The sequence below is a fragment of the Corallococcus sp. AB038B genome, from assembly GCF_003668955.1.
In the GTDB taxonomy this organism is placed as follows: domain Bacteria; phylum Myxococcota; class Myxococcia; order Myxococcales; family Myxococcaceae; genus Corallococcus; species Corallococcus exiguus.
In genome coordinates this window covers 2,308,379-2,363,830 of record NZ_RAWO01000001.1, presented here as the reverse complement: position 1 = coordinate 2,363,830, position 55,452 = coordinate 2,308,379, and the positions used below count along the sequence as shown (strand labels likewise).

Annotated in this window: 47 protein-coding genes, 5 tRNA genes and 1 other RNA gene (2 of these 53 only partly in view); 30 read left to right on the top strand and 23 right to left on the bottom strand. The window is 70.5% G+C overall.

What is annotated here, in order from left to right; genetic code table 11:
* Window positions 1-446, bottom strand: the beginning of a protein-coding gene (locus D7Y04_RS09850) for an ATP-dependent helicase (RefSeq protein WP_120595439.1). It extends 1,621 nt beyond the left edge of the window; only the first 446 of its 2,067 coding nucleotides appear in the window; its start codon is at window positions 444-446; the stop codon falls past the left edge of the window.
* Window positions 447-480: 34 nt separating this feature from the next.
* Here D7Y04_RS09850 and D7Y04_RS09845 point away from each other — a divergent pair, with 34 nt between their 5' ends.
* Both D7Y04_RS09845 and D7Y04_RS09840 read left to right on the top strand, forming a co-directional pair.
* The gene (locus tag D7Y04_RS09845; protein ID WP_233601339.1) at window positions 481-1,041 is read left to right on the top strand and encodes a hypothetical protein; all 561 of its coding nucleotides are present in this window, start codon (window positions 481-483) and stop codon (window positions 1,039-1,041) included.
* A 28-nt stretch (window positions 1,042-1,069) separates the two neighbouring features.
* On the top strand, window positions 1,070-1,567 hold the full coding sequence (locus D7Y04_RS09840; protein WP_120577036.1) for a caib/baif family protein: 498 nt from the start codon (window positions 1,070-1,072) through the stop codon (window positions 1,565-1,567).
* 31 nt (window positions 1,568-1,598) lie between these two features.
* Here the strand turns inward: D7Y04_RS09840 and D7Y04_RS09835 are convergent, their stop codons facing one another.
* Together D7Y04_RS09835 and D7Y04_RS09830 are read right to left on the bottom strand one after the other, a co-directional pair.
* Window positions 1,599-2,777, bottom strand: coding sequence for a class I SAM-dependent rRNA methyltransferase (locus D7Y04_RS09835; protein WP_121759052.1), 1,179 nt, complete (start codon window positions 2,775-2,777; stop codon window positions 1,599-1,601).
* Between the two features lie 8 nt (window positions 2,778-2,785).
* Window positions 2,786-4,039 (bottom strand): metallopeptidase family protein, encoded by a 1,254-nt coding sequence (locus D7Y04_RS09830; RefSeq protein ID WP_121759051.1) that lies wholly within the window; start codon window positions 4,037-4,039, stop codon window positions 2,786-2,788.
* Window positions 4,040-4,144: 105 nt separating this feature from the next.
* On the opposite strand from D7Y04_RS09830, the gene D7Y04_RS09825 reads away from it, so the two are divergent.
* Entirely contained in the window at window positions 4,145-4,726 is a 582-nt protein-coding gene (locus D7Y04_RS09825; protein ID WP_121759050.1) for a nucleoside triphosphate pyrophosphatase, read from the top strand.
* Window positions 4,727-4,746: 20 nt separating this feature from the next.
* Here the strand turns inward: D7Y04_RS09825 and D7Y04_RS09820 are convergent, their stop codons facing one another.
* Complete coding sequence (locus tag D7Y04_RS09820; protein WP_120595442.1) at window positions 4,747-5,709, bottom strand: hypothetical protein; 963 nt, start codon at window positions 5,707-5,709, stop codon at window positions 4,747-4,749.
* 366 nt (window positions 5,710-6,075) lie between these two features.
* Here D7Y04_RS09820 and D7Y04_RS09815 point away from each other — a divergent pair, with 366 nt between their 5' ends.
* Window positions 6,076-6,324 (top strand): hypothetical protein, encoded by a 249-nt coding sequence (locus D7Y04_RS09815; RefSeq protein WP_120577024.1) that lies wholly within the window; start codon window positions 6,076-6,078, stop codon window positions 6,322-6,324.
* 348 nt (window positions 6,325-6,672) lie between these two features.
* On the opposite strand, the gene D7Y04_RS09810 is transcribed toward D7Y04_RS09815, so the two are convergent.
* Window positions 6,673-8,148, bottom strand: a complete 1,476-nt coding sequence (locus D7Y04_RS09810; RefSeq protein ID WP_121759049.1) for a PD40 domain-containing protein — start codon at window positions 8,146-8,148, stop codon at window positions 6,673-6,675.
* Between the two features lie 138 nt (window positions 8,149-8,286).
* On the opposite strand from D7Y04_RS09810, the gene D7Y04_RS09805 reads away from it, so the two are divergent.
* Complete coding sequence (locus D7Y04_RS09805) at window positions 8,287-9,084, top strand: TatD family hydrolase (protein WP_121759048.1); 798 nt, start codon at window positions 8,287-8,289, stop codon at window positions 9,082-9,084.
* A 29-nt stretch (window positions 9,085-9,113) separates the two neighbouring features.
* Window positions 9,114-10,013 (top strand): ThiF family adenylyltransferase, encoded by a 900-nt coding sequence (locus D7Y04_RS09800; protein ID WP_121759047.1) that lies wholly within the window; start codon window positions 9,114-9,116, stop codon window positions 10,011-10,013.
* 6 nt (window positions 10,014-10,019) lie between these two features.
* Here the strand turns inward: D7Y04_RS09800 and D7Y04_RS09795 are convergent, their stop codons facing one another.
* Window positions 10,020-10,985, bottom strand: coding sequence for a PD-(D/E)XK nuclease family protein (locus D7Y04_RS09795; RefSeq protein WP_370457091.1), 966 nt, complete (start codon window positions 10,983-10,985; stop codon window positions 10,020-10,022).
* A 142-nt stretch (window positions 10,986-11,127) separates the two neighbouring features.
* Here D7Y04_RS09795 and mutY point away from each other — a divergent pair, with 142 nt between their 5' ends.
* Together mutY and D7Y04_RS09785 are read left to right on the top strand one after the other, a co-directional pair.
* A complete protein-coding gene (gene mutY / locus D7Y04_RS09790; RefSeq protein WP_121759046.1) occupies window positions 11,128-12,327 on the top strand; it encodes an A/G-specific adenine glycosylase in 1,200 nt (399 codons plus the stop codon).
* Window positions 12,328-12,526: 199 nt separating this feature from the next.
* Window positions 12,527-12,769 carry a DUF2934 domain-containing protein gene (locus D7Y04_RS09785; RefSeq protein ID WP_120598101.1) on the top strand — a complete coding sequence of 81 codons (243 nt, stop codon included), beginning with the start codon at window positions 12,527-12,529 and terminating at the stop codon, window positions 12,767-12,769.
* Between the two features lie 24 nt (window positions 12,770-12,793).
* Here the strand turns inward: D7Y04_RS09785 and D7Y04_RS09780 are convergent, their stop codons facing one another.
* The 3 genes from D7Y04_RS09780 to D7Y04_RS09770 are packed head-to-tail and all read right to left on the bottom strand — an operon-like array spanning window position 12,794 to window position 18,354.
* Complete coding sequence (locus tag D7Y04_RS09780) at window positions 12,794-13,888, bottom strand: hypothetical protein (RefSeq protein WP_121759045.1); 1,095 nt, start codon at window positions 13,886-13,888, stop codon at window positions 12,794-12,796.
* A 57-nt stretch (window positions 13,889-13,945) separates the two neighbouring features.
* Window positions 13,946-17,461, bottom strand: a complete 3,516-nt coding sequence (gene metH, locus D7Y04_RS09775) for a methionine synthase (protein ID WP_121759044.1) — start codon at window positions 17,459-17,461, stop codon at window positions 13,946-13,948.
* The gene (locus D7Y04_RS09770) at window positions 17,458-18,354 is read right to left on the bottom strand and encodes a metalloregulator ArsR/SmtB family transcription factor (protein WP_120577016.1); all 897 of its coding nucleotides are present in this window, start codon (window positions 18,352-18,354) and stop codon (window positions 17,458-17,460) included. Before D7Y04_RS09770 ends, metH begins: the two co-directional genes overlap by 4 nt.
* Window positions 18,355-18,453: 99 nt before the next feature.
* Between D7Y04_RS09770 and D7Y04_RS09765 the strand changes: the two genes are divergently transcribed.
* Together D7Y04_RS09765 and D7Y04_RS09760 are read left to right on the top strand one after the other, a co-directional pair.
* Window positions 18,454-19,332 carry a patatin-like phospholipase family protein gene (locus tag D7Y04_RS09765; RefSeq protein ID WP_120598097.1) on the top strand — a complete coding sequence of 293 codons (879 nt, stop codon included), beginning with the start codon at window positions 18,454-18,456 and terminating at the stop codon, window positions 19,330-19,332.
* 130 nt (window positions 19,333-19,462) lie between these two features.
* Window positions 19,463-21,064 (top strand): S8 family peptidase, encoded by a 1,602-nt coding sequence (locus D7Y04_RS09760; protein ID WP_121759043.1) that lies wholly within the window; start codon window positions 19,463-19,465, stop codon window positions 21,062-21,064.
* Between the two features lie 86 nt (window positions 21,065-21,150).
* On the opposite strand, the gene D7Y04_RS09755 is transcribed toward D7Y04_RS09760, so the two are convergent.
* The 3 genes from D7Y04_RS09755 to D7Y04_RS09745 form a co-directional block, all read right to left on the bottom strand.
* Window positions 21,151-21,594, bottom strand: a complete 444-nt coding sequence (locus tag D7Y04_RS09755; protein WP_120598095.1) for a CoA-binding protein — start codon at window positions 21,592-21,594, stop codon at window positions 21,151-21,153.
* Complete coding sequence (locus tag D7Y04_RS09750; RefSeq protein ID WP_120577012.1) at window positions 21,591-22,493, bottom strand: hypothetical protein; 903 nt, start codon at window positions 22,491-22,493, stop codon at window positions 21,591-21,593. Before D7Y04_RS09750 ends, D7Y04_RS09755 begins: the two co-directional genes overlap by 4 nt.
* Window positions 22,494-22,577: 84 nt before the next feature.
* Complete coding sequence (locus tag D7Y04_RS09745) at window positions 22,578-22,895, bottom strand: DUF2795 domain-containing protein (protein ID WP_120577011.1); 318 nt, start codon at window positions 22,893-22,895, stop codon at window positions 22,578-22,580.
* Window positions 22,896-23,099: 204 nt separating this feature from the next.
* Between D7Y04_RS09745 and D7Y04_RS09740 the strand changes: the two genes are divergently transcribed.
* From D7Y04_RS09740 to D7Y04_RS09725, 4 genes are all read left to right on the top strand, one after another.
* The gene (locus D7Y04_RS09740) at window positions 23,100-24,701 is read left to right on the top strand and encodes a YiiX/YebB-like N1pC/P60 family cysteine hydrolase (protein ID WP_121759042.1); all 1,602 of its coding nucleotides are present in this window, start codon (window positions 23,100-23,102) and stop codon (window positions 24,699-24,701) included.
* A 19-nt stretch (window positions 24,702-24,720) separates the two neighbouring features.
* Entirely contained in the window at window positions 24,721-24,996 is a 276-nt protein-coding gene (locus D7Y04_RS09735) for a hypothetical protein (RefSeq protein ID WP_121759041.1), read from the top strand.
* Between the two features lie 85 nt (window positions 24,997-25,081).
* A complete protein-coding gene (locus tag D7Y04_RS09730) occupies window positions 25,082-25,906 on the top strand; it encodes a SirB1 family protein (protein ID WP_120577035.1) in 825 nt (274 codons plus the stop codon).
* Between the two features lie 18 nt (window positions 25,907-25,924).
* Window positions 25,925-26,503 carry an NUDIX hydrolase gene (locus D7Y04_RS09725; protein WP_121759040.1) on the top strand — a complete coding sequence of 193 codons (579 nt, stop codon included), beginning with the start codon at window positions 25,925-25,927 and terminating at the stop codon, window positions 26,501-26,503.
* On the opposite strand, the gene moaC is transcribed toward D7Y04_RS09725, so the two are convergent.
* Genes moaC through trxB form a run of 3 tightly spaced genes read right to left on the bottom strand, consistent with a single transcriptional unit; the run spans window position 26,500 to window position 29,150 of the window.
* Window positions 26,500-26,940, bottom strand: coding sequence for a cyclic pyranopterin monophosphate synthase MoaC (moaC, locus tag D7Y04_RS09720; RefSeq protein ID WP_120598091.1), 441 nt, complete (start codon window positions 26,938-26,940; stop codon window positions 26,500-26,502). The genes D7Y04_RS09725 and moaC overlap by 4 nt on opposite strands.
* Window positions 26,937-28,124: a PLP-dependent aspartate aminotransferase family protein gene (locus tag D7Y04_RS09715; protein ID WP_121759039.1), complete on the bottom strand. Its 1,188-nt coding sequence runs from the start codon at window positions 28,122-28,124 to the stop codon at window positions 26,937-26,939. Before D7Y04_RS09715 ends, moaC begins: the two co-directional genes overlap by 4 nt.
* A gap of 42 nt (window positions 28,125-28,166) precedes the next feature.
* On the bottom strand, window positions 28,167-29,150 hold the full coding sequence (gene trxB, locus D7Y04_RS09710; RefSeq protein WP_211487115.1) for a thioredoxin-disulfide reductase: 984 nt from the start codon (window positions 29,148-29,150) through the stop codon (window positions 28,167-28,169).
* Window positions 29,151-29,213: 63 nt separating this feature from the next.
* Between trxB and D7Y04_RS09705 the strand changes: the two genes are divergently transcribed.
* The 5 genes from D7Y04_RS09705 (at window position 29,214) to D7Y04_RS09680 (ending at window position 35,415) form a co-directional block, all read left to right on the top strand.
* Window positions 29,214-29,672: a cyclic nucleotide-binding domain-containing protein gene (locus D7Y04_RS09705; protein ID WP_121759038.1), complete on the top strand. Its 459-nt coding sequence runs from the start codon at window positions 29,214-29,216 to the stop codon at window positions 29,670-29,672.
* A 179-nt stretch (window positions 29,673-29,851) separates the two neighbouring features.
* On the top strand, window positions 29,852-30,613 hold the full coding sequence (radC, locus tag D7Y04_RS09700; protein WP_121759037.1) for a DNA repair protein RadC: 762 nt from the start codon (window positions 29,852-29,854) through the stop codon (window positions 30,611-30,613).
* Window positions 30,613-30,873 (top strand): DUF3006 domain-containing protein, encoded by a 261-nt coding sequence (locus D7Y04_RS09695; RefSeq protein WP_121759036.1) that lies wholly within the window; start codon window positions 30,613-30,615, stop codon window positions 30,871-30,873. Before radC ends, D7Y04_RS09695 begins: the two co-directional genes overlap by 1 nt.
* Window positions 30,874-30,924: 51 nt before the next feature.
* Entirely contained in the window at window positions 30,925-32,982 is a 2,058-nt protein-coding gene (locus tag D7Y04_RS09690; protein ID WP_121759035.1) for an ATP-dependent DNA helicase RecQ, read from the top strand.
* Between the two features lie 60 nt (window positions 32,983-33,042).
* A complete protein-coding gene (locus D7Y04_RS09680; RefSeq protein WP_158627476.1) occupies window positions 33,043-35,415 on the top strand; it encodes a YfhO family protein in 2,373 nt (790 codons plus the stop codon).
* 9 nt (window positions 35,416-35,424) lie between these two features.
* Here the strand turns inward: D7Y04_RS09680 and D7Y04_RS09675 are convergent, their stop codons facing one another.
* Together D7Y04_RS09675 and D7Y04_RS09670 are read right to left on the bottom strand one after the other, a co-directional pair.
* A complete protein-coding gene (locus tag D7Y04_RS09675) occupies window positions 35,425-35,763 on the bottom strand; it encodes a hypothetical protein (protein ID WP_120599489.1) in 339 nt (112 codons plus the stop codon).
* A 52-nt stretch (window positions 35,764-35,815) separates the two neighbouring features.
* On the bottom strand, window positions 35,816-39,484 hold the full coding sequence (locus D7Y04_RS09670; RefSeq protein WP_121759032.1) for a tetratricopeptide repeat protein: 3,669 nt from the start codon (window positions 39,482-39,484) through the stop codon (window positions 35,816-35,818).
* 167 nt (window positions 39,485-39,651) lie between these two features.
* Between D7Y04_RS09670 and D7Y04_RS09665 the strand changes: the two genes are divergently transcribed.
* Window positions 39,652-40,017: a hypothetical protein gene (locus D7Y04_RS09665; RefSeq protein WP_233601337.1), complete on the top strand. Its 366-nt coding sequence runs from the start codon at window positions 39,652-39,654 to the stop codon at window positions 40,015-40,017.
* Between the two features lie 346 nt (window positions 40,018-40,363).
* On the opposite strand, the gene D7Y04_RS09660 is transcribed toward D7Y04_RS09665, so the two are convergent.
* Together D7Y04_RS09660 and D7Y04_RS09655 are read right to left on the bottom strand one after the other, a co-directional pair.
* Entirely contained in the window at window positions 40,364-41,326 is a 963-nt protein-coding gene (locus D7Y04_RS09660; RefSeq protein ID WP_120580357.1) for an SDR family oxidoreductase, read from the bottom strand.
* A complete protein-coding gene (locus D7Y04_RS09655) occupies window positions 41,323-42,177 on the bottom strand; it encodes a lysophospholipid acyltransferase family protein (protein WP_120592868.1) in 855 nt (284 codons plus the stop codon). The genes D7Y04_RS09660 and D7Y04_RS09655 overlap by 4 nt, the downstream gene beginning before the upstream one ends.
* Before the next feature lie 91 nt (window positions 42,178-42,268).
* Here D7Y04_RS09655 and D7Y04_RS09650 point away from each other — a divergent pair, with 91 nt between their 5' ends.
* Window positions 42,269-43,693 carry a DUF2252 family protein gene (locus D7Y04_RS09650; RefSeq protein ID WP_121759031.1) on the top strand — a complete coding sequence of 475 codons (1,425 nt, stop codon included), beginning with the start codon at window positions 42,269-42,271 and terminating at the stop codon, window positions 43,691-43,693.
* Here D7Y04_RS09650 and D7Y04_RS09645 read toward each other — a convergent pair whose 3' ends face one another.
* From D7Y04_RS09645 to D7Y04_RS09635, 3 genes are all read right to left on the bottom strand, one after another.
* Window positions 43,694-44,641, bottom strand: a complete 948-nt coding sequence (locus D7Y04_RS09645; RefSeq protein WP_121759030.1) for a polysaccharide deacetylase family protein — start codon at window positions 44,639-44,641, stop codon at window positions 43,694-43,696.
* Window positions 44,642-44,656: 15 nt separating this feature from the next.
* Window positions 44,657-45,367: a glycosyltransferase family 2 protein gene (locus D7Y04_RS09640; protein ID WP_120599862.1), complete on the bottom strand. Its 711-nt coding sequence runs from the start codon at window positions 45,365-45,367 to the stop codon at window positions 44,657-44,659.
* Between the two features lie 78 nt (window positions 45,368-45,445).
* Window positions 45,446-46,759: an NAD(P)/FAD-dependent oxidoreductase gene (locus D7Y04_RS09635; RefSeq protein WP_120599861.1), complete on the bottom strand. Its 1,314-nt coding sequence runs from the start codon at window positions 46,757-46,759 to the stop codon at window positions 45,446-45,448.
* A 229-nt stretch (window positions 46,760-46,988) separates the two neighbouring features.
* Between D7Y04_RS09635 and D7Y04_RS09630 the strand changes: the two genes are divergently transcribed.
* From D7Y04_RS09630 to ffs, 9 genes are all read left to right on the top strand, one after another.
* On the top strand, window positions 46,989-52,103 hold the full coding sequence (locus tag D7Y04_RS09630; RefSeq protein WP_121759029.1) for a tetratricopeptide repeat protein: 5,115 nt from the start codon (window positions 46,989-46,991) through the stop codon (window positions 52,101-52,103).
* Between the two features lie 169 nt (window positions 52,104-52,272).
* Window positions 52,273-53,553, top strand: coding sequence for a serine--tRNA ligase (gene serS / locus D7Y04_RS09625; protein WP_121759028.1), 1,281 nt, complete (start codon window positions 52,273-52,275; stop codon window positions 53,551-53,553).
* 125 nt (window positions 53,554-53,678) lie between these two features.
* Window positions 53,679-53,765 (top strand) — tRNA-Ser (locus D7Y04_RS09620).
* A gap of 42 nt (window positions 53,766-53,807) precedes the next feature.
* Window positions 53,808-53,897: transfer RNA gene (locus D7Y04_RS09615), tRNA-Ser, on the top strand.
* Window positions 53,898-53,926: 29 nt separating this feature from the next.
* Window positions 53,927-54,003: transfer RNA gene (locus D7Y04_RS09610), tRNA-Arg, on the top strand.
* Window positions 54,004-54,027: 24 nt separating this feature from the next.
* Window positions 54,028-54,495, top strand: a complete 468-nt coding sequence (gene tadA, locus D7Y04_RS09605; protein ID WP_120599886.1) for a tRNA adenosine(34) deaminase TadA — start codon at window positions 54,028-54,030, stop codon at window positions 54,493-54,495.
* Window positions 54,496-54,502: 7 nt separating this feature from the next.
* Window positions 54,503-54,589: transfer RNA gene (locus tag D7Y04_RS09600), tRNA-Ser, on the top strand.
* A gap of 13 nt (window positions 54,590-54,602) precedes the next feature.
* A tRNA-Ser gene (locus D7Y04_RS09595) sits at window positions 54,603-54,689 on the top strand.
* Between the two features lie 28 nt (window positions 54,690-54,717).
* Window positions 54,718-54,810, top strand: an RNA gene (gene ffs, locus D7Y04_RS09590) — signal recognition particle sRNA small type.
* An 85-nt stretch (window positions 54,811-54,895) separates the two neighbouring features.
* Here ffs and D7Y04_RS09585 read toward each other — a convergent pair.
* A protein-coding gene (locus D7Y04_RS09585) for a glycosyltransferase family 39 protein (protein WP_121759027.1) crosses the window boundary here: on the bottom strand, window positions 54,896-55,452 show its end. 913 nt of this gene lie beyond the right edge of the window; the window shows 557 of its 1,470 coding nt (coding positions 914-1,470); the start codon falls outside the window, past its right edge; its stop codon occupies window positions 54,896-54,898.

The following is a 55,452-nucleotide window of genomic DNA, read 5'->3' as shown; positions in this document are numbered from 1 at the left end:
TTCTTCGCCTTGGAGATGAGGGTGAGGACCTTGCGCGCGTCGAAGGCGCGGTCGTCGATGCGCTTGTCGCGCATGGCGCGGCGGATGATGGAGAGCTGGTCGCCCATGTCCGCGATGGCGAACTTCTTCGGCCAGCCCAGCCGGTGGATGTCCTCGCGCAGCACCTCCGCGCCGAACGCGTGGAAGGTGCACACCAGCACGCCCTGGGCGCGCGGCCCGGCCATGTGGATGAGCCGCTCCTTCATCTCCGTGGCGGCCTTGTTGGTGAAGGTCACCGCGAGGATGTTGCGGGCCATGATGTGGTTCGGCCGCTCGTTGAGCAGGTGGACGATGCGGTGGGTGATGACCCGCGTCTTTCCACTGCCCGCGCCCGCCAGCACGAGCAGGGGGCCCTGGAGCGTCACCACGGCCTCGCGCTGAGGAGGATTGAGCTTCGAAAGGTCCATTGCGCGCGGGCCAGGGATACCCTTTGATTCGTTCGTGCGCGACTATTTCCTACGGCTGGCCATCGCATCGCTCGCGCTCGGCGTGGGCGGCGGATGCCGTGACGACGAACGCACGACATCTCCCACCCCGCGCGACGTGGTGACGACCGCCGCACCGTGCGTGTACTTCAAGGATTTGGCGCCGTTCCTGCCGGAGTCGCTGGAAGGCTTCACGGTGGGTTCCACCGCGGGCTCCACGGGGAAGTACGGCGAGGTGTCCGTGTCGGAGGCGGAGCGCACCTACACCCGGGGCGAAGGCCGCGAGGTGAAGGTGCGCATCGTGGACACCACCATGGGGTTGAAGCTGGGAGAGGCCATCCGCGAGGCGGCGCAGAAGGCGAAGGGCCGCGCGGCGAGCGACCCGACGGCGCCCATCCAGTGGAAGGAGGCCGTGGGCTTCGTGCGCTATGACGCGGACGAGGCCGTCGCGGAGGCGAACCTCCTGGTAGGCGAGCGGTTCGTGGTGGCCGTCACCAGCCGCGGCTTCCCCAGCACCGTGGAGGTGCGGCGGGTGGCGCGAGGCATCGACCTGGCCGGGCTGGCCCGGCTGCAGTGACTCAAGAGTCCAAGGAGCGTTTGTGGCGGTGAAGGACAAGGGGTCGCGGACCCAGACGGCCCAGGAGCTGCTGGAGCAGGAGAAGGCGGCGCGCCTGGGCGTGTCGTCCCTGGGCAAGCGCGAGTTCATGGACCAGTTCCAGAAGCTGTCCAAGAGCTACGCGGTGGACCCGGGCAACCCCGGCTCCTACGCGTGCGAGGGCTGCCAGCGCTGCGCCAACTGCATGTTCTGCAAGGACTGCGACAGCTGCCACCAGTGCACGCACTGCACGCGGTGCGAGCTGTGCACCAACTGCTCGCACTGCGTGGAGTGCAAGAACTGCCACGCGTGCGCCTACTGCGTGCAGAGCGAGAACTGCTCCAGCAGCGCGTACGTGGTGCTGAGCAAGAACCTGCAGGACTGCAACTACTGCTTCGGCTGCGTGGGGCTGTCCAAGAAGGACTTCCACATCCTCAACGTGGGCTTCAGCCGCACCGAGTACTTCAAGGTCGTGGGCCGGCTGCGCAAGGAGCTGGGCATCCCGTAGCAGTCCAGCCCCCTGCCCCGCCGCGCCCTGGCTACAGGGCGCGCACGTAGAGGGCCTTGAGGTACTCCGTCTCCGTGAGGCCCGCGAGCACCGGGTGGTCCAGGCCGGCGCCCCGCCGCTCCAGGATCTGCACCGGGCGCTTCGCGTCCGCGGCGGCGTCCAGCACCATGGACTCGAAGCCCTGGCGGTCCAGCTTCCCCGAACACGAGCACGTCACCAGCAGGCCGTCCGGCTTGAGGCAGCGCAGGGCGCGCAGGTTGAGCTCGTGGTAGGCGCGCAGCGCGGTGGCCAGGCCCTCGCGGCGCTTGGCCAGTCCGGGAGGGTCCAGGACGATGGTGTCGAAGCGGCGGCCCTCCTGGTCGAAGCGGCGCAGCACGTCGAACGCGTTGCCGTTCTCCACCTTCACGTTGGCGCGGCCGTTGGCCTCCGCGTTCGTCTGGATGCGAGCGGAGGCCTTCGCGTCCTGCTCCACCGCGAGCACCGACGTGCAGTGCTTCGCGAGCGCGAGCGCGAAGCCGCCGTGGTAGCTGAAGCAGTCCAGCGCTTCGCCACGGCCCAGCTCGCCCGCTCGCAGGTGGTTGTCCACCTGGTCCAGGAACGCGCCCGTCTTCATGTCGCCCAGCAGGTCCACTTCGAAGCGGTTGTCGCCCTCGTGGTAGGTGAAGCGCGCGGCGCCCTCGCCGTGCAGCAGGCGCACCTCGCGGGGCAGGCTCTCGAAGTCGCGGCCTGAGGCGTCATCGCGGCACACGACGTGGCTTGCGCCCGTCCTCTCCACCAGCGCTCGCGCGAGCATCTCCTTGCGCGCGTCCATGCCCTCCGACAGGGTCTGCACCGTGAGGCCCTGGCCGTAGCGGTCCACGAAGAAGCCGGGGAGCAGGTCCGCCTCTCCGTGCACCAGGCGCAGGCCGTCCCGCCCCGGCAGCACGGCGCGGCGGGCGAGCGCGGCCTCCAGGCGGCGGATGAAGAAGGCGTCATCCACCTTCTCTTCATTCGGCCCCTTGCGCGTGAGCAGCCGCAGGGCGAGCGGGGAGCGGCGGGCGTAGAGCGCCTGGCCGATGGGGTTTCCCTGCGGATCCACCACGGCCACCACCGCTCCCGGGGCGTCGGTGGCGGGGGCGTCGGTGAGCTCCGTGCGGTACACCCAGGGGGTGCCGCGACGCAGTGTCTTGGCGCCCTTGAGGCTGACCCGGGCAGTGGGAAGAGAAGGCATGTCGGGGCTCACTCCAGGCCGCGTGCGGCCAGTTCCTCGTCGTCTTCCCCGCGCAGATGCCCGATTTCATGCAGCAGTGTCACGCGAATCTGTTCGCGCAGCTCTTCGGGGGTGCGTACCGCGCGGGCCAGGTTGCGCCGGTAGAGGGCCACCGAGCGGCAGGGCGTCTCCGAGCCGTCGCACGGTTCCTGGAGGGAGGGCCCCCGGAACAGGCCCAGGATGGTGGGCGACAGGGGCGGCTGGTTGGCGAGCAGGTCGTCCTCGGAGGGAATCTCCTCCGTGGCCACCGGCACGCCCTCCAGGTCCTGGCGCATGTCCGCGGGCAGGTCCGCCAGCGCGCGCTTCACCTGGGCCTTGAACTCGTCCGCCGACGGCAGGGGCGGCGGGGGGAAGTCCTCGGGCTCCAGCGCTCGGGCCTTCTGGAAGTGGTCATCCGCCTTGGCCCACTGGCCCTCGCGCTCCAGGAGCAGGCCCAGGTGCTGGTGTGCGTGCGCCGCGCGGTCCTTGTCCTTCAGGAGCGACGCGAAGGCCGCCTTCGCCTCGCGGAAGCGGCACAGCTCGAAGAGGGCCAGGGCCTTCTCGTACTTCGCCTCGGCGTTGCCCGGCTCGCGGGCGAGCACGATGGCGGCGCGGTCCAGCGCCTGTTCCGCCTGCCCCAGGTCGTTGAAGGCCATGGCGGCCACCAGCGCCAGCGACGGCACGAGCTCCGGGGGCGTGGAGGGCTGGGACAGGCCCCGCTCGGCGTAGAGGGCGCCCAGTTCGTCCCGCTCGCGAGTGGAGGGCAACTGCACCGCGTACAGGTGCGCGGCGCCCAGGAGCGCATCCGAGTCCCCCGGGTCGATGGCCAGCGCGCGGGCGTAGGCGAGCTGCGCCTCCGGCTCGCGGTTGAGCGCGGCCAGCGCGGCGCCCCGTTCCGCGTGGGCGGCGGCGAGGTCCGGCTCCTGCGCGGCGGCCTGCGCGGCGCAGGACAGCGCTTCCTCGTAGTGGCCGGAGTCGTAGTAGTCGCGGGCCGCGTCCAGGGGCGCACCGCCTCGCGCGTCGCACACCGCCAGCGGGTGCACCTCCGCCACCGCGTCGTCCGGGCGCTTCACGGAGGCGAGGGGGCCCGCGTCCACGGCGGACTCGGCGAGCGCGCCCGCGTCAGCCTCCACGGCGGTGGGGACCGTGCCCGCATCCGTGCCCGCGTCGGCGTTCGCCGGAGGGGGCCGTTTGCAGGAGACGAGCAGGAGGAGACAGACAGCGAGCAGACCGCGCCGCGACATGGGCGGGGAGGCTATGGCATCCGCCCCATGCACAGGAAGCGGGGACGTGCCTGCCCGCCTGAGGGGTCCCATCCCCTCCCCGGCTGCATTACCCTCCGGCCTCCCATGAGAGAACTCATCCTGGCATCCACCTCCAGCGCGCGACGGGTCCTGATGGACGGGCTGGGCGTGCCCTACCGCACCGAAGCCCCCAACGTGGACGAGCAAGTCCCCGACGACCTGCCCGCTGACGAAGCCGTGCGGATGCTCGCCGTGCGCAAGGCCCGCGCGGTGCAGGAGCGCCACCCGGAGTCCTGGGTGCTGGCGGCGGATCAGCTGGTGGAGGTGGGCCGCGACGTGCTGGGCAAGCCCCAGGACCGGGACGCGGCGCGCGCGCAGCTCACGCGCCTGCTGGGGAACACCCATGTCATCCACACCGCCGTGTGCCTGCTCGGGCCGGGCGACCATCACTCGGAGACGCTGGAGGACGCGCGCCTGACGTTCTTCCCCGTCCCGCCGGAGGAACTGGAGCGCTACCTGGACACCGGCGAGTGGGAGGGCTGCGCGGGCAGCTACCGCGTGGAGGGCCGGGGGCAGGCGCTGCTCCAGAAGCTGGAGGGCGACCGCACCAACGTGCAGGGGCTGCCCATGCTGTCGGTGGTGCGGCTCTTGCGGCAGGCGGGCTTCGACCTCTTCGCCCGCCCCTGAACCCTGGCGAAGTCCGGCGCTCAGTGCGCGCCGGACAGCTCCGCGAGAATCTCCTGGTACGCGGCGCGGGCCTTGTCGGACTGGTCCGCCTTGAAGCTCGCCGCGGCCACCACCGGGTGGCCGCCACCGCCGTAGCGGCCGGCGATGGCCGCCAGGTCGTGCTTGCGCGTCTCCGGCTTCCACGGGTTGGAGCCCAGCGAGACCTTGGCGCGCGACGCGCCCTTCCCCACCCACAGCGTGTAGCGCGCGTCCGGGTAGAGCGCGTACGCGATGAACTTGTTGAGGCTGTCCACGCCCTCGTCCACCAGGTCGAAGGACACGACGCCGTTCTCGTACCGGGCCTTCTCACGCACGAGGTCGATGTTGCGCTGGTGCCGGAAGAGCAGCGGCTCCAGCGGGGCGGCGATGAGCGGCGACCGGGCGATGTCCGCCAGCGAGTCGGTCTGCATGCGCCGGATGACCTCCGGGATGAGCGTGTCGTCCTTCGTCGCCTCCAGCACCGTCATGATGCGCAGCGCGGGCTCCTCCAGCGCCACCGCCATCTGGGGGCTGGGGAACTGCGCGCCGTCGATGATCTCCGCCCAGTGCAGCAGGTCCTTCAGCGGGGACGCGTCCCAGCCGAAGCGCTCGCGCGCCACGTCCGCCAGGTACAGCGTGCAGCTCTTGCGATGCGGGTCGTGGAACTTCCGGCCGCTGGTGTCGCGCTGGAAGTGAGGCTCGTCGCCGGGCTGCTGGAAGGCGGAGGCGTGGTGGTCGAACCACCAGGTGAGCCGCGCGTCCTGGCTGTAGCGGAAGTCGACGATGACGTTCTCGTCGCCCGTGAAGACGGCCGGGTCGATGCCCTCCGCCCCCGGCTTGTGGGCGAGGCCCCGGTAGCTGAATGTCGCGTCGGCGCGCACGCGCTCCCGGTAGAAGCGGGTGAAGACCGCGGCGCTGGCCGCGCCGTCAAAACAGTTGTCGTGGAAGAGGACCTGGACTCGCATGGGCGCCCGCCCTCTACCGCGAATCCCCGCCGCGTCCCAACCGCACCGCGGTCGCCTGCCCGCAGGGGCTGTGGCCAGGGGGTGACACCCGACCCAGCCCTGTCGTCGCACGGCCTCGGGCCGGTGCGCTCCATTGAACGATGCGTGGAAATCACCGCGCTGGATGAACGAAAAACTCGACAGAACGAGGAACGACCCAGAAGGGCTGAAAAAAGGAAGGCCCGTCCGCCCCTCGGAAACCCGCTACCCGCGAGGAAAACCCCTGGATTCAGGGACCTGACGGGGAGGCTGAGCCCTGGCACCTCGCCTGCATGGTGTCAGACCGACGAGGTACTCACCCGCGTATCGGCAGTAGCGGGAGGAACCATGGCGAAGCGGACCGCAGGCAAGACGAAGGGTGGCACGGTGCGGCGGCAGGGGCGGCGGGTGATGCCCGCGCTGCGTCGCACGGCGAAGCGCGCGCGGGTGGCGGCCCAGAAGGCCCAGCTCACCCTCGGCGAGGTCATCGCGGCGGCGTTCGACACCGCGGGCGGAGAGATGAGCGGCGTGCTGGAGCTCGTCACCTCCCCGCAGATGACCCGTGCGCTGGGCCGCCGCATCGTCGTCGAAGGCTGAAACGCCCGCGTCCCGGCCCCACGAAGCCCAGGCCGTGCTCCGCTGAAACGGAGCGCGCGGGCGCGGAGCTGTCGCGACACGGCTGTCAGCCTTTCTCCACCAGGTGCCGCGTTTCGCGTGAGCGCGGGTGGAGTCCTTCTCCCCTTCTTTTCGTCCCGGAACCTGGATCCGTTGGACGGGGTAATGGAGCCGCTCGGGGTTCATCCGGACCCTGGACTGCCCGCGTTCGTCACTTCGCGCCAGGTGTGCTGCGCGCTTCGCACCTGAAACACGAAGGCCCGTGCTCCCTCGTAAAACCGGGAACACGGGCCGGAAAACCCCGGAGCGCGGGGCTCTGGGTGCCTGGGACTAGCGGGGCTGCCAGCGCGGGCGGTAGTCGTCACCCTCGTTGGTCAGCACCGTGTACGTGTCCTTCGGGTGCTGGATGAGGGTGCCGGTGGGCTGGCCGGTGGCCGGGGCGATGGGCTGCACGTAGAGCGCTCCGCCGAAGACGTAGGCCACGAGCTGGCCGTCCGGGGAGAACGACGGCAGCGTGGCGTTGTCGGCGAGCTTCACCGGGGCGCCGTCCGCCGCGCCCGTGGTGGTGTTCACGCGCTGCAGGAAGATGACGTTGCCCGGCGTGGTCCCGCACAGCGTCGCGCCGGTGTTGCCGCACAGCGTGGCCGCGCCACTGATGTTCTGGTAGTAGGCGCGCACGTACGCCACCCAGCTGCCATCCGGCGACCAGTTCGGGTTCGCGATGTACGAGTCCACGGTGCCGCCCGTCGCGTTCTCGGAGGTCCTGTCGGCGAGCAGCGCCGGGGTACCGCCTCCCGTCACCGGCAGCGAGTACAGCCGCAGCACCGGGGTGGTGTCCGTGCCGAAGGTCACGGTGAGGTTGTCCGGGTTGGCCAGGAAGAGCAGCTGCGAGGTGGTGCGGTTGTAGTGCGGCTGCTCGCCCGAGGTAGGCGAACCCGCCAGCGGAGCCGGCACGCCGCCGCCCGTGGAGACGTAGATGCCGTTGCCCGCGGCGCTGTAGGCGTAGTCCGTGCCGTTGGGCGCCAGGTCCGGGAAGGTGCCGTTGACGGTGGCCTGCGTGGGCGAGCCGCCCGTCGCCGCGATGGTGGAGATGCCCGTGCTGCCGCGCACCCAGGTGATGAGGTTGCCCGGCTCCCACTCCATGTAGCGGATGCGCGTGCTGCTGGAGGCCGTGCCCGTGGTCAGCACGGTGGGCGCGGCGGCCGTGAGCGGCACCGGGCGCACCGCGAGCTCACCCGCTGCGGCGGTGACGTCGCCCTGCACGAAGGCCACCTGTGCGCCGTCCGGGCCGAAGCGCGGGTAGGCGCTGGCGACACCGTCGGCGCTGAGCGACGTCATTCCCGGCACGTCGTATTCCGTCACCAGCGCGCGCGTGCCGCCGTCGTTGCCCGTCACGGCGATGAGGAGCGACTGGCAGGTGGCGGCCTCGCAGCGCAGGCCGGCCATGCACTCCGCGGACGCGGTGCACGCGCCGCCCTTGGCCACGTTCATCCCCGCGTCGGTGCCGGCGTCGACTTCCGTCCCGGCGTCGACCTCAGTGCCCGCGTCGACTTCCGTGCCGGCATCGACCCCCGTGCCCGCGTCGACCTCCGTGCCCGCATCAACCTCCGTGCCCGCGTCCTCTTCCGGCGGGAGCACGAGGTTCTGCAGCTCGCACTTGTTGTCCGCGTTGCAGACCCACTCCTGGCCCAACGGAGGGGCGCCATTGTCACGGCAGTCGAACTGATCGACGCACTCGTCGCCACAGCCCGTCCCCAACACCGTCAGCGCACCGAACAACGCCCCCAACACCACTCGCTTGATCATTTCCACGCCTCCCAGGTCGCGATGCACCAAAGTCAGGGGGCGCGTCTTAGCTTCGCGTTCACGGGTGCCGGCAGGCCTTGAAGGGCATGGCATCCGAGGCTGTCAGTGATTGAACTGGATTGAGAAGAAGGGTGCTCAATGATCGACACGCACTGCCATCTGGACGCCTCGCGCTTCGACCCGGACCGCGACAGCGTTGTCGCGCGCGCCTGGGCCGCGGGCCTGCACGGCATCCTCATTCCGGCGGTGGGCCCGGACACGTGGGAGCCCTTGCTCGCGCTGCCGCGAAAGGACGCGCGCATCCAGGTGGGGCTGGGCATCCATCCCCAGTTCCTGCCGGACCTGCCAGCGGAGGATGACGGCGCGCACCTGGAGCGGTTGGACGCGCTGCTGTCGCAAGGCGGCGCGGTGGCGGTGGGCGAGTGCGGCCTGGATGGCCCGTCCCTCCCCGGCGCCCCGCTGGAGCGGCAGCTGGCGGTGCTGCGCGGACACCTGGCCCTGGCGCGCAAGTACGGGCTGCCGGTGCTGATGCACTGCCACCGGCTGCACCCGGCGATGATGGAGTTCCTGAAGGCGGAAGCCTGGCCGGAGGCCGGCATCCTGATGCACAGCTACAGCGGCGGCGCGGAGCTGGCGCGCTTCTACATCCAGAAGGGCTGTCACTTCTCCTTCGCGGGCCCGGTGACGTGGGCGGAGGCGCGCAAGCCGCTGGACGCCCTGCGCGTGATTCCGGCGGACCGGCTGGTGGCGGAGACGGACTCGCCGGACCAGGCGCCCACGCCCTTCCGGGGGCAGCGCTCCGAACCCGGCTACCTGCCCCACATCCTCGCGGGCATGGCGCACGTGCTGGGGGAGCCGGTGGAGGCGCTCGCCCAGCGGACGACCGAGAATGCCCGGCGCCTGTTCCGGGAAGCTTTCCCCTCCCCTTCGCGGTAGGCGAGCGTCGCGTGATAGAGGAGCCCTTCATGAACCCGCAGCCCGCCCCCGCCCCCACCGCCGAGACCGAGGCTCCCCCCGCCTCCCCGGTCGCTTCGAACGCCGTCGCGCCGGAAGCGTCGCTGGCGAAGCCCTTCAAGCTGTCGCGCCGCTTCGACCGCACGGCACGCCTGCTGGGCGACAACGCCATGGAGCGGCTGGCCAACGCGCACGTGGTGGTGTTCGGCCTGGGCGGCGTGGGCAGCTTCACCGCGGAGGGCCTGGTGCGCAGCGGCGTGGGCCGCCTCACGCTGGTGGACCATGACGACGTGTGCGTCACCAACACCAACCGCCAGCTGCACGCGACGGTGAAGTCGGTGGGCAAGTCGAAGGCGGAGCTGATGGCCCAGCGCTGCCAGGAGATCAACCCGCAGGCGAAGGTGGAGGCCCTGCGCGAGTTCTACCGCGAGGAGCTGGCGGAGACGCTGCTGCCCGCGGGCAAGTACGACTTCGTGGTGGACGCCATCGACAACGTGAAGGCGAAGCTGCACCTGCTGCACCGGTGCGTGACGCTGGGCCTGCCGGTGGTCAGCTCCATGGGCGCGGCGGGACGCCTGGACCCCACGGCCATCCGCGTGGAGGACCTGAGCGAGACGCACATGGACCCGTTCGCCAAGGACATCCGCAAGCTGCTCAAGCGCAAGTACGGCGTGGAGACGGAGCGCCACACGGGCATCACCGCCGTGTACTCCATCGAGACGCGCCGGCAGCCGGTGCCGCTCAACTACGACGACGCGACCGACGGCTTCCTGTGCGTCTGCCCGCAGGACAACGAATTCCACACCTGCGACCACCGCACGCAGATTGACGGCAGCGTGGCGTTCGTCACCTCCGCCTTCGGCATGAACGCCGCGGGTGTGGTGGTGCGCCGGCTCGCTTCCACGCGGTAGCGCGCTTCAGGCGACTCGGGGCCGGGCCTGCGTCACCGCGGGCTCCCGGCCGCACGGACGGCGGAAGACACAGCGGGCGCAGGCGTCCAGGTTCCCCGTCTGCGGGAAGGCCTCTGAGTCCTTCGGCGTGTTGGTGGCGACGTCCTTGAGCAGCGCGCGCATCCCGTCCACGCTCCGGGCGAAGTGCTGGCGGAAGGAGTCCATGGCGGACGGATCCACCGTCACGTCGTGCTCCAGTCCCTCGTTGAGGTACACGAGCGACGCGCGCACCTTCTCCAGCGGGTAGCGGTAGCGCTGCGCGATGTAGAGCGCGTAGCCCAGCACCTGCTCGTCGTAGCCCTCGCGCGAGCGGCCCGTCTTCCAGTCCACGACGACGACGGAGCCTTCGGCGTCCACGTAGGCGAAGTCCGGGATGGCGAAGGTCTTCACGCCGTCCATGACGAAGTGGGCGAAGTCGAAGCCCGCGTCCACCTCCAGCCACTGCGCGGGCTTGAGCCCCTTGGCCACCGTGGGCCAGCGCGACTGGAAGAACCACGCGAGCGCGGAGCGCACCGTTTCGAAGTTCTGCTTCCAGGACTCGTTGGGGATGTCCTCCCCGTACTCGTGCTCTGAAAGGCCGGTGAAGGGCTTGCGGTACTTCGTCGTCCAGTAGGCCTTGGAGCGCGAGTGCCGGAAGTCGTCCTGCATCAGCTTGTGCGTGCGCGCCTCCACCTTCGCGGGGTCCACGTCACGGCCGGCGCGCCAGTCCAGCAGCACGTCCTTGAGGGCCTCGTGCACGATGCTGCCCGCCCAGGTGTAGCGGTTGTGCAGCTTCTTGAGGACGTAGAGCTCGCGCACGTCCTTGGCCGCCTCCGCCTCCCAGCCGCCCCAGGAGCGGTAGTAGTAGAGGTAGTAGGCCCGGAGACACTCGGAGAACTTCTCGTGGCGGCTCTTGGACCAGGAGAAGTCGTTGGTGATGGGAGGGCGGGCCATGGACGCGGGCATCCTATAGACGATCGCCCGCCCCGCCAGAAGAGGGACGGGCGGCCGGACAACCGCCCCATGCCGTCGGTAAAAACGACGGGTGCACCCGACCGTACGGGTATGGTGCCGCGCCGCCCCCGCGAAGAATCACATGAGCCCACGCAAGCGCACCGACACCGGGGCACTCCCCGCCCCCGTCTCCCCTGAACGCCACGCCGCCCTCCACGGCCCGCTGCTCTCCTGGTACGACCGGAACAAGCGCGACCTGCCCTGGCGCCGCACGCGCGACCCGTACGCCATCTGGCTCAGCGAGGTCATGCTCCAGCAGACACAGGTGGCCACGGTCATCCCGTACTGGGAGCGTTTCCTCACACGCTTTCCCACGGTGAAGGCCCTGGCCTCCGCGCCCCTGGACGACGTGCTCTCCGGGTGGAAGGGGCTGGGCTACTACTCGCGCGCGCGCAACCTGCACCGCGCGGCGCAGGAGGTGGTGGAGCGCTTCGGCGGGAAGCTCCCGTCCAAGGCGGAGGAGCTGCTCTCCCTGCCCGGCTTCGGCCGCTACACCTCCGGGGCCGTGGCCTCCATCGCCTTTGGCGAGGAAGCGCCCATCGTGGACGGCAACGTGGCCCGCGTGCTGTCGCGCCTCTTCGAGGTGGAAGGCCTGCCCGGAGACCGCGACCGCGAGGCCACGCTCTGGGCGCTGGCCTCCGCGCTGGTGAAGGGCGAGCGGCCCGGAGACTTCAACCAGGCGCTGATGGAGCACGGCGCCACGGTGTGCCGCCCGGAGTCACCGCTGTGCTTGTTGTGCCCCGTGCGCGACGGGTGCATCGCGTTCAAGAAGGGCCGCGTGGACGAGCTGCCGCCGGCCAAGGTGCGCGCCGCGCCGCGCAAGCTGTTCCTGGCGCTGGCCGTGTGGCCGCACGCGGGCTCGCTCCTCTTCGCACGTCGCGCGGACAAGGGCCTCTTCGGCGGCCTGTGGGAACTGCCCGCCGTGGAGGTGGAGGAGGACACGTCCGAAGCGGAGGCGACGGAGCGGCTGGCGACAGCACTGGGCGCGCCGCTCACGCTGGTGGGCACGATGGACAGCGTGCGCCGGCAGCTCACCCACCGCGACCTCACGCTGCGGCTGTTGCGCGTGACGGGCGACAAGCGCCCCACGAAGTCCGCCGCGTTCCAGGAGCTGCGCTGGTGCACGCCGCAGGAAGCGGAGGCGCTGGGCATGAGCACCGCGATGCAGCGCGCGCTCGACGCGGCGTTGGGGCATGGCGTGATGGGCGGCGATGCGGCACCCGCCGAGCCCGCGAAGAAGAAGACGGCGGGCCGCACTGCCCGGAAGGCGGCCGGGCGCTGAAGCGCCTGGTGGGCTTCAGCTCCAGGACCGCACGTCCGGGCCTATTCCGCTGATGGATTTTCCGCGCGGAATGGCCCGTTGGTCCCTCAACACTTCGCGACCTGAGGTGTCGCTCCGGCAACCCCACACGACTTGGGTCTCTTCCGTGATGCAGGAGCGCGTCCGAAGCTTCAGGCCGCCTTTTCCAGGAGGAAGCCCCATGGCCCGTCAGAACGCGCAGAAGTCGCAACCGAACCCGGCCCCCAAGGCCGCGCCGGAGCGGACCGAGGACAAGAAGCCGGTGGCCACGGCGAGCGCGCCCACGAGCAAGACCGCCGCGCTCACGCAGGAGCAGATTGCCCGCCGTGCCTACGAAATCTTCCAGGCCCGGGGCGGCACGCACGGCAACCCCGAACACGACTGGCACCAGGCTGAACGCGAGCTGCGGCTCGGCCGGCAGTAGTCAGCCGCCAGGGCCGCCCGCGAGTCAGTGCGCGGGCGGCATCCCCTGGAGGGACGGGCGCTCGGACTCCAGCGCCCGCTTCAGCCGGCGCTGGGCCTGCTTCAGCTCCTCCAGGATGCGCTCGGCGTCCATCACCGAGCGCATCGCCAGGCCGCATGCGGGCGTCAGCAGCACCGTGGACAGCGCGCGCGCGAAGCCGATGTCGTTGGGCAGCGCCGCCTTCAACGACGCCTCCACCGAGTCCGACAGCTCCTCCACCGAATACGTGGACGCCAGGTCCGTGGGGATGACGCCCAGGCTCAGCGTGGCGCCGGAGTCCAGGAAGCGCTTCAGCGCGTCCGTCTCCTCCAGCATCGCGTCCAGCGACAGCCGCACGTCCAGCGACACCAGGTCCGCCTGCGCGTCCAGCAGTACGCCCCAGTCGGTGTTGCCGCAGCAGTGGATGCCCACGAGCGCGCCCTCGCGCTGCAACGCCACCACCAGCAGCCTCAGCTCCTGCTGCGCCAACAGGTGCTGCGGGTTCATCCGCACGTAGGCGTAGAGGCCGGGCTCGTCCAGGTAGAACAGGGGCGTGGTGCCCGTGCGCTTGAGGGCGCGCACCATGGCCAGCGCGCGCACCATCACCAGCCGGTACAGCGCCGCGTCCAGGCCCGGCACCGCCAGCACCGGCTCACCCGTCGCGGTGCGCACCACGGAGCGCACCGTGAAGGGACCGGACAGCTGCGCCTTCGCGAACGCGAGCTTGCGGTGCTCCACCTCCCAGAGGAACGGCTTCCATGCGCGGCACGCGTCCGCCGTGGGCTCGAAGGACTCCAGGTTCCCGGAGGCGAGCGCCGCCTCCAGCCGCTTCTCGAAGGCCTCGCGCCCCGCGTTCCACCCCTCCACGTCCACCGTGCAGACGCCGTCCTCGTCGAAGCGCAGGCCCGGCAGGCCCTCCAGCGCGGCGGGGATCATCAGCTCGGAGGGATGGCCCACCGGTAGCTGCGGCAGGAACGGGATGTCCATGGCGAGCGCGGCCTGCAGACCCAGTTCCACCTGGGTGTGCGGCAGGCTGCCGATGCCCGTCGTGGCACACGCGGGCAGGAGCTGGACGGCGCGACGGATGGTGGGCGAAGGCATGGGGGGCAATCTATCCCTTCCGCGTCGCCCGGGCCCGACCTTCGGGCCCGCGACGCATCAAGTCACCGAGAAGTACGTGGCGCCCGGGTGGTGGAAGACGATGGCGGACACGCTCGCCTCGGGCTCCATCATGCAGCCGTCGGTGAGCTGAACGCCGATCTCCTCCGGCTTGAGCGCGGCGAACAGCTTCGTCTGGTCCTCCAGGCGCGGGCACGCCGGGTAGCCGAACGAGTAGCGCTTGCCGGTGTACTCCGCTCGGAAGCGCTCCAGCATCGTCATGTCCGCGCGGTCCGGGAAGCCCCACATGCTGCGCAGCTGCGTGTGCAGCAGCTCCGCGTAACCCTCCGCGGTCTCCAGCGCCAGCGCCTGCACCGCGTGCATCTTGAGGAACTCGCCCTTGGCCTTGAAGCCTTCGGACAGCTCGCGGATGCCCGAGCCCGCGGTGGTGACGAACAGCGAGAGCGCGTCCACCGGCTTGCCGTTCTCCAGCGGCTTCACGTAGTCCGCCAGGCACAGGCCGTTGTCCTTGTCCTGCCGGGGGAAGTCGAAGGACGTCACCGGCTCGCCCGTCGTGCCATCGAAGAGCAGCACGCGGTCGCCGTCGCTGGCCGCCTTGAAGAACTGGAACACCGAGCGCGCCTGCATCACGCCGCCGCGCAAGAGCGCCTTCAGCTCCTCCACCGCCTCCTTCAGCGCCAGCGCCTTGCGGCCCTCTTCCGTCTTGGCCAGCTCCGCTTCCGCGGGCGTGCCCAGCGCGCGCGACGACGTGCGCAGGCCCAGGTGGCGGCCGTAGAGCATCACCGGGTTGATGAACTTCCAGATGTGGTCCAACGGCGTGTTGGTGAGCACGTGCCGCGCGAAGTCCGGCGCGGGCGGCACCGAGTCCAGCACCGCCACCTCCGTGCTGCGCGAGCGGCGCACCGGGGCCGCGGGCGCGGGCCGGTCCTTCGCCTCCTGCGCCAGCTTCAACCGACGCGCGGCCAGGTCATCCCTCAGCTTCGCGTGCGCGCCCGGCTCCACGATCTGCTTCGCCAGTTCCAGGCCGTTCATCGCGTCCTGCGCGTAGGCCACGGTGCCACCGCCGTAGGCCGGAGCGATGTTGCGGTCCACGAAGTTGCGGCTGAGCGCGGCGCCGCCCACCAGGATGGGCGTCTCCACGCCCGCGCGCTTCAGGTCCTCCGCGGTGGCCACCATCTGGTGCGCGCTCTTCACCAGCAGGCCGGACAGGCCCAGGATGTCCGGCCGGTGTTCCTTCACCGCCAGCACCAGCTGCTCGGGCGGGACCTTGATGCCCAGGTTCACCACCTGGAAGCCGTTGTTGGCGAGGATGATCTCCACCAGGTTCTTGCCGATGTCGTGCACGTCCCCCTTCACCGTCGCGAGGACAATCTTCCCGCGCGACGCCGCCTGGGTCTGGCTCATGTGCGGTTCCAGGTGGCTCACCGCCGCCTTCATGGACTCCGCGCTCTGGAGCACCTCCGCGACGATGAGCTCGTTGGCGCCGAAGAGCCGGCCCACCTCGTCCATGCCCTTCATCAGCGGCCCGTTGATGATCTCCAGCGGGGGCATCTCCTTCATCGCCAGGTCCAGGTCCGCCGTCAGGCCGTCGCGCGTGCCTTCGATGATGTAGCGCTGGAGCCGCTCGAACAGCGGCAGGGTGCTCACCTGGGCGCGCGCGGGCTTGCGCTCGCGGAAGTGCGCCGCGAAGGGCGTCACGGGGTCCGCGCTCCGGTTGTAGAGGAGGTCCTCGGAGAGCTTCCGCTCCTCCTCCGGCAGCGACGGGTAGCGCTCCAGCTTCTCCGAGTTGACGAGCGCCATGTCCAGGCCCGCCTGCACGCAGTGGTACAGGAACACGGAGTTCAACACCTCGCGGCCCGCGGTGGGTAGACCGAAGGACACGTTGCTGATGCCCAGCACCGTGCGGCACTGCGGGAAGCGCTGCTTGATGAGGCGCACGCCCTCAATCGTCTCCACGCCGCTGCCGGTGTACTGCGCGTCACCGGAGGCGCAGGGGAACACGAGCGGGTCGAAGTACAGGTCCTCCGGGCGCATGCCGTACTTCTGGGTGAGCAGCTCGTAGCTGCGCTCGGCCACGGCGAGTTTGCGGTCGCGCGTGACGGCCATGCCCACCTCGTCGATGCAGCCCACCACCAGCGCCGCGCCGAAGGCCTTCGCCAGGGGGACGACCTTCTCGAAGCGCTCCTCGCCGTCCTCCAGGTTGACGGAGTTGATGATGGCCTTGCCCTGGCAGTACGTGAGCGCCATGGCGATGACCTTCTCGTCCGTCGAGTCGATCATCAGCGGCACGCGCACCTTCTTGACCACCACCTCCAGGAAGTGGCGCATGTCCTCCAGCTCATCCCGGTCCGGGTTCGCCAGGCAGATGTCGATGACCTGCGCCGCCCGCCGCACCTGGGCGCGAGCAATCTCCGACGCGTCGTCGAACTGGCCCGCGACGATGAGCTCCTTGAACTTCTTGCTGCCGATGACGTTGGTGCGCTCGCCCACGATGATGGGGCGCTGCTCGTCCGTCACCTCCAGGTAGTCCACACCGGACAGCGACGAGCGCGGCTTGGGCACTTCCGTGCGAGGCTTGAGCCCCTTCACCGCGGCGGCGAGCGCCTCGATGTGGCCCGCGTGCGTGCCGCAACAGCCGCCCACCACGTTGATCCAACCGCTGTCACAGAAGCGCCGGAGCGACCGGGCAATCATCTCCGGCGATTCCAGATACTGGCCGTTCTCGTCCGGCAGGCCCGCGTTGGGTACGCACGACACCGGGAACGGGCTCATGGAGGACAGCGAGCGGATGTGGTCCGTCATGAAGTCCGGACCCGTGGCGCAGTTGAGCCCCAGGTACAGCAACTCCGTGTGCTCCAGCGACGTGGCCAGGCTCTCCACGGACTGGCCCGCGAGCATCGTGCCCATGGGCTCAATCGTGCCGGACACCGCCACCGGCACCGCCCAGCCCAGCTTCTTGAACGCCCGGTCGATTCCCAGCAACGCCGCCTTCACGTTGCGCGTGTCCTGCGCCGTCTCCACCAGCAGGTAGTCGGAGCCCCCCACCGCGAGCCCTTCGGCCTGCACGGCGAAGTTGTCCACCAGCTCCTCGAAGGTGATGCCGCCCGTGACGCTGATGGCCTTGGTGGTGGGGCCGATGGAGCCCGCCACCCAGCGCATCCGCCCGTCCTTCGCCTCCGCGGCCTTGGCGGCATTCAGCGCCAGGCGGGACGCGGCGATGTTGATCTCCATCGCCTTGTGGCCCAGCTCGAACTCCGCCAGCACCACCGGGGTGCCGCCGAAGCTGTCCGTCTCCGTCACGTCCGCGCCCGCGGCGAAGTACTTCGCGTGGATGCCTTCGATGACGTCCGGGCGGGTGAGGACCAGGTGCTCGTTGCAGCCCTCGTACTCCGCGCCGCCGAAGTCCGCCGCCACCAGCGTGTGCCCCTGCAGGAGCGTGCCCATGGCGCCGTCCAGCACGAGGATGCGCTCGCGCATCGCGGCCTTGAGCGCTTCCACGCGCTGGCCGTGCTCCCCGGGAGGAAGCGGCAGGGGATGGGCGATGTGGCTCGTCATGACGGTTTGACTCCGGTCAGCAGGAAGACGCGGAAGGGACTGGCCCCGTCGCGCGCGTGCGTCTCGCGGGTGAACGACGTGAAGCCGGCCTCGCGAAGGGCCGCTTCCAGGACTTCGGGCGAAAAGCCCAGGTGCCGGTGACCCAACCGCTCCAGCACCCACTTCTCTTCGTGCGGCATCAGCTCCAGCACCACCAGCCGGCCGCCCGGCTTGAGCAGCCGCGCGGCCTCCGCCACCACCGCCGCGGGCGACTCCACGTGGTGCAGGCTCTGCGAAATCACCACCAGGTCCATGCGCCCACCGGCCAGGGACAGCCGGTGCAGGTCCTCGCGCAGGAACGTGATGTTCTTCAGTTCGTCACGGAGGGCCAGAGTTCGAGCCTGGGACAGCGCGTCCTCACTCTGGTCGATGGCCCACACGTGCCGCGCCCACCGCGCCATGGCCCGGCTGAACACGCCCGTGCCACAGCCGAAGTCCGCTACGTCCAGCGGCGGCAGCAGCGACGCCAGCGCTCCCGCCCAGAGGAACCACGACTGGCCGGGCTCCAACAGCCGCTCGTTGAGCGCCTGCCGGTCCTCCCGCGCGCGCAGCAGGTCGTTGAGCCGCGCGGAGTCTCCCGCGGCGTCCTCCGCCTCGCGAGCCAGCCGGACGAGCGGCCAGCGCGAGTCATCCGACTCCAGCGCCAGCGAGTAGTAGGTGAAGCCCGCCTGCCGCTCCTCGCGGATGAGCCCCAGCCCCTTCAACTTCGACAGGTGGTGCGACACCGACGACTGGGCCACCCCCACCAGCGACACGAGCTCCGTCACGTTCAGCGGCGCCTGCGCCACCAACCGCAGGATGCGCAGCCGCGTCGTGTCCCCCAGGACACGGAAGGATTGGGAGAGGACGTCCATATCGAGCCATCAACATATATCGATTCAGGCCCCCAACCACAATGGCCCCGCCAACGCATTGCGTTGCCTTGAGGCACACCCATCCCGTAAAAATCCGGAATGGCTCCCTCTTCCACGCTGCACTCCCTGCTCGAAGGCAAGCGGTTCGGGCTGGTCCTCTCCGCGGGCTACTTCGGCTTCTATGGCCACGCGGGATTCCTGAAGGGGCTGCACGCCTCCGGACTGAAGCCGCACGCGTACGCGGGCACTTCCTCAGGCGGGATGGTGGCGGCGTACGCGGCGGCGGGCATGCCCATGACGGCGCTGGAGGAGCTGGTGCTGCGCCAGACGCGGGCCAACTTCTGGGACCCGGACCCCATTGGCGCGGTGATGAACGTGGCGTCGCGGGGGCACGGCTTCACGGGCCTGCTCAAAGGCGAGCGCTTCCGGCGCCTGCTGGAGGACACGCTGCCGGTGTCCACCTTCGAGGACCTGCCGCACCCGCTGCTGCTCACCGCAGCCAACCTCACCCACGGCTCGCACCAGGTGTTCACCACCGGGGAGCTGGCCCCGCGCGTCCACGCCACCTGCGCATACCCGGGCCTCTTCCGCGCGGTGCCGCTGGACGGCCAGCTGTTCTGGGACGGCGGGCTCGTGGACAAGGCGCCGGCGCTGTCCCTCCAGGAAAGCAGCATCGGCAAGGACCTGGACGCCATCCTCGTGCACTTCCTGCCCAGCCGGACGGGCAAGGTGGTGGGCGGCCCCATGGCCTATCCGCAGGGTCTGGCCGCCGGATCCGCCGCGCTCCGGCGAGACCACTTCCGCCTCCAGCTCACCGTCCTCCAGACGCGCAACGTGCCCGTCTATGTCGTCGTCTCCAACCTGCCGCCGGTGACACCCGCCACGCTGGAGCGAGGCTTCGACGCCCTGGATCAGGCCCGGCTGTCCGCGGAGCGCGCCCTGGCCCGGCCCCCCGTTCCCTTCGAGGGAACCACCTGAACACCTCCGCACGCCCGCCCGGTTCAATGAGGGCCGAATAAACCACCAGGATAGAAATAACAGAATAGTCAGATTTGAATGACAGACCGGCGTGGCATGGTGGGGATGCTGTCCATCCCGGAGGAAGTCCATGCTGAAGTCGACGCTGTCCCAGCGCCCCCTGCGCGGCGCGGTCATGGCTGTGTCCCTGCTGGCGTTGGCCCCCGCTGCTGTCGCTGCCCCCTCGCTGGCGCCGCGCGCTCTCATGGCGAAGCCCACGGGGCGGGAGCTGCCCGCGGGCACGTTCGTGGAGCGGCTGGTGGTGAAGTTCCATGAGGGCAGCCACGTGCGCCTGCGCGACAACGCGCTGCGCGCCCTGTCCTCCGAGCGCAGCGCGGGCGAGCGTGAGCTGCTGTCCGGCCTGCGCCTGGACTCCGCGCGCGTGGACGCGGACCTGGCGGAGGTGGTGGCGCTGTTGGAGCGCGCGCCGCGCATCGGTGTGCTGGAGCGGGTGTTCCAGGCGGAAGAGGCCGCGCTGGACGCGAGCAAGCTGTCCGGTGAGAAGTCGAGCGGCGAGCAACTGGCGGACCTGAACCTGTACTTCGAAGTACCGCTGCTGCCCGGCACCACCGCGGACACCGTGGCGGACCTGGTGGTGGCGCTCAACCGCGTGGGCAGCGTGGAGACGGCCTACGCGGCGCCGCCCCCGGAGCCGGCGATGGTGAACTTCGCCATGGAGGCGGGGCTGCGCACGCTGCTGTCCGCGGCGGACCTGCCGCCCACCACGCCGCTGTACCAGGCCAACCAGGGCTATCTCAACGCGGCGCCCTCCGGCATCAACGCGACCTACGCGTGGACGCAGACGGGCGGCCGTGGCACCAACGTGAAGATCGTGGACATCGAGGGTGGCTGGCGCACCACGCACGAGGACTTCCCCGCGTTCTTCCGCGTGGGCGGCACGCAGTACAACGACCTGGGCTGGCGCAACCACGGCACCGCGGTGCTGGGTGAAATCGTCGGCGCGAACAACGCCTACGGCGTGACGGGCATCGCCAGCGCGGCGTCACCGGGCGTGGAGGCCATTGGCGCGCAGAGCAGCGCGAGCGCCATCACCAACGCGGCGGCGGCGGTGGGCGCGGGCGGCGTCATCCTGATTGAGCTGCACGCGGGCGGCCCCGCGGACGGCACGGCCTGCACGTGCAACACGTCCCAGTGCAACTACATCGCGATGGAGTACTGGCAGGACAACTACGACGCCATCCGCACCGCCACCGCCAACGGCGTCGTCGTGGTGGAGGCGGCGGGCAACGGCAGCGCGAACCTGGACGCGGCGGCCTACGGCGGCCGGTTCAACCCGGCCACGCGTGACTCGGGCGCCATCCTGGTGGGCGCCAGCACCGCCACCACGCGCGTGCCCATGTGCTGGACCAACTTCGGCCAGCGCGTGAACGTGCACGCCTGGGGTGAGCAGGTCGTCACCACCGGCTACGGCGACCGCTTCGGCAGCGGCTACGGCGAGGACCAGTACTACACGTCCACCTTCAGCGGCACCTCCAGCGCGTCGCCCATCGTCGTGGGAGCCGCCGTCAGCGCCCAGGGCGTGGCGAAGGCCAACGGCCGGCTGCTGACGTCCGCGCAGATGCGCGGCCTGTTCGTCAACAACGGCACGGCGCAGGCCAATGACACCCGGAAGATTGGCCCGCTGCCGGACCTGCAGAAGGCCCTGCCCAAGGTCATCTCCGGCAACTTCTAAAGCTGACAAAGGCCGACGACCTCCACGTGCGGCCACGCGGCCCTCCGTGCCCTTCGGGGTGCGGAGGGCCGTTGTCTTTCCAGCCGTCAGCGCCCGCTGTAGCGGCGGTGGTCCACCATCAGGCAGCGGTCCTGCACCACGCGGATGCCGGCGGCGGCCAGCTTCTTCGCCGCGGCGTCGTTGCGGATGCCGGACTGGAACCACACCGCCTTGGGCTTCTTCGCGATGATGTCGTCCACGTGCTGGTCGATGTCGCCGGGCCTGCGGAACACATCCACCAGGTCGATGTCGCCCGGGATGTCCACCAGCTTCCGGTACACCGGCTTGCCCAGGATGACCTTCGCGTCCGGGTAGTAGACGGGCACCGGCACCACGTCCACGCCCGCCTTCGCCAGGTACTCCGGCACGTAGTACGCGGGCTGGGCGGAGTGGTCCTCCGTCTTGATGCCCAGCACCGCCACGCGCATGGATTCCTGCACCACGCGCTTCACACCCGCGTCATCCTCGATGAGGTACTCGTCGTGGCTCATGGCCCTTCCTCCTGGAGCTGTTCCGCCTGGGACTCGGTGGTGAGCGTCAGCGTGCCGCCCGCCCCCACCGCCTTCACCTTCAGCAGGCGGCGCACCGGGATGAACCGGGCCCACGTCACCACCTGCTCGCCTTCACACGTCACGCCCTTCGAAAGCTCGGGCGAACCGGCCTCCGCCCACGCGGCCTTCAGCTCCGCCGGGGCGTTGGGAGGCAGCGCGTCCAGGCACTTCAGCGTCAGCACCACCGCGTCGCCGAACGTCGTGAGCCGCGTGCCCTCCACTGTGCGCTCCAGCAGGAAGGCGCGCTCCTCGCCGTTCACGTCCACGGAGTCCACCGCCCAGGTGCGCTGTCCCTCCACCAGGTTGCGCTGGAGCAGCCCCGCGTACTTCGCCTCCCACTCGCGGCGCGTGCGGATCTCCAGCGCCTCCGGATTGAAGAAGCGCTCCACCTCCGGCACGCCGGTGCCTTCCGGCGCCACCTGCCGCAGCGCCTCCTGCGCGGCCTCCGGGCCCACCAGCTTCACGAAGGTGCCGTCCGCCGCCAGTTGCATGCGCAGCGTGAAGCGCTCCAGCACGGCGCCGGACACGGACGGCACGTCGTGCCCGTCATGCACCTGTCGCGGGGTGCGCATGGATTGGGCCACGCGCCAGCCGCCGTCGGAGGGGGTGAAGCGCGTCTCGGTGGTGAAGGCCGCCTCGTCGCGCACTTCCCGCTGACCCTCGCGCTGGAGGGTGCGGGTGGCGCGCACGGATTCGGTGAGGAGGCGATCCACGGGCGGCTTGAAGTCCAGACGCACCGGCGGCGGCAGCCCCGGCGCGGGGTTGAGCGGCGGATACCGGGACGTGCACCCGGCAGCCAGCGACAGCAGCAGACAGCTCCACAAGAGGCCCGTACGCATGCGCTCGCGAACGCTGGCAGAAAGCCAGGGCGCCCGCGAGCGTCTTGCAACGTCCTTGTGTGGAGTGTCAGCGCGTGGGCGACACTAGGGGTGGCGCGTCTCGCCCTCGGAGGCACCCTCGATGCGGTCGCGCCCGATGTTGCGCCGGTCGCGGTCCACGCCATCGTCATCCTTGAGGCCGTTCATCGCGAAGCGGCGCTCGGCCTCCGCCAGGTCGCGCAGCACGTGGTCGCGCAACATGTACTCCTCCTGCGGCAGGGACTTGAGGATGTTGATGATGTCGACCGGGGCCTCGCTGTCCGCGGCGGCCTCGACGAGTTCCTCGCGCGTCGCCGGGTACTCCACCCCATCCAGATGCGGGGTGATGGAGCGCGCGGGATCCTCAGCCTTTCCGTAAGCCATCGTGCCTTCCACCTTTCTTGCGCCCGGAGCGTCCAGTGCCCGGACGGCCATTCATGCCTCAACGTGGGGATGACGCCCGCCCCGGGCCACCCTGCCGCCCGCTACCTCCTACGACGCCGGGCAAGCGGGGGACCGGCCGTCTTGCCCGCGCCCGCTTCAGGGTAGAGTCCCCCCGCGCCAACGCCCGCCGGAGTGTCCTCCCTGATGTCCGCAGCCTCCCTGCTCGCCGCCTGGCTCACGCTCGCCAGCCCCCCCGCCGAACCGACGTCCCCTGCCCCGGCCACGGTCGCCACCACGGCCCCGCGCGACGTCTACGCGCTGGACGACGCCGCCTTCGTGGCCCAGGCCCGCCGAGACCTGGAGACGCTGCGCCAGGGAACCGAGGGGCTGCGCCGGCTCAAGGAGGAGGCCTTCCGCTCCAAGGCGCTGTACCAGCGCGGCAAGGACGTGCCCTACACCCCGGACGAGAAGCAGCTCCTGGTGTCCACCTGGGCCGCCTTCTTCGACTGCTTCATCTCCACGGAGGTGGTGCGCCAGCGCTACTGGGACTTCCTCAAGGTGCCCGCCTTCACCCAGCCGAAGAAGCACGCCTGGGGCTTCCTCCTCACCCACGCCGCGCTCGCGTCGGAGCTGGCGCAGGGGATGGCCTTCGCGGACCTCACCGGAGGCCAGGCGCAGCTGGAGGTGCTGCTGAACGAACCCGGCCCCGAGTACGGCCTGCCCTCGCGCGCCTTCAGCCGCTTCAAGGAAAAGGTCGTCCACGTGGGCACCAGCACGCAGCTCTTCACGGGCGACGGCTACCGCGCCACGCTGCACCCGGTGCTGGCGAAGGCCGGCGTGCTGACCGAGCCCGGCGTCCCCGCGCTCTTCCAGGCCATGCGGCAGGACAGCAAGGCGGCCCGCTCACGCCTCCTGAAGCGCGGCCCGGTGCTCTTCGCCAAGGCCGCGGCGGACCTCACCCAGGACACCACCGCGAGGGCGGTGTTCCCGGTGCAGAAGACCGTGGCCGAGTGGATGGGCGACACGCGCGTGCACCGCTCCGGCAAGCCGCTCATCTCCCGGGAGCAGGTGCTGTCGCTGCTGCCGCGCATGGCCCCGGGCGACGTGATGGTCGCGCGGCAGAACTGGTTCCTGTCCAACATCGGGCTGCCGGGTTTCTGGCCGCACGCGGAGCTGTACGTGGGCACGCCGCAGGAGCTCTCCCAGACGTTCGACGCGGATCCGGAGGTGAAGACCTGGGTGGCCACCCTGCCCGGCCACCCGGAGACGTTCACCGCCCACCTGGCGAAGGCGTTCCCCGCGAAGTGGGCCGAGTACACCGGCAAGGACGCGCACGGGGACCCGTTGCGCATCATCGAGTCCATCAGCGAGGGCGTGAGCTTCACCGGCGTGGAGCACGGCATGCACGTGGACTACCTGGGCGTGCTGCGGCCCCGGCTGTCCCAGGTGGACAAGGCCCGCGCCATCCTGCGCGCCTTCACCTTCCAGGGCCGGCCGTACGACTTCAACTTCGACTTCTTCTCCGACCAGTCGCTGGTGTGCACGGAGCTGGTGTGGAAGTCCTACGCCCCGTCGAAGGACATGAAGGGCCTGGACATCCCCCTGGTGAGCGTGGCGGGTCGCAGGACGCTGCCGGCGAACGAAATCGTGCGCGTGTTCGACGCCGAGTACGGCCAGGCCGGACGGCAGTTCGACTTCGTCGCCTTCCTGGACGGGCGAGAGGGCCCGGGGGACGCCGTCGAAGCGAACGCCGAGTCCTTCCGTTACACCTACCGGCGGATGAAGTGGGACATCGCCCAAGAGTGAAGCTAGAGGCACACAGACCATGACGGAAGAGAAGGCGAACGAGTTCCTGGCCCTGGCCTCCCCCCTCTACGAACGGATGATTGCCCAGCAACAGGCGAAGGTGCTCAAGCTGGCGCGCGAGGCGGTGCCCAACATCGGGCCGGAGGAGCTGCGCAACCCGCACGACTTCCCGGAGCTGAAGGAGCACCCGACCTTCGAGTTCGAGGACGGCATCCTGGCGGGACTGATTTCAGCCCAAATGGCCCTGCGTGCGGAAATCAAGGGCCGGCTGCCCGCGGCACCACCGGGCGCCTGATGCTCGGCTGCCTGCTTTTGCCGTGAGGAGCATCCGTGGGTTACTGGTGCGCACCGTGAGCTTTTCCTCTGGTTTCGGCCCTCCGCTGGCGCGTGAGCGGTTGGTGTCTTCCCTGGCCGCGGAACCTCCGCGGCTGGACCTGGCGGCCCTCGCCATCGCGACGTTGGGCCATGAGGACCTGGATGCTCCGGCGTGTCTCAGGACGCTGGATGCGCTCGCCGCGCGGGTGCAGGTGGAGACGGAGCGCCTGCGCGAAAAGGGCGAGGCCCTGGCCCCCCTGCGCGCCCTGCGCCACGTGCTCGCGGACATCGAGGGCTTCCGGGGCAACGAGGACGACTACCACTCCCCGGACAACAGCTTCCTGGACCGGGTGCTGGAGCGGAAGGTGGGGCTGCCGATAACGCTGTCGGTGCTCTACCTGGAGGTGGCACGCCGCGCGGGCATCTCGCTGTACGGAGTCCCCTTCCCCGGCCACTTCCTGGTGGCGTGCGACGCGGGCGACCACAAGCTGGTGATGGACCCCTTCCACCACGGCGACATCCTCACGGAGCACGGCTGCGAGGAGCTGCTCAAGCGCGTGGCGCCGCAGCTCAAGTTCGACCGGGCCATGCTCGCGCCCGCGCCAGTGGAGCTCATCGCGTACCGCATGCTGTCCAACCTGCGCCGTGTGTACCTGGGGCGCGACGACAGCCAGCAGGGGCTGGCGGTGGTGGACCTGCTGCTGCTGTTGGCTCCGGACCATCCGGGCGAACTGCGCACCCGAGCGTCGCTGCTCACCACGCTGGGTGCCTTCCGCGCGGCGCTCAAGGACGTGGAGCGCTGCCTGGAGCTGTCCCCGGACGCGCCGGACCGCGAGCGCCTGGAGCTGTCCGCCCGGGAACTGCGCGAGCGCGCCGAGTTGCTCAACTGAAGAAAGGGAATCCGTCGCATGTCGTCCACGCCCGAGTCGCCCAAGTCCCAAGTGAAGCCCTGGCCGCGCCTGCGCCGGGGGCTGGAGCACGACTTCACGGTGGTGAAGGTGCGCGAGGACGTGGTGATGGATCCGCGCACGAACCGGGAGCACCCCCGCGTGCACATGGAGTGCGCGGACTGGGTGACCGTCGTCGCGGTGACGAAGCAGGATGAGCTGGTGATGGTGCGCCAGTTCCGCTGCGGCATCGAGGCGGCGACGCTGGAGGCGCCCGGCGGCGTCATCGACCCGGGCGAGGACCCTGCCACGGCCGCCGCGCGCGAGCTGGAAGAGGAGACGGGCTACCGCGCTGAGAGACTGGAGCCGCTGGGCGTCGTGCACCCCAACCCGGCCTTCCAGACCAACCGCTGCCACTCGTACCTGGCGCTGGACTGCGAGCGCGTGAGCGATGGGGACCTGGATGACGGCGAGGACATCGCCGTGGAGCTGTACCCGCGCGCGGACCTGCCCCGGCTCATCCTGGAAGGCCACATCACGCACTCGCTGGCGGTGGTGGCCTTCTTGCTGGAGCGGATGCGCGCGGAAGTGAAGCGCTAGGCCTGCTCGCGCTCCCAGGTGCCGGAGCGTCCGCCGGACTTGTGGTCCAGCTGCACCGCTTCGATGACCATGCCGCGGTCCACGCTCTTGCACATGTCATAGACGGTGAGCGCCGCCGCGCACGCGGCCGTGAGCGCCTCCATCTCCACGCCCGTGCGGTCCACCGTCTTCACCCGCACGCGGACCTCCAGCCCTTCGTCCACGGGCGTGAGCGTCACGTCCACGCCCGCGAGCGCGATGGGATGGCACAGGGGCACGAAGTCCGGGGTGCGCTTGGCGGCCATGATGCCGGCGAGCCGCGCCGCCGCGAGCACGTCCCCCTTCTCCACCTGCCCCGCGAGGATGCGCTCACGCGTCGCGGGCAGCATGCGCAGGCGCGCGGTGGCCACCGCCACGCGGTCCGTCTTCGGCTTGTCGCCGACGTCCACCATCTTCACCGGCCAGCCCCCTTCGCCACCGCGGCGAGCAGGTCGTCCGCCACGTCGTCCGGGTCTTCCAACCCCACGGACACGCGGATGAGGCTGTCGCGGATGCCCGCCTGGGCGCGTTCCTGCGGAGTCATCCGGCGCGCGCTGGCGCTGGCCGCGTGCATCACCAGCGTGCCCACGTCGCCCAGCGAAGGACCAGGCTTCGCCACGCGAAGCGCCTCCAGGAACCGGTCCCCTTCCTTCTGTCCCGCGCCCTTGATTTCGAACGCCACCATGGGCCCGAAGCCACCCTCCAGCACCCGCGCCGCCACCGCGTGGTCCGGATGGGACGCCAGGCCCGGGTAGATGACCCGCTCCAGCAGCGGCGAGTCCGAAAGCCGCTTCGCCACGTGAGCGGCGTGCTCGTTGTGGGCCTTCATGCGAACGGGCAGCGTGCGCAAGCCGCGCAGCGTGAGCCACGCCTCGAAGGGGCCCAGCACGTCGCCGGACAGGATGCGCGCCGACCGCAGCGGATCGATGCGAGCCTTGGAACCACTCACCGTGCCGCCCAGCGCGTCGCTGTGGCCGTTGAGCCACTTGCTGGTGGACTGCACCGCGTAGTCCGCGCCCAGCTCCAGCGAGCGCTGGCCGAAGGGCGACGGGAACGTCGCATCCACCGCGAACACCGCCCCCGCGTCCTTGCAGGCCTGTGCGAGTGCGCGGATGTCCGGCACGCGCAGGAGCGGGTTGGAGATGCTCTCCGCCAGCACCAGGCGCGGGCGCCACTCGCGGATGCGCGCGGGCGCGTCCGGAGACGTCTGGTCCAGGGGCCGCAGCTCCACGCCCCAGCGGGCGCACAGGTTCTTGTAGAGCGCCCGCGTGACGCCGTAGCCGTCCGTGGGCATCACCAGCACGTCGCCGGCCTTCCACGGCTGCGCGTCGAACAGCGAGCGCAGCGCGGCCATGCCACTGGCGTAGGCGACGCAGGCCTCCGCGCCTTCCAATGCCGCCACCGCCTCCTCCAGCAGCGCCGCGTTGGGCGCGCTGATGCGGGCGTAGGCGTAGTCCTTTCCGTCCAGCGCGTCGGACAGGTCGTCACTGCTGTCGAACCAGTTCACCGCCGCCGGGAAGATGGGCGGCATGACGGGCACGGCCTTGCTCCCGGTGAGCCGGGAGCCCGCGTGCACCGCCACCGTTTTCTGTTTCGTGCTCATGCGCGTGTCGTCTCGCTCAGGACGGAAAGGAAGGGAGGACGGCTACTCGCCGTGCTCGATGAGCCAGCGCTCCGCGTCGATGGCGGCCATGCAGCCCGTGCCCGCCGCGGTGATGGCCTGGCGGTAGTAGCTGTCCTGCACGTCGCCGCAGGCGAAGACGCCCTCGATGTTGGTGCGCGTGCTGCCCGGAATCGTCTTCAGGTAGCCGCCCTGGTGCGTCTCCAGGATGCCCTGGAACAGCTCCGTGTTCGGCGTGTGCCCGATAGCGACGAACAGACCGTGCGCGTTGACGAGCTTGCTGTCGCCCGTCTTGAGGTTGCGCACGACGGCGCCCGTCATCCCCTTGCCGTCGCCCACCACCTCTTCCACGGCGGAGTCCCACATGAAGGAGATCTTCGGATTGTTGAGCGCGCGCTCCTGCATCACCTTGGACGCGCGCAGCGAGTCGCGGCGGTGGATGAGCGTGACATGGTTGACGATCTTCGCCAGGTACGTGGCCTCTTCCATGGCCGTGTCGCCGCCGCCCACCACCAGCACGTCCTGCTTCTTGAAGAAGGCGCCGTCACAGGTGGCGCACGCGGACACGCCGCGGTTCTTGTAGGTGTCCTCGCCCTTGACGTTCAGCCACTTGGCCGTGGCGCCCGTGGAGATGATGACCGTCTCCGAGCGCACCTGGATGCCGCTCTCGCTCTCCAGCAGGAAGGGCCGCTTGGAGAAGTCCACCTTGGTGACGTTCTCCATGTGGATGACGGTGCCGAAGCGCTCCGCCTGCTTCTGGAAGCGCTCCATCAGCTCCGGACCGGTGATGGCCTCCGGGAAGCCGGGGTAGTTCTCCACGTCGGTGGTGACCATCAGCTGGCCGCCCGGGACGCGCTGCGGGTGCTCCAGGGTGGGGCCGCCGGCGAACACCACGGGCTCCAGGTTGGCGCGCGCCGCGTAGATGGCGGCGGTGTAGCCCGCCGGGCCCGAGCCGATGATGGTGACCTTCTGGATCTTGTCCTGCGACACGGCGCCTCCTGCGCTCATACGTTGACGGGCCCGGACGGTAACAGACACCGCCTTCCTGGCCATGATACGAACCTGGACCCCATGGATGCCGCTGTCCTCAAGAAGGTTGCGCTCTTCGAGGGATTGACCCAGGGCCAGCTCGCCAAGGTCGCCCGGATTGCCCAGTCCCGGACCCACACGGCCGGAGACTTCCTATTCCGCGAAGGTGACACCGGCCAGGACATGTTCATCCTCGCCGACGGCAAGGTGCGCATTTCCAAATCCGTGCCGGGCATCGGGGAAGAGGCGCTCGCCATCCTCGAAGCCGGTCAGTATTTCGGGGAGATGGCGGTCATCGAGGATTCGCCCCGCTCCGCGGACGCCATCGCCCACACGTCCTGTACGGTGTGGGTCATCGAGCGCGCGAAGCTGGACCAGCTGATGTTCACGGACAAGGACCTGGCCTACGTCCTTCTCTGGACGTTCGTCCGCACGCTGAGCGAGCGGCTCCGCGAGACGAACGACAAGATCAAGGGCTTCTTCGCCATCTCCCGCTTCTAGCCGCCGACCCCAGCGCTTCTCGGCTCCTCGCACGCCAGGAGTGCGAGTGGAGCATCGCTGTCCGTCCCGCCACCGGGCCTCTTCACGCGCCGCTGGACGGGCCCTGCCCTGGCGTCCCGGAGTGGACCCAGAAGGGCACAGGCCTTGCTCAAGCCCGCCATCGCGTGGACGGAGGCGGGATGGAACAGGGTGGAGAGGCGTGGGCGGAGTCGGGCGAAGGGGAAGCCACGGGTGGCAGGTCGGTGAGGGCGCGAGGCGCGGGCCTGGGGGATGCGCGCGAGCGACTCTTCCGGCTGGGCGCGGAGGCCCTCACCGACCTGGAGTTGTTGGGACTCCTGTGGACGGAGGGGCTGGGGGACGCGGCGGACGGAGTGGCGAGGGACGGGCTCAAGGCACTGGTGCAGGAGGATCCGCGCGTCTTGTGCGCGCGGAGGGGCGTGGGGCCTGCACGCACGTCCCGGCTGCTGGCGGCGCTGGAGCTGGGACGGCGCGCGCAGCGCTCCCCGGAGAAGCGGCCCCGGCTGCGAAATCCGAAGGAGGTGCACGCGTACCTGGCGCCCACGCTGGGCGCGCTCCGGCGCGAGGTGTTCCACGTGCTGTGCTTCAACCCGCGCAACGTGCTGGTGCATGACGCGCGGGTGGCGGAAGGGACGCTGAGCGCGTGCCCGGTGGATCCCCGGGAGGTGTTCGCGGCGGTGCTCTCCTCGCGGTCCACGGCCATTGTGTTCGCGCACAACCACCCTTCCGGAGACCCGGAGCCCAGCGTCCAGGACGTGGGGCTCACGGAGCACCTGGCGCGGGCGGCGGGCATCTTGGGAGTGAAGCTGTTGGACCACGTCGTCGTGGGAGACGGCGCGTTCGTGTCCATGCTGGAGCGGGGCATCCTGCCGGACAGCGAGCGGGAGGGGCGGCGCAAGTGCGTCACGGGCGGGGGCTGGTGATGGGGGCGGGCGTGCTGCTGGGGCTGGGGACGAGCCCCCTCCGGGTGGAGCTGCTGGAGGAGACGCGGGCCCAGGTGGTGCGGACCGACGGCGGGCAGGCGTGCACGGTGGAGCGCTGGCGGCTGCCACCGGGCGTGCGCGAAGGGGACATCCTCGTGGACGGCCGCCTGGACCCGGAGCGGACGGAGGCGCTGCGGCGCGAGGTGGCGTTGAAACGGGCCGCGCTGGCGGTTCCCCTTCCTCCGGGGCTCGAGCTGTGACGCGGGGACACCGGTATCCACGAGGGGATTGGCGTTGACGGCCCATCCAGGATGATGAACATGCGCGCGATGACGGAGTCCCTGCCCTTCCTCGAAGATGCCCAGCAGGGACTGGTGCGGCACTTCGGCCTGCCGGAGTTCCGCCCTGGCCAGGCACCCGTCATCAGCTCCGTCCTCAGCGGCCGCAACACCGTGGTGGTGATGCCCACGGGCGCGGGCAAGAGCCTGTGCTACCAGCTGCCGGCGATGCTGTTGCCGGGCATCACGCTGGTGGTGTCACCGCTCATCGCGCTGATGAAGGACCAGGTGGAGCAGCTCACCGCGAAGGGCATCGCTGCCACGTACATCAACTCGTCCCTGTCCGACGTGGAGCGGGCGGAGCGCCTGCGCAAGCTGCGCGCCCGCGAGTACAAGCTGCTCTACGTGGCGCCGGAGCGCTTCCGCAGCGCAAGCTTCCTGGAGCTGGTGGCCGGGCTGGGCGTGGAGCTGTTGGCCGTGGACGAGGCGCACTGCATCTCCCAGTGGGGTCACGACTTCCGGCCGGACTACGCGCTGCTGGGCCAGGTGCGCAAGCGGCTGCGGCCCCCGCGCACGGTGGCGCTCACCGCCACGGCGACGCCGGAGGTGCGCGAGGACATCGTCCGCGTGCTCCTGATGAAGGACCCGGCGGTGTTCGCGCAGGGGTTCGACCGGCCCAACCTCTTCCTGGACGTGGTGAACGTCAGCGGGGACGAGGAGCGCCGGGACGCGTGCGCGAGCCTGGCGGCGAAGGGCGGCGGCAGCGGCATCATCTACTGCTCCACGCGCAAGGCGGCGGAAGGGATGCACTCCGCGCTCATCACGCGCAAGGTGAAGGCGGTGCTGTACCACGCGGGCATGGAGGACGACGCCCGCCGCCGCGCGCAGGACGACTTCATGTCCGCGAAGGAGGCGGTGGCGGTGGCCACCAACGCCTTCGGCATGGGCATCGACAAGCCGGACATCCGCTTCGTCGCGCACGCCAACATCCCCCGCGCGGTGGAGGCGTACTACCAGGAGATTGGCCGCGCGGGCCGCGACGGCAACCCCGCCACGGCGGTGCTCCTGTTCAACCACGCGGACGTGTACACGCAGGAGCGCCTCATCGAGGGCAGCCACCCCTCCGAGTCCGTGCTGGCGGACATCTGGGCGCAGCTGCAGGCCGTGGAGGAGTTCGACCGCGGCGTGCACGCGCTCGCGGGCATGGTGGGCGCAAGCGAGTTCGAGGTCTCCGCCGCCCTGAAAATCTTCGAGCGCGAAGGCAAGCTGGAGCGCGGTGGCCGGGGTGAAGGCGAGTACGGCATCACGCTGACGGACAAGGCCGCCAGCGCGCAGCCGCACGCGGCGGAGTCACAGCGGCTGTTGCGTTCGCTGCTGGAGACATTTCCCGTGGGGCGGCAGGCCACCACGGAGCTGCCCATCCTCGCGCGGCGCACGGGACTGACGGAGGACGACGTCCGGCACGCGCTGGGCCTCCTGGAGAAGTCCGGCGTGGTGCGGGTGCGCCGGCCGTTCGCGGGGCGCTCCATCCGCGCGCTGGAGCGCGTCCCATTCCGCGAGCTGACGGTGGACCTGTCCCGGGTGCGCGAGCAGGAGCGGCTCAACCGGCTGATGCTCAAGCGGATGGCGGACTACGCGTACACGCCGAAGTGCCGGCGCGCGTTCATCCTGCGCTACTTCGGGCAGACGGACGCGGCGGCGGTGTGCGGCAAGTGCGACCGGTGCGCGGGCAGCATGATGCCCAAGCCGTCCGGCTCCTCCTCGCGCTCCTTGCCGGCCGTGGCCGGAGCCCCGGTGATGGCGTACAGCGAGCTGGCGTCCATGGAGCTGCGCCGCTGGCGCAAGGACCTGGCGAAGGACCTGGGCGTCGCGCCCTTCATCATCTTCAACGACGCGACGCTGCTGGGGCTTTCCGCCGCGCTGCCGGTAGACCGGGAGGCCTTCCTCGCGGTGAAGGGCACCGGGGAGAGCCGCTGGGAACGCTTCGGCCCCAAGGTGGTGGAGATCTGCCTGATGGCGCGCGCGGCGGGCCATGAGCCGCAGGCGGCGCCCGTGGCCCCGCGCATCCGCAAGGCGAAGTCGCGCAGCTAGCCCTCCGCCTCCACTCCAGAGGGGCCCACCGGGACTCTGGTAGAACCCGCCGCAGCCGCCATGTCCTCCACGCCCCCGCTCCACCGCCGCGAGTTCCTCTCCGTCCTTGGAGCCCTGTGCGCGGCGACGCTGCTCTTCTTCCACCGCCTGCTCGCCTCCGGAGGGGTCTTCTGCGAGCGGGACATGCTCCGGGTCTGCCTGCCGGCCAAGTGGCTCTGGGTCCAGGCCGTCCGCCAGTGGGAATGGCCGGACTGGACGCCCTTCAATTCGCTGGGGCAGCCCTTCGCGGGCGCCACCGTCACCGGCGCCTTCCACCCCGCGAACCTGCTGGGCCTGCTGGTGGAGGGGCCGGCGATGCTCACGCTGATGGTGCTGGTCTGCTACCCCGTCGCGGCCCTGGGCACCTATGTCCTCCTGCGGCGCTGGGGCACGCGTCCGGGCGCCGCCGCGGTGGGGGCCCTGGGCTTCGCCTTTGGCGGCGCACTGGTCAGCCTCACCAACAGCCTGCCGTACCTGCAGGCCGCCATGGCGCTCCCGTGGTTGCTGGTGGCGACGGACGCGGTGCTGAAGCACGCGTCGTGGGCGGCGGCTGGCGCGGTGGGACTGGTGCTGGGCACCCTCCTCTTCGCGGGAGACCCCCAGGGGTTCGCGGTGGGAGGCGCCACGGTGCTCGCGGTGGCGGCGTTCGGCCCACTGGAAGGCGCGCCTCGCCGCAAGGTCCTTCTGGCGGCGGGGGCGGGGTTGGGGCTCGCGCTGCTCGTGAGCGCCGTGCAGCTCTGGGCCTCCGCGTCCGTCCTGCGAGAGACGTTCGCGGAGCGGCGCACCCTGGAGACGGCCGTGGTCTGGTCAACCCATCCGCTGCGCCTGCTGGACATGGCGCTGGGCAATGTCTTCGCCCTGGAGCAACCCCTGCGCGCGCCGGTGGCGGAGGGGTTGCTGGGCACGCAGGTGAACGACTTCTGGCTCCGCTCGCTCTACGTGGGCCTGCCCATGCTCTTCCTCGCGGGAGTGGCCGCCGCGAGCCGGTGGCGGGAGCGCCGGGTCCAGTTGGCATTGGGGCTGACGGTGCTGTTCGTCCTGCTGATGTTCGGACGCCACACGCCGCTGTATGCGCTCGTCTACGAGCTGCTCCCCCCGTGGCGGCCCTTCCGCTACCCGGAGAAGCTCTCCGTGCACGTGGCCTTCTGGCTCGCGGTGCTCGCGGGGCTGGGCGCCGAATCGCTCGTGGCGCGTGAGGCCCCGGGCAGGCGGCGCGTGGCGTGGGTCCTGGGCGGGATGGGCCTGGGGGTCCTGCTCCTCGCGCTGACAGGCACGGGCGCCCGCCTGGCCGAGTCCCTGAGTGGCCTCTATTCGGGCCGCCCGGAGCTCTGGCCGGAAGTGGCGCGACAGGTTGGTGAGCGGCTCACGGAAGGCGGCCTCCGGACCGGAGGCGTCTGTCTGGCGCTGGGGCTGCTCCTCGTCTGGAGGAAGCTCCAGCCACGGTCCCTGGCCCTGGTGCTCGTCACCCTCGTCGCGGTGGACGTCGGCTGGGTCACCGAGCCCGTGTACGTGTCCTGCGACCGCGACCTCATTGAGGCACAGCCCCTCTTCGTCGAAACGATGAGGCAGCGCGTGGGGGGCGAAACGCTGCTCGGCCAGACGCGTGTGTACACCGCGGTCGCGACCATCCAGCAGCCGAGTCTGGAGGGACTGTCCCCGGACGACAGGGACGCGGCGGCGAACCTGACGATGCTCGTTCCCGACGTGGGAGCGCGTTGGGGGGTGGAGGCCGCGAACTGGTACCTGCCCACGCTCTCCGCGCGCGTCGGGGCGCTGCTCAAGGACCAGCGCCAGTGGTGGCGGCGCTACGCGGGGCTCGCGGGAGTGGGCTTCTTCACCCTGGACGCGCCCCAGGTCCAGAAGCGGAAGATGGAGAAATACGTCGTGGCGGAGAGCGAGCCCTTCGGCGTGCAGCTCCTCGCGAACCCGCTCGCGCTGCCTCGCGTCTACCTCGCGGCGCCGCGTTGCGTGGCGGGTCCGGAGGAAAGCCTGGCCCTCATCGCCTCCAGCGACTTCGTTCCCGGGCGCCAGGCGGCCGTGGAGTGCCTCACGCCCCTGCCCCAGCCCGCGCCGGACGCGGAGTTGGGCAGCGTTCGCGTCGTGAAGCGCGACCCGGACGGCTTCACGGTGGAGGTGGATGCGAAACAGCCCGCGGTGCTGGTCGCCTCGGAGGCCTATTTTTCGGGCTGGACCGCCACCGTGGACGGTGCGCCCGCGGAAGTGCTTCCCACCAACCACGCCTTCCTTGGCGTGGCGCTTCCGGCGGGACTGCACCAGGTGGTCTGGCGCTTCATCCCTCCGGGCCGGGGCATGGCCCTGGCGGTGAGCGGACTGGGCGTGGGCCTCTGCCTCTTGCCGTGGCTGCTCCGCCTGCGGCGCGTCCGCCGGGCGTGAGCGGAGGTTTCAGCCCCTGGGAGCGCCAGGCCCACTGCGGGTGGCGCGCATCAGCGCCCACCGCAGCACGGCCATGATGGCGCCCACCACCACGGCGAGCAGGAAGATGACCGCCACGGTGACGAGGCCGAAGACGACGCGCACGCCCAGGTCGGTGATGCGGCCGCTGAAGTACGCCTCGCGCAGCGGCTCCATGGCGCGCACCAACTCCAGCGCCCGCGCCGGCAGCGAGTCGAGCGCCATGGAGAGGCGCTCGAAGAAGGGCTTGTGGTACCGCCTCCGGACGGACTCCACGACGATGCCCGTCAGCAGGTAGAGCACCGACAGCAGGAAGGCATTGCCCCACATGACCTTCAGCAGGGGGGAGGACGGGGGCCGCGGGTCGCTCACGTCGACCACGCTAGCGCGACGCCCGGCGCTTGAGGAGCGGAAGGGCCTTCTTCACCCGGTTCGCCTCCGGCGCGCCCCCCGCGAGCTTCAGGAAGGACTCGTAGGCCTCCACCGCCCGGGGCAGCTCCGCCGTCTCGCGCACCAGCACGTCCGCCAGCGCCAGGTGCGCCAGGCCGTCCGTGGGCTCCAGCTCCACGGCCTTGGCCAGCGCCTCGCGCGCGGGGGCCTCCTGACGCTGCTTGAAGGCCACCAGGCCCAGGGCCAGGTACGCGCGCCCGTTGTAGGGGGCCAGCTTCACGGCCTCGTCCGCCGCCGCGCGGGCCTCCTTCACGGCCCCGGCGCCCAGCAGCACCCGCGCCAGCGTCACCTGGGCGAAGGCCTTGTCCCAGACGGTGGGCGCCTTGTCGGCCAGGTCCTGCAGCGTGCGCGCCGCGCCACGGCCACCGCCCGGCAGCTGCGCGTACAGCTCGCCCACGCGACCGCACGTCGCGTCCGGCCCTTCCCGCCGCGCCGCCGCGAAGGCCGCGTCCGCGCTCTCCACCTGCCCCTGGCGCAGGAACGCCTGGGCGATTTCGCAGAAGGTGTCCGGGTCCTTGGAGTCCAGCTTGTTGGCGCGCTCCAGCGCGGAGAAGCCGCCCTTCGCGTCGCCGTTGGCGAACAGGAGCGCCGCGCGCAGCCGCTGCCCCTCCGCGTCTTCTGGCGCCAGCTTCACGGCCCGGCCGGAAGCCCCTTCCGCCTCCTTGCGGCGACCGGACTGGTACAGCGCCAGCGCGAAGCCCTTCTGCGCGGCCGCGCTGCCCGGGTTGTCCAGCTGCCACGCCTCGAACTGCTTCAGCGCCTCCGGCGTGCGGCCCAGCGCCAGGAGCGTGCGGCCCAGGGCGTCGCGGGCCTCGCCATGCGCGCCGTTGCGCTCCACCGCCTGCGTCAGCGGCTTGAGCGCCATGTCCGGCAGCCGGCGAGACAGGAGCAGCCGCCCCAGCGAGCACGCGCCCTCGTAGTCGCGCGGGTCCTTCATCGCCTCGTCGAACTGGGCCTGCGCCTTGTCGAGCGCGCGCTCCCGCCAGTACACCTGCCCCAGCGCCACGCGCAGGTCCGTGCGGGGCTTCTTCGCCAGCGCCTTCTCCAGCACGTCGCGCGCCTGGGCGCCGTTGCCCTCGTGCGCGTCCGCCAGCGCGAGCCACGCGACGGCCTCCGGCGGATAGCGGTCGTTCACGCGCGTCTTGCCCAGCTCCACGCGGGCGCGCTTCCAGTCCCCGAGCCGCGCGTACGCCGCGCCCCGCACCAGCGACACCTTGCGGCCGCCGTCGGCCTCCAGCCGCTGCAGGGCTTCCTTCTCGCGGTCGCGGTCCAGCAGCGTGCGCCCCAGGCCCTCCTTCGCGGCCTCGCTCTTGGGCTGCAGCTTCAGCGCGGCTTCATAGGCCTGCTGCGCGGCCTCCAGCTTGCCCGCCGCGCGGCCCGCGGCCCCGAGCGCCAGCTGGAAGTCCATGGCCAGCGGCCCCTGCACGCCCTTGGAGAGCATGGTGCGCGCCTCGTCGTACTTGCCCAGCGCGGACAGGATTTCGCCGTGCACCAGCTGCTGGCGGGGCTGGAGCGCGGGGGGCAGCTTCGCGTCCTGCGCGAGCGGCGCCACGTCCGCCAGCGCCGCGTCCAGGTCCTGCTCCAGCGCGAGCCGGCTCTCCGCCATCCCGATGCGGGCGGCGGGGTGCTCCTTGGAGACTTCGCGCGCGCGCTTGAACATCTCCAGCGCCTGCGCGAAGTCCTCGGAGGCGAGGTAGTAGTCGCCCAGCGCCACCAGCGCACGGACGTTGCCCGGCGACGCCTTGAGCGCGCGGTCGAAGCGATCCAGGGCCTTCTTCTCGTCCTTGGCGGCGATAAGCAGGCTGCCCGCGAGCGAGTGCACCTCCGTCACGTCGTCCTGCGAGGCGAGCAGCGCGCGGTTCGCGGACTCACGGGCCCGGTCGTCGGCGACGAGCGCGTTGGTGGCCAGCACCAGGCCATTGAAGCCGTCCTTCACGCCCGGCTTCTCCAGCGCCTCCAGCGCGAGCCGGCGGTCCTCCGCGTTGGCGCCATGGTCCAGGTAGCGCAGCGCGTGCGCGTAGCCCGCGAGCGCCCAGGCGGCGGGGCTCGCCTCGTCCATGTCGCGCGCGCGGTCGAGCTGGCGGAGCGCTTCATCCAGCGACGCGCCCGTGTCCTGCGCGACGGCGCGCTTCGCGAGTTCCAGCGTCTCCGACAGCGTCTGGCCGCCCTGACGGGAGCGGTAGAGGATGAAGAAGCCCGCGCTCGCGCCCAGGAAGATAAGGGCTACGAAGAGCGCCACGGTCTTCGCGCCATAGCGCTCGAGGAGGGACTGCTTCGCCCGCTCCTTGGCGATCTTCTCGTGCATCTCGCGCTCGTACTTCGCCGCGAGAGCCTCCGTGTCCTTCGCGTTCGCCGCCGCCTTGTTGCGGGCCGCGGCCGCCGCAAGCTCCGTCGCATCCGGGATGTCGTCCAGCAGCGAGCGCTTGCCGCCCGAAGCCGAAGAGACCGGAGCCGGCGTTACCGGCGCGGCAGTGCGAGCCCGCACCGCCTCCGGAGGAGGAAGGTCCCCGAGCAATCCCCCGCCCTGCGGCGCGGAGGGTTCATCCGCCGGAGGAGCATCCGGGAGATCCGCCAGCATCCCGGACTTGCGCCCGCGGCTGGAGGCCCCTGGATCCGCCGCCTGCACGGGAGCGGAAGAAGCCTCCGCGCCCGGATCCGACGGCGCGGCGTCGCCACGTGCCGGATCTGCGGAGTCACCCGAGCCGGACTCCTGGCCCGAGGCCGAAGCGCCTTCGCTCGTCGGATCCGCACCCGACGCCGCACGTCCTCGGCCCGAGCCCGGCTCCTGTCCCGGATCCGACGGACCGCTGGCCGCACGCCCGCGCCCCGAACCGGGCTCCTGCCCCGGATCCACCGGACCGCCACGCGCCGCATCCCGCCGCGAGGCGCCCTGATCACCCGCATCCACTGGGCCAGAGCCCCGAGCGTCCTCCACCACCGGCGTCCCTGCGGGAGCCGAGGGCCCACCATGCGCCTCGACGGAGGCGACCCTGGAGGCCGCCTGCGCATCCGTTCCACCCGCCGGCGTCTCCGTCCGGGCAGCGCGGCGAGGTTCCAGTCCCGCCGCCGCGGCGGCACGCGCCTCGAACGCGGACGGGGCCGCTTCCGAACCCGGCGGCTCCGGCGCGTCCTCTTCCGGCGCGGCCGCGGGGGTCGCCAGGACGCCCAGGTCCGCGAAGATGGGCGCCGGTCCACCGGACAGCGCCTGCTGGGCCTGATCCAACCACTGCTTCACGCGCCCGTTGTTGGGCTGCAGCGCCACGGCCTTGCGCAAAATCGGCAGCGCGGAGCGGTACAGCCCGCGCTGCAGGAGCACGTCGCCAATGAGGTTGTAGGCGTACGGGTTGTCCCGCTCGATGGCGATGGCCTGGTCGAACTGCTCCATCGCCTCCGCGGGCCGCCCCAGCTGGATGAGCGCCTTGCCCCACAGCACCCGCCCCACGACGGACGTGGGGTGGTTGGAGATGCCCTGCGTACACACCTCGATGGTGCGCTGAGCGTCTCCCTTCTCCAGCAGCGCCTTCGCCAGCTCCACGAAGACGGAAGAGGTCGGGTCCTGCCGGAGGAGCTGCTCGTAACGCTCCACCATCGACTTGGCCATGTTGAGTCGCGACTCCGGTGCGCTAAGCGGGGGAGCGCGGACCATACCACTGCCCTCGTCCGTTCCGCCCAGCGGCTGGTAGCGTCGCGGCCATGAAACGCCTGTCTGCCCTGATGGTCTCCTTGTTCCTCGGTGGGGCCTGTGCCCACACCCCTCCCAAGTCGGACATGGAAGCGCTCCGCCCAGTCGTCGAGGGCTTCCACAAGAACCTGCGCTGGAGGAACTACCGCACCGTGTCCACCTTCCTCGTCCCCGAGGAGCGCCAGGACTTCGACCGCAAGCGCCGCGAGCTCCACGACGACCGCGACCTCACCGTCACCGACTTCGAAATCGAGGACGTGAAGCTCGCCGAGGACGGCCGCCATGCCACCGTCCACAGCCGCATCCAGTGGATGCGCCTGCCCTCCGTCACGGAGCAGACCGACACCGTCACTTCGGAGTTCGTCTTCCGGGACGGAGCCTGGCTGCTGGAGAAGCAGCTGTCGGGCCCCTTCGCGGGCGAGCTGGAGCCACGGGAGAAGCCGTCCCCGTAGCCCGCAAAAAAGTCGCCCACCGTCTCGGGGCCGGCCGAGACGATGGGCGTCGAGAGTTCCCCAATGGAACCCCCTACCAGGGTGACGATGTCGCGCGGTACTTCCGGCCCGCTGCGACCCCGCCGTGTTGCCTGGTCTCTAGAGCAATGCGGATGCCAACTCCTCCGCCCCCTACCCTGCCCCTGGTTCCCACGGAAAATCAGGAACTTGGCGGCACTCACTCCCCATCGCCACCGTCCCATGCCTGACAGAGTTGTCAGGCCCTCCCTGCCATCCCGCCACGTTCCCCCTGACATGACTGTCAGGGAACTGTCGCGGGGCCCCACGAAAAGCCGCCGCGCCCCCGCTACTCCCCTATGACGGAGCGGATGGTGTCGCGCATGGAGTGACGGGACTTCCAGCCCACGTCCTGGACCCAGCGGTTGCCGTCCACGGCGCAGAGGAACTGGATGTGGTCCAGCTCCGGCGGCGGGAAGTTGGCCAGCCGGTAGCGGAACATCAGGCCCAACAGGGGCCGGGCCACGGGGTGTGGCACGGGGATCGCGGTGTGGCCCAGCTCGCGAAGCACGGCGGACAGGGGCACCTGGCCGGGGCCCACGACGTTGTAGACGCCCTTGGGCTCCGGGCGCAGGGCCTCCACCATGGCGCGGGCGACGTCCTCCACGTGGATGAGCTGCACCATGGGGTCGAAGCCCGCCATGGTCCACGGGTGGCGCAGCCGCAGGTAGTTGGACGGCGCGTTCTTGATGGTGGGCCCGACGATGTGGACGGGCCGCAGGATGACCGTCTCGATGTCGGGGTGCTTCCAGAAGAAGCTGTGCGCCAGCATGTCCACTTCGATGAGGTCGCGCACGCCGGAGAAGCGGCTCGCGGCCATCAGCGGCGCATCCTCCGTGAGGAAGTTGGAGTTGTCCGGGCTGGGGCCGTAGACGTTGGCCGAGGACAGCACCACCACCTTCTTCACGCCGTACTTCGCGCAGTACTCCAACAGGCGCGTGGTCCCCACGACGTTGAACGAGTGGTGCTCCTCCTCGCTCATGCGCGGGTCATGCATGATGCCCATGTGGATGACGGCGCGGACCTCGTTCTTGCGGAAGACGTCCTCCGCCTTCTTCTTGCGCAAATCCAGCTGGTGCATCTCGACGTCCTTCGGCTTCCCGATGAAGGGACGCCGGTCGATGCCGATGATGCGCTCGCGCTTGTGCAGCATCTTCGCCAGCGTGCGGCCCAGGTTGCCGCTGATGCCGGTGACGACGACGGCCGGGCGCTTGTCCGCGACGGCGTCCTTCTCTTCCGTGGAGGCGCTCACCAGAACACGCCCCGGCGTTCCTTGAGGCCCTGGTGGAGCATCGCCTGGATGGAGGCCTTCACGGTGCGCACCTTCTTGTCCAGTTCGCTGTCCTCGTCGTCCGCGCGGCCGGTGAAGTGGAGCGCGTCGCCGAAGTAGATGCGGTACTTCGTGGGCAGCGGGAAGGGCGTGCCCGTGGGGGTGATGGGGAAGGACGGGAAGCCCAACAGCTTCGCCACCGGCTTCAGGTTCATCAGCGCGGGCGCCTGCTCCTCCGCGCCCACCACGGCGATGGGCACGATGGGCGTGTTCGTCTCCAGCGCCAGGCGCATGAAGCCCAGGCCGAACTCCTGGAGCTGGTAGCGCTGGGGCCACAGCTTGTTGAGTCCGCGCGTGCCCTCCGGGAACACGAGGATGGCCTCCTCCGCCTCCAGCAGCCGCCGGCAGTTCTCCGGCGTGCCGACAATCTGGCCCACGCGCGCCATGAACGTGGAGACGTACGGCAGGGACGGCACCCACTTCTCCACCATGCTGCGGATGGCGCGCGGCGGATTGCCCTCCACCATCAGGGCAATGCCAATCATCGCGCCGTCCAGGGGCAGCTGGCCGGAGTGGTTGGACACCAGCAGCACCCGGCCCGCGGGGATGCGGTCCGCGCCGTAGGCCTCCACCCGGAAGTAGTGGCGATAGAGCCACATGAACGGGGCGATGGCGGCCAGGCTGTAGTCCAGGTTGAACCCGAACGGGTCCACCCCGTACTCGTTCTCCGTCCGGGCCAGGGCCTGGAGTTGGTCGGACTGCTGCTCGCCGGCCATGCGCTCGGTCCAGCCGCGCAGACCCTTCTTCACCTTGTCGCTGAAACGCTCCAGCATGGGCTCGCTCCTTAGCACCCCCGCCCGCACGCCGGGAGTGGGCCCACAACCCGCGATGCCCTTCTGACGATAATCCGCCGGAAGGTCCCGCATGCGCATCCCCTCCAAGCCCTCCCGGACGTCCGCCCCCGGCTCCACCGTCGCCGCCACGGTCCTGACGCTCGCCTCCTCCGGAGCCACCGCCGGAAGGCTGGCCCCCGACGTCAGCGACTTCCAGCCCCAGGCCACCACGTCACGGACGGGCAACACCGTGGCGGTGAACACGCTGGCGCCCAAGCGGGCCCAGGCGTCCGGACTGGAGCGGCAGCCCTCACAGGCCGTGTCCTTCGTGCGCGACTTCAACGCGCGCCTGGACCTGCCGCCCGCGCGCCTGAAGGAGAAGCTGGCGCAGATGCGCGCAAGCCCCTCCGCCATGTTCCGCGCCATGCCCGCCCTGTTCCACGCGGACCTGCGGGGCCCGTACGCGCAGGAGGCACGGCTGACGGACCGGCCCGCGCCAGACATCCGGGTGGTGGGCGACGCGCACGTGGGCAACCTGGGCACGTTCCGGGGGCCGGACGGCAAGGCGGTGTGGGGGCTCAACGACTTCGACCAGACGGGCACCGCGTCGCCGGAAGCGGATCTCACGCGCCTGGCCACCAGCGCGGTCCTCACCGCGCGCGAGGCGGGTCTGTCCGCAAGCGAGCAGGCCAAGGCGGTGGAGGCGCTCGCGAAGAACTACTTCGAGACGCTGGAGCTACTCGCGGACGGCGACGCGAACCCCGGAGCGTTCCTGGACAAGAAGGAGTCCTCCGGGCCGGTGAAGGACCTCGTCACCAAGGCGCGCGACACGTCCGCCAAGGACCTGCTGTCCAAGTACGTGAAGCTCGATGGCGCGAAGGGTCCGCGCTTCCTCTCGTCGGACACGCTCAAGCCGCTGGACGCGGAGCGCAAGGCCGCGGTGCGGACCGCGCTGGCGGCCTACGAGAAGACCCTGGACGGCACGGAGGGCGTGGCGGTCCCCTTGAAGGTGCTGGATTTGGCGGAGCGGCTGGACGCGGGGGGCAGCAGCTACGGACTGGAGCGCGACTACGTGCTCCTGGGCGCGGCGGATCCGAAGGCGCCCCCCGTGCTGCTGGAGCTGAAGGAGTTGCTCGCGTCCGGCGTGACGTCGCCGCCGGTGCCCGCGAACGGCGCGGACGTGGTGAAGGCGCAAGAGGAGCTGGGCGGCGCCATGAACCCGCTCACGGGCGCGGTGAACATGGGCGGCCGGGCGTTCCTCGTGCGCGAGGTGGAGCCGGAGAAGAACAAGCTGGACGACGCCGTGCTCGGGAAGAAGAAGGCCCTGCGCTCCACCTTCGAGCAGGCGGGCGTCGTGCTGGCCCGCGCCCACGGCAACACGCAGGCACAGGCGAAGTGCCTGGAGGACTGGGTGGGCGGAGATGCGAAGGAGGCCACGAAGCGGCTGGTCGCCTTCGCGCAGTCCTACGCGGATCAGGCCGAAGCGGACTGGAAGGCCCTGAAGGCCGCGCGCTGATCAGAGCGTCGCGGACAGCCGCCCCGCCGCGTCGCGCAGGGTGACGACGTCGAAGTCGTCCTTGAGCCACTGGAAGATGCTGCGCAGCCGATCCATCTTCTTCGCGGCGCTCACGCGCAGGTCGCGCTGCTGGCGCGCGAGCTCCGGCGGGATGCCGTCCGTGGCGTCCAGCACGTCGACACCGTGTAGCTCGAAGTTGAAGAAGGCATCCGCCCGGCACGTGCGGTACGCGGCGCGCATCGTGCCGCGAGGCAGCGTCGTCGCGAACGTGCCGATGAACGGGAAGCGCACCACCGGAGTCACCGTCATGGGCAGTTCTAGCACGGCCCCCGAACCGCGCCGGTAGGGCTGCGCGGGGTCCGGCCGATACGGCACGCGCGGCGCCAGCAGCACGCGAGGGGTGTCCAGCACGGAGCGCGACGGCCGCCCCAGCGCCGCGAGCGCGCCCATCACCGCCGCCTTCGCCGCGTAGTACGGGGCCGCCGGAAACGCGGACGAACCGTACCGGTAGCCCTGCGCCACGGTGGCCGCGTACAGGTCCGCGTTCAGCGTGTAGCCCGGAGCGCGAAAACCCGAAGGACGCACGCCCACGGCCTTCAGGATGGCCGCGTCCGCGCGCGCCAGGTCGTCCGCGATGGCGTCCGGCCCTCGCCGGGTGAGCGCGTAGTCATGGGCGTGGCTGTGGCTCGCAATCTCCACGCCGGCCGCGTGGGAGCGCCGCATGCCATCCGCCGCGCCGGGGTCGGACTCCAGGTCCTCGCCGATGACGAAGAACGTCCCGGGCACGCCCACCGCCGCGAACAGCTCCAGGAAGCGCTGCACCGCCACGCGGTGGATCAACGTCCGCGCGCGCTCATCGAGCAACGATTCGGGCAGCCCGTGGATCCGGCAGTAGTGCGGCAGCGAATCCAGGTCGACGGAGATGGACGCCAGGCGCGCTGCCGTCATGGGGCGACCCTCCGCTCAGGTCCCGCGGACGCGGATGACGTAGAACAGCTTGCCCACGTTCTTGAGCACGTTGGGCACGCGCTTGAACAGGTGGATGGACGGCTGGCGCTTCTCATGGAGCTGGATGGGGATCTCCATGACGTTCAGTCCCTCGCGCCACGCGCGGATGACGAACTCGCTGGCGAACACGTCCATGTCCACCACGCACTTCTGGATGACGGGCAGCAGCGCTTCCCGGCGGAACGCCTTCAGGCCGTGCGTGTCCGTGCCCTGGAAGCCCAGCGCCACGCGCAGCAGCTTGTTGTGCACCCGCGTGGCCGCGCGGCGGATGAGGGGGCGCTGGTCGCTCGCGCCCTTGGCCGCCTTGGAGCCCACGACCATGTCCGCCTCGCCGCGCTCCAACCGGGGCAGCGCCGCGTCGTAGAAGGTCAGGTCGCAGAGGTCGATTTCATCGCAGACCACATAGGTGCCCTGGGCCTTGAGGATGCCTGCCTTGAGCGCCACGCCGTAGTTCGGCGTCTCCGAGTGGAACCAGCGCAGGCGCGGGTTCTTCGCGCAGAGTTCCTCCAGGAGCCGGGGCGTCGCGTCGCGAGAGCCGTTCTCCGCGAAGATGATTTCGTAGTCGAGCCCGCGAGCATCCAGCCCCTGACGCAGCTCTTCGGCTGCCTGGGCGATGATGGATTCCTCGTTGTAGACGGGGATGACGACGGAGAGGTGCAGGGCCATGGGTCCGGAAATCCGAAGGGAAGGCCCTGGGGCGTAGCACGCCCCCGGACTACCGTCGACAGGAGACGACTCCCTGCGTCAGCCGTTCAGCGTCCGGGCGCAAGCCCGCCCGTCCAGGATGGCGTCCTCCATGGAGGCGTACTCCCACTTTCCATAGCGCCCCGCCATGAGGATGCCGGCGTGCTCCAGGAAGCGCTTCACCTCCGCCATCGCGGGGCCGTAGGCGTCGTCGTAGAGGACGTACGCGTTCGGAATCTCCCGCCCCTTCGCGAACAGGATGTCGTCCGCCGAGTGGATCATCCGCGAGCGCACCAGGTCCTCCACCGCGAACTTCTCCGCGTCCGCCACGGACAGCTCTCCGTGATGGCTGAACTCCACGGAAAAACTGGCCGTGTCCGGCGGGGCCAGGGGCGCGAACACCGCCGACGGCGCCCCGATGCGGTACGAGTGGAACTCCGGCTCCGGCAGGTAGATCCAATGCCACGGCTGGCGGTTCGCGCCCCGGGCACCCACGCACACGTACGTGACGATGAAGGCGCGCAGGCGCTTCGTCGCGGCCCGCACCTCGTCCGGCACGCCGGAGGCGCCCTTCCCGATGAGCTCCACCAGCGTGGGCAGCGCGATGGAGGACACCAGCCCCGAATACGGCACGGTGCGCCCGTCCGACAGCGCGACCTGCTTCGTCTTCCAGTCGATGGAGACGGGCTCGGTGCGCACGCTCAGTTCGCCGCCCGTCAGGTGCTGCTTCATCGCTCGCGCCAGACTCTCGATGCCGCCCTCGCGCGGGTAGAGGAACGACGCGTTGTAGCCCAGCTGATCACTGCCCGCGCCGAGCGCCCCATCCACGACCTCCTTGAGGGAGGGGCGCGGCACGAACCGGCCGACCCACGCGGCGGACATCTCTCGCGGGTGCACGGTCCAGAGCTTCTGGTTGTAGGGCAGCATGAAGTTCTTCGCGAAGCCCTCGCCCATGTAGCGGAGGATGAACTCCTCGAAGTTCACGGGGTCGCGCTCGCGCAGGGCGCGGCCCTTCTCCCCGTAGATGGCCTCCACGTAGCCGACCAGGTTCTCCGCCACGACCTCCGGCGGCAGCCCGTGGGTGTTCACCTGGTAGGGGAAGCGGGTGAAGGTGTCGCGCGAGAAGATGGCGGCGCGGCGCTGGATGCGCACCAGCTGGTCCGGGAGCCAGAGCGTGTTGACCAACTCCTGGATTTCCGGGTCGCGCAGGTGGAGCCAGTGGCCGGTGGGGTCGAAGTAACACCCGTCGATGACCTCGGTCTTGATGAGGCCGCCGACCCGGTCGGACTTCTCGATGAGGCGCCAGGGGCGCTTGAGGAAGTGCGCGGTGGACAGGCCCGCGAGGCCCGCTCCGAGGATGACGATGGGATCCATGCGCCGCCGGGTCTACCACCCCGGGAGGGGACCTGGAAAAGGGATGCACACTGTTGGTGTTGGCGGGCGCCCGCCCTCCTGCCCGGCCGGGTGACAACGGTGCGCGCTGGGGACGCGTTCTTTCCGGGCTTGAAACGGCTCTGCTAGCCTGCACGCGCCGCGCGGACCATCGCACGCCCCCGTCATTGCTGCGCGTGCGCGCGCCAGCCGGTCTCGTCGAAGGAAAACAATGAAAGTCTCCTGCCCGTCGTGCCAGACGAATTACAACATCGATGACAGGCGGATCCCGCCCGGCGGCGCGAAGCTGAAGTGCGCCCGGTGCCAGACCACGTTCCCCATCAAGGCCGATGGCGCGAGCGGCGAAGCTCCCGAGGCCGCGGCGCCGCAGCCCGCCGCCATTCCGCTGCCGGGCACCGCCGCGCCCCAGTCCGCAGCCGCAATCCCGCTCCCGGGCACCGCCGCGCCCCAGTCCGCAGCCGCAATCCCGCTCCCGGGTGCCGCCGCGCCGCAGTCCGCCGCGATTCCGCTCCCGGGTGCCGCCGCGCCGCAGTCCGCCGCCATCCCGCTGCCGGGTACTGCCGCGCCCCAGTCCGCCGCCATCCCGCTGCCGGGTGCCGCCGCGCCCCAGTCCGCCGCCATCCCGCTGCCCGGTAGCGCCGCGCCCCAGTCCGCCGCCATCCCGCTGCCGGGTGCCGCCGCGCCCCGGGCCGCCGCGCCCCAGTCCGCCGCCATCCCGCTGCCGGGCGCCGCTGCGCCCCAGTCCGCCGCCATCCCGCTACCGGGCGCCGCTGCGTCCCAGTCCGCCGCGATTCCCCTGCCCGGCACTGCCGCGCCCCAGTCGGCCGCCATTCCGCTGCCCGGCAGCGCCGCGCCCCAGTCCGCCGCGATTCCCCTGCCGGGCACCGCCGCCCCGCGCGCGGCCGCTCCGGCTCCGCAGTCGGCCGCCATCCCGCTGCCCGGTAGCGCCGCGCCGCAGTCCGCCGCCATCCCGCTGCCGGGCACCGCCGCACCCCAGTCCGCCGCAATCCCCCTGCCGGGAGCCGCCGCGCCACGCGCCGCCGCGCCGCAGTCCGCCGCCATCCCGCTCCCCGGTGCAGCCGCCCCCCAGTCCGCCGCAATCCCCATGGGCGCGGGCCCGGCCATCCCGCTGCCCGGCACGGCTGCTCCGCGATCCGCAGCCATCCCGCTGCCCGGTAGCGCCGCGCCGCAGTCCGCCGCCATCCCCATGGGCGCGGGCCTCGCCATCCCACTGCCCGGCGCGGCCGCTCCACGCCCCGCCGCCATCCCGCTGCCGGGTAACGCCGCTCCGCCCGTTCCCGAGGATCCGTTCTCCTTCGACGACGAACTCCCGCCCGCGGCCTATGCCTCGCCGGGCGTGGCCGCGCCCCGGGCCATCTCGCTCGACGCGGGACCTGGCGCGCCGGTGGCCCTGCCGGACGACTCGTTCAGCTTCGACATGGACGCCGCGCCGCCGGCCCCCGCGCCCATGGCCGCGGAGGACGACTTCGCGGAGGTGAGCAGCGGCGAGTTCTCCTCGGTCGACACCACCGACTTCTCCGAGCCGCGCGAGGACGTGACCCGCGTCGTCGCCATCCCCGTCCCCAACGCCGCCTTCCGCGAGCCCGCCGCGCCCGCCGCCTACGGCACGCACGAGTCCGCCGGCACCGCGCGCGACTTCGACTTCTCCGAAGATCCCGTCGCCGCCGCCCCGCCCGCCGAGGCCGACTTCGGCACGCCCGACTTCGACTTCGCGGACGACGGCACCCTGCCCGTCCCCGCGCAGCCCGCGCCCGAAGACGCGTTCACCTTCGACATCAACGACCCGTCGAACGCCCACGGCCCCGCGGCGTCGCGTCCCCATCCGCAGACCTACGGCTACGGCGAGCCGGAGCCCCAGGCGGATCCGTTCGCCCTGGCCCCGCCCCCCGCGGAACTGGAAGCGGATCCGTTCGGTCTCCCGCCGCCCTCCGCCTACGGGGCCCCGGCCCCCGACGAAGATCCGTTCGCCCTGCCCCCGCCGCCCGCCGCGCCGTCCTACGACATGGGCGGGCTGCCCTCCGCGAGCGAGGACCCCTTCGCCCTGCCGCCCTCGCCCGGCCTGGACTTCTCCGACCTGCCCTCGCCCGCCGCGCCCCAGGCGATGGACTTCTCGGACCTGCCCTCGCCCGCCGCGCCCTCGGCCGTGTCCTTCGACTTCGCGGAGCCGCCTGCCCCCGCGTACGGCCAGGCCCCCATTCCCACGGATGATCCGTTCGCCGTGGACTTCTCGTCGCCGCCCCCGGCCGCGCCGCCCGCTCCGGACTTCCAGCTGGACTTCGGCGACCCCGCCCCGGCCGCGCCGCCCGCGCGCATCAACCCCGCCACGGACTTCGGCGACGTGGACTTCGGCGACCCCGCGCCCGTCCCGTCCTCCGCGGCCACGGGCCTTCCGGACGCGCTGGAGTTCGACCCCACCGCCGCGCCCGTGGATGACCTGGAAGCGGACCTCTCCGCGCCGCTGCCGCCCCCGCCCGCCGCGGGCCCCGCGGACGGCCTGGAGATGCTCAGCTTCATCGACGACAGCGCCGGCAAGGACGCCGGTGGCCGCGTGCAGGTGAAGCGCTTCCACGTCCGCCGCCGCTCCGGGAAGATGTTCGGCCCGTTCGAAGAGGGCGTCATCGTCAAGATGCTCGAGGACGGCCAGCTCCTCGGCAACGAGGACGTGTCACCGGACTCGGAGGCGTGGTCCGCCATCGGCACCGTGCCCGTCTTCGCCGCCGCCATCCAGCGGCTGATGGAGGGCCCGGCCAAGGCCGTGCCGCTCGCGGCCACCCCGGGCGCGCCGGCTCCGGAGACGACGGGTGCCACGGATCCCGCCAATCCCCAGGCCAGCATGGAGCGGCTGCGCCAGCTCTACGAAGGCCGCATGGCCGCGGTGTCCGTCGTGGACCGCAGCGCCGCCGACGCCAAGTGGAAGAAGCGCCTGCCCCTCATCATCGCCGCGGGCGTGGCGGTGGTCGTGCTGGGCACCGGCGCCAGCTTCGAGGCCAGCCGATACGGCGCCTTCGGCCGCAACAAGTTCTTCCCGTCCCGCGTGTCCGCCGGCTCCGCCGAGGCGAAGCTCGTCGAGGAGGCGCGCAAGGGGCTGCTGGCGGACACGTACGCCAGCTACAAGGAAGCGCGCAAGAAGAGCGCCCAGGTGCTGGCGAAGAACGAGTACCCGGAGGTCCGCGCCCTCTGGTGCCAGTCCGTCGCCTACCTGCAGCGCCGCTACGCGGACGGAGAGCGCTCCGACCTCAGCGCGTGCGGCAAGCACATGGAGTCCATCGAGCTGCTGGGTGAGAAGAACGTGGAGGTCATCAAGACCACCGCTGGAATCGCGCTCACCCAGCGAAGGGCCGCGGAGGTGCAGGCCCGCCTGCAGGACGCCGCCAGCCGCGAGGACAACCAGGGCGACCTGGAGCTCTCCTTCCTCCTGGCCGAGTCCTACGCGCAGCAGAAGGACATCCCCAACGCCGTCGCCACGCTGACCAAGGTGCTGGAGAAGGACGCGAAGTCCGCCAAGGCCCACCACGCGCTGGGCAACCTGTACCAGGCGCAGGGCAAGGCCGACGAGGCCGCCAAGGCCTACGCGGAGGCGCTCGCCGCGGATCCGCAGCACGCCGCCTCCGCGGTGGAGCTGGCCGCGGTGGAGCTGCTGGTGCGCAAGTCGAACATCGAGCAGGGCGCCCAGGCCGTGGAGAGCGCCCTGAAGCTCCAGGACGCGCTGGGGCCCGCCGAACGCTCCCGCGCCCTCGGCCTCAAGGGCATGGCCCTCTTCCAGCAGTTCAAGCCCAAGGAAGCGGAAACGGAGCTGAAGGAGGCCCTCAAGGCCAACCCGGACTCCGACTTCATCAAGTCCCAGCTGGCCCAGGTGCTGCGCTCGCAGCGCGACTACGACGGCGCGCTGCCGCTCTACGCCTCGCTCGCGAAGGAGGACAAGGACAACCTGGGGTTCGTGGACGGCCACATCACCGCGCTGGTGATGACGGGCAAGATGCAGGACGCGCTCACCGCCGTGGAGGCCGCCAGCAAGAGCTTCCCCAACGAGGCGCGCATCGCATACCTCTACGGCCGCATCGAGGACGCGCTCGACAAGCCCACGGAGGCGGAAGGCCACTTCAAGCGCGCCAACGCCGCCGACGCGAAGCTGGTGGACGCGGGCCTGTACCTGGGCCGCCTGTATCTCCGGCAGCACCGCAACGCGGACGCGCGCGGCCTGCTGGAGGCCGCCGCGCAGCAGGCGCCGGAGCACGCGGGCGTGCACGCGGGCTTGGGAGAGCTGGCGCTCGCGGAGAACAACAGCCTGCTCGCGCAGCAGGAGTTCGACCGCGCCGTGCAGTTGGACCCCAACCTGGCGGACGCCCACCTGGGCCTGTCACGCGTGGCCCTGCTCAATGGCGACGCGACCCGCGCGGAGACGGAGGCCAACCGTGCCCTGGAGCTGGATCCGCACCTGTTGAAGGACGGCCGGCTGCAGCGCGGCCTGGTCCTCTGGCGGCTGCACCGGCTGGACGAGGCCGCCGCGGAGCTGGAGAAGGCCAAGGCGGAGGACCCCCGCTCCATCACCACGCCCATCACCCTGGGCGCGGTGCTCCTGGAGAAGGGCGACCTGGCCGGCGCGGAGAGCAACCTGGGCCTCGCGCTGCGCAACGAGCCGTCCAACCACGAGGCGCTCTACTACCTGGGCCTCGTGCGCGCGAAGCGCTCCGAGTACACCCAGGCGCTCGACAGCATGAAGACCGCCGTGGACCGCGCGCCCAAGCGCCCGGACTACCACTACGCGTACGGCGTCATCCTGCGCGACGCGAAGAAGCTGCCGGACGCCGTCGAGCAGTGGAAGGCCGCCGTAGAGCTGGAGCCCAACTACGCGGACGCGCATGAGGCCCTGGGCCACGCCCACCTGGAGCGCGCCGAGTTCGACGACGCCATCACCTCCTTCGAGGCGGCGCTCAAGGCGGATCCGCAGCGCACGCGGGTGATGGGCGCCATCGGCGACGTGCTCTTCAACGCCGCCCGCTGGGACGACGCCGTTCGCCGCTACCAGGCGGCGCTCAAGGCGGATCCGAAGCTCACGTACGTCTACTACAAGGTCGCTCGCGCCTTCACGGAGCAGGCCCAGTACGCCAAGGCCATCGACTGGTACAAGAAGGCCACCAGCGTCGAGCCGGACAACGCGCAGTCCTTCTACTACCTGGGCTTCGCCTACAAGGAGCGCAACAAGCGCAAGGACGCCATCACGGCCTTCAAGGAGTACCTGGTGAAGAAGCCGGACGCGGCGGACAAGAAGGACATCGAGGACGAAATCTACGACCTCGAACACTGACCGGGCCCGGCGGGCGGGCCTTTCGTTCCAGGCCCGCCTACCCCTCCGGTAGACCGCCGACGGGGCCCTTCCGGTCAGCCCCCGGGGCCTGGGGGCGTCCGGCCTTGAGCACCCGGTGCGTGGTGAGCCTTGCCGGCCCACGCCCGGGATGACTACAAGGCGAGCCCCTATGCTGGACCTCCGGAACGTTGCGCAGAACTTCGATGCGGTCGTCGCCCGACTGAAGACTCGGGGCGGCAGCCTGGACCTCGGCCCCTTCCAGTCGCTCTTCCTCGAGCGCCGCGACCTCTATGTCTCCATGGAGGCGCTGGCCGCGCGCCGCAACGCCGCCAACGAGGAGATGAAGCGCAAGGCCAAGGAGGACCCGTCCGCCATGGAGAAGCTGCGCGGCGACCTGCGCGGCGTCTCCCAGGAGATCAAGGAGAAGGAGTCCCGCCTCAAGGAAGTGGAGGAGGAGCTCAACCGCATCCTGCTGGTCATCCCCAACGTGCCCCACGACTCCGTCCCGGTGGGCACGAGCGCGGACGAGAACGTCCAGGTGAAGACCTGGGGTGAGAAGCCGAACCTGCTCTTCACGCCGAAGCAGCACTTCGAGCTGGGCGAGACGCTGGGCATGCTCGACTTCGAGCGCGCCGCGAAGGTGTCCGGCAGCCGCTTCACCTTCTACAAGGGCGCCCTGGCGCGGCTGGAGCGCGCGCTCGTCACGTTCATGATCGACGTGCACACGTCCAAGGGCTACACGGAGCTGCTCCCGCCCTACCTCGTGCTGCGCGAGACGATGATGGGCACGGGCCAGCTGCCCAAGTTCGAGGACGACGCCTTCAAGACGTCCGGCGACCCCGAGCGCTTCCTCATCCCCACCGCGGAAGTCCCCGTGACGAACTACCACGCGGACGAAATCCTGGAGGGCGACCAGCTCCCCATCCGCTACTGCGCCTTCAGCCCGTGCTTCCGCGCGGAGGCCGGCGCCGCCGGACGCGACACGCGCGGCCTCATCCGCCAGCACCAGTTCCACAAGGTGGAGCTGGTGAAGTTCTCCCAGCCGGACAAGAGCCTGGAGGAACTGGAGGCCATGACGGATGACGCGTGCGACATCCTCCGCCGCCTGGGGCTGCACCACCGCGTGATGCTGCTGTGCACCGGGGACATGGGCTTCGGCGCGCGCAAGACGTACGACATCGAGGTCTGGCTGCCCGGCCAGGGCGCGTACCGGGAGATTTCGTCCTGCTCGGACTGCGGCGACTTCCAGGCCCGCCGCGCGAAGATCCGCTTCCGCCCCCAGAAGGGGGACAAGCCCCAGATGCTGCACACCCTCAACGGCAGCGGGCTGGCCGTGGGGCGCACGAGCATCGCCATCCTCGAGAACTTCCAGCGGGAGGACGGAAGCGTCGCCATCCCGGAGGCGTTGGTGCCGTACATGGGCGGGCTGAAGGAATTGCGCCCCCTCTAGTCAGGGCGATGGGGGCCCCGACGTAAAAAGGGGCCAACATCTCGCTTGCCACAGGGAAGAAATGATGTAGAAGGGCGGCCCCACGGGCGCGGTTGGCCCGCCGGGAACCGAGCGGCACCTGCTGTGGAGGCGTGGCCGAGCGGTTGAAGGCAGCGGTCTTGAAAACCGCAGAAGGTGAAAGCCTTCCGTAGGTTCGAATCCTACCGCCTCCGATTTTGAGCTTGAGTTTCGTGGTTCTTTGACAGAGAAGAGTTGGAGAGATGGCCGAGAGGCTGAAGGCACAGGTTTGCTAAACCTGCATACTCGCAAGGGTATCGAGGGTTCGAATCCCTCTCTCTCCGCCACTTGATGTAAAGCAGCAGCCGGAAGAAATGCTCCCTTAGCTCAGCTGGATAGAGCGTCGGACTACGAATCCGAAGGCCGGAGGTTCGAATCCTCCAGGGAGCGCCACTTCTTCTCGGGCGCGCATGTAACATGAGTGACGACATCGCTTTCATGCAGCAGGCTTTAGAGCTCGCGCGGGAAGCGGCTTCACTTGGGGAAGTGCCGGTAGGTGCGGTGGCGGTGCTCGACGGAAACGTCGTGGGCATTGGATACAACCGCCGCGAATGCGACCGGAATCCCTTCGCCCACGCCGAAATGATTGCCCTCGCCGCCGCTGCGAAAGCACGCGATGCGTGGCGACTCTCCGGAGTGACCCTCTACGTGACGCTGGAACCGTGTGCCATGTGCGCCGGTGCTCTCGTTCAGTCTCGTGTCACCCGGCTCGTCTTTGGTACAATGGATCCGAAAGCGGGTGCGGTCGGCTCGCTGTACAACCTGGTGGAAGAGCCCCGGCACAACCACCGGCTTCAAGTGACAAGTGGTATCCTGGCGGAAGACAGTCGCCAGCTTCTCAAGACGTTCTTCGAGCGCTTGCGCGCGAAGCGACGTGAAAACTGAATACTCTGGAGAGCTGGCCGAGTGGTCGAAGGCACCTGACTCGAAATCAGGCGTACCGGTAACGGTACCGTAGGTTCGAATCCTACGCTCTCCGCTCCATCGTGATTGGAGAGGTGGCCGAGCGGTTGAAGGCACACGCCTGGAACGCGTGCATATCTGAAAGGGTATCGTGGGTTCGAATCCCACCCTCTCCGTTGTTATTTTCGAAGTTGCAGCACTGATTTTGTGGTCGGGACAACGTGGGGGCGCGAACCCCGCCAGGTCCGGAAGGAAGCAACGGTAGCGTACTTCCGCGTGTGTCCCGGCCGTTCTGTCTCACCTGAAGCGCCGACATCCCTCCGGGGATGCCGGCGCTTCGGCTTTGCGGGCTTGCTCTCCCCTGCCCGGCTACCACCTCGCTTCAGTCGCGGACGAGGATGGTTTCGCGCCCCACCTCACGGACGACGCGGAAGCCGGCGGCCTGGAGCTCCGGCAGGGCCCGGCCCTCGAAGGTGACGGCGCGGTTGAAGGCCCGGTCGCGGATGGAGGCCTGGAAGGCCGCGTCCCGGGGCCAGTCGCAGGTGCGCCAGGGGATGTTCTTGCCGATGTAGAAGAAGCCCCCCGAGCCCCACAGCCCTTCGTTGACGATGAGCAGCCCCGTCGCGTCCCCCCGCGTGGCCCGGGAGATGGCGCGGAACTGGTCCGCTCGCAGGTCGTTGGACGGGAAGCCACGGCCATGCACGAAGCCCAGGGCCAGCGCGAGCACCGCCGCCCCGTTCCTCAGGCCCTGCCGGGAGAGCGTGGAGAAGTACGCGGCCAATTGGGCCGCGGCCGCGAGCAGCGCCACCACCAGGCCCGGGTAGAGGAAGCGCTCCTCCTTGTGGGGCGTGGCCAGGAGGACGGCGGTGTAGACGGCCGCGCAGGTGAGCGGCAGGGACAGCGCGCGAAAGCGCACCAGGGGGGCCAGCGACAAGGGCA

Bases quoted from the DNA above. Each gene is read 5' to 3' on its own strand.
- D7Y04_RS09835 (WP_121759052.1), bottom strand. From the start codon at position 2,777: ATGCCTTCTCTTCCCACTGCCCGGGTCAGCCTCAAGGGCGCCAAGACA.
- D7Y04_RS09830 (WP_121759051.1), bottom strand. From the start codon at position 4,039: ATGTCGCGGCGCGGTCTGCTCGCTGTCTGTCTCCTCCTGCTCGTCTCC.
- D7Y04_RS09825 (WP_121759050.1), top strand. From the start codon at position 4,145: ATGAGAGAACTCATCCTGGCATCCACCTCCAGCGCGCGACGGGTCCTG.
- D7Y04_RS09820 (WP_120595442.1), bottom strand. From the start codon at position 5,709: ATGCGAGTCCAGGTCCTCTTCCACGACAACTGTTTTGACGGCGCGGCC.
- D7Y04_RS09815 (WP_120577024.1), top strand. From the start codon at position 6,076: ATGGCGAAGCGGACCGCAGGCAAGACGAAGGGTGGCACGGTGCGGCGG.
- D7Y04_RS09810 (WP_121759049.1), bottom strand. From the start codon at position 8,148: ATGATCAAGCGAGTGGTGTTGGGGGCGTTGTTCGGTGCGCTGACGGTG.
- D7Y04_RS09805 (WP_121759048.1), top strand. From the start codon at position 8,287: ATGATCGACACGCACTGCCATCTGGACGCCTCGCGCTTCGACCCGGAC.
- D7Y04_RS09800 (WP_121759047.1), top strand. From the start codon at position 9,114: ATGAACCCGCAGCCCGCCCCCGCCCCCACCGCCGAGACCGAGGCTCCC.
- D7Y04_RS09795 (WP_370457091.1), bottom strand. From the start codon at position 10,985: ATGGCCCGCCCTCCCATCACCAACGACTTCTCCTGGTCCAAGAGCCGC.
- mutY (WP_121759046.1), top strand. From the start codon at position 11,128: ATGAGCCCACGCAAGCGCACCGACACCGGGGCACTCCCCGCCCCCGTC.
- D7Y04_RS09785 (WP_120598101.1), top strand. From the start codon at position 12,527: ATGGCCCGTCAGAACGCGCAGAAGTCGCAACCGAACCCGGCCCCCAAG.
- D7Y04_RS09780 (WP_121759045.1), bottom strand. From the start codon at position 13,888: ATGCCTTCGCCCACCATCCGTCGCGCCGTCCAGCTCCTGCCCGCGTGT.
- metH (WP_121759044.1), bottom strand. From the start codon at position 17,461: ATGACGAGCCACATCGCCCATCCCCTGCCGCTTCCTCCCGGGGAGCAC.
- D7Y04_RS09770 (WP_120577016.1), bottom strand. From the start codon at position 18,354: ATGGACGTCCTCTCCCAATCCTTCCGTGTCCTGGGGGACACGACGCGG.
- D7Y04_RS09765 (WP_120598097.1), top strand. From the start codon at position 18,454: ATGGCTCCCTCTTCCACGCTGCACTCCCTGCTCGAAGGCAAGCGGTTC.
- D7Y04_RS09760 (WP_121759043.1), top strand. From the start codon at position 19,463: ATGCTGAAGTCGACGCTGTCCCAGCGCCCCCTGCGCGGCGCGGTCATG.
- D7Y04_RS09755 (WP_120598095.1), bottom strand. From the start codon at position 21,594: ATGAGCCACGACGAGTACCTCATCGAGGATGACGCGGGTGTGAAGCGC.
- D7Y04_RS09750 (WP_120577012.1), bottom strand. From the start codon at position 22,493: ATGCGTACGGGCCTCTTGTGGAGCTGTCTGCTGCTGTCGCTGGCTGCC.
- D7Y04_RS09745 (WP_120577011.1), bottom strand. From the start codon at position 22,895: ATGGCTTACGGAAAGGCTGAGGATCCCGCGCGCTCCATCACCCCGCAT.
- D7Y04_RS09740 (WP_121759042.1), top strand. From the start codon at position 23,100: ATGTCCGCAGCCTCCCTGCTCGCCGCCTGGCTCACGCTCGCCAGCCCC.
- D7Y04_RS09735 (WP_121759041.1), top strand. From the start codon at position 24,721: ATGACGGAAGAGAAGGCGAACGAGTTCCTGGCCCTGGCCTCCCCCCTC.
- D7Y04_RS09725 (WP_121759040.1), top strand. From the start codon at position 25,925: ATGTCGTCCACGCCCGAGTCGCCCAAGTCCCAAGTGAAGCCCTGGCCG.
- D7Y04_RS09715 (WP_121759039.1), bottom strand. From the start codon at position 28,124: ATGAGCACGAAACAGAAAACGGTGGCGGTGCACGCGGGCTCCCGGCTC.
- trxB (WP_211487115.1), bottom strand. From the start codon at position 29,150: ATGAGCGCAGGAGGCGCCGTGTCGCAGGACAAGATCCAGAAGGTCACC.
- D7Y04_RS09705 (WP_121759038.1), top strand. From the start codon at position 29,214: ATGGATGCCGCTGTCCTCAAGAAGGTTGCGCTCTTCGAGGGATTGACC.
- radC (WP_121759037.1), top strand. From the start codon at position 29,852: ATGGAACAGGGTGGAGAGGCGTGGGCGGAGTCGGGCGAAGGGGAAGCC.
- D7Y04_RS09695 (WP_121759036.1), top strand. From the start codon at position 30,613: ATGGGGGCGGGCGTGCTGCTGGGGCTGGGGACGAGCCCCCTCCGGGTG.
- D7Y04_RS09690 (WP_121759035.1), top strand. From the start codon at position 30,925: ATGATGAACATGCGCGCGATGACGGAGTCCCTGCCCTTCCTCGAAGAT.
- D7Y04_RS09680 (WP_158627476.1), top strand. From the start codon at position 33,043: ATGTCCTCCACGCCCCCGCTCCACCGCCGCGAGTTCCTCTCCGTCCTT.
- D7Y04_RS09675 (WP_120599489.1), bottom strand. From the start codon at position 35,763: ATGTGGGGCAATGCCTTCCTGCTGTCGGTGCTCTACCTGCTGACGGGC.
- D7Y04_RS09670 (WP_121759032.1), bottom strand. From the start codon at position 39,484: ATGGCCAAGTCGATGGTGGAGCGTTACGAGCAGCTCCTCCGGCAGGAC.
- D7Y04_RS09665 (WP_233601337.1), top strand. From the start codon at position 39,652: ATGGAAGCGCTCCGCCCAGTCGTCGAGGGCTTCCACAAGAACCTGCGC.
- D7Y04_RS09655 (WP_120592868.1), bottom strand. From the start codon at position 42,177: ATGCTGGAGCGTTTCAGCGACAAGGTGAAGAAGGGTCTGCGCGGCTGG.
- D7Y04_RS09650 (WP_121759031.1), top strand. From the start codon at position 42,269: ATGCGCATCCCCTCCAAGCCCTCCCGGACGTCCGCCCCCGGCTCCACC.
- D7Y04_RS09645 (WP_121759030.1), bottom strand. From the start codon at position 44,641: ATGACGGCAGCGCGCCTGGCGTCCATCTCCGTCGACCTGGATTCGCTG.
- D7Y04_RS09640 (WP_120599862.1), bottom strand. From the start codon at position 45,367: ATGGCCCTGCACCTCTCCGTCGTCATCCCCGTCTACAACGAGGAATCC.
- D7Y04_RS09635 (WP_120599861.1), bottom strand. From the start codon at position 46,759: ATGGATCCCATCGTCATCCTCGGAGCGGGCCTCGCGGGCCTGTCCACC.
- D7Y04_RS09630 (WP_121759029.1), top strand. From the start codon at position 46,989: ATGAAAGTCTCCTGCCCGTCGTGCCAGACGAATTACAACATCGATGAC.
- serS (WP_121759028.1), top strand. From the start codon at position 52,273: ATGCTGGACCTCCGGAACGTTGCGCAGAACTTCGATGCGGTCGTCGCC.
- tadA (WP_120599886.1), top strand. From the start codon at position 54,028: ATGAGTGACGACATCGCTTTCATGCAGCAGGCTTTAGAGCTCGCGCGG.